The 56,062-nt window shown below is 68.4% G+C and carries 51 protein-coding genes and 1 pseudogene (1 of these 52 cut by a window edge); 34 read left to right on the top strand and 18 right to left on the bottom strand.

Annotated elements, in window-relative coordinates; all coding sequences use genetic code 11:
• The 3 genes in view from AC16DP_RS38000 to AC16DP_RS37990 are tightly spaced (at most 27 nt apart) and all read left to right on the top strand, a layout consistent with a single transcriptional unit that may run on beyond the window.
• Positions 1-1,035, top strand: partial view of an efflux RND transporter periplasmic adaptor subunit gene (locus tag AC16DP_RS38000; protein WP_329732370.1) — the 3' portion only. The gene continues 156 nt to the left of window position 1, outside the view; only the last 1,035 of its 1,191 coding nucleotides appear in the window; its start codon lies beyond the left edge, outside the window; its stop codon occupies positions 1,033-1,035.
• 12 nt (positions 1,036-1,047) lie between these two features.
• Positions 1,048-4,149: an efflux RND transporter permease subunit gene (locus AC16DP_RS37995; protein ID WP_329732369.1), complete on the top strand. Its 3,102-nt coding sequence runs from the start codon at positions 1,048-1,050 to the stop codon at positions 4,147-4,149.
• 27 nt (positions 4,150-4,176) lie between these two features.
• Positions 4,177-4,980, top strand: a complete 804-nt coding sequence (locus tag AC16DP_RS37990) for a hypothetical protein (RefSeq protein ID WP_329732368.1) — start codon at positions 4,177-4,179, stop codon at positions 4,978-4,980.
• A gap of 135 nt (positions 4,981-5,115) precedes the next feature.
• Here AC16DP_RS37990 and AC16DP_RS37985 read toward each other — a convergent pair.
• Positions 5,116-5,190, bottom strand: a pseudogene (locus AC16DP_RS37985) (hypothetical protein); the annotation flags it as partial.
• A 164-nt stretch (positions 5,191-5,354) separates the two neighbouring features.
• Between AC16DP_RS37985 and AC16DP_RS37980 the strand changes: the two are divergent.
• The 5 genes from AC16DP_RS37980 (at position 5,355) to AC16DP_RS37960 (ending at position 10,980) form a co-directional block, all read left to right on the top strand.
• On the top strand, positions 5,355-6,344 hold the full coding sequence (locus AC16DP_RS37980; RefSeq protein ID WP_329732367.1) for an ATP-binding cassette domain-containing protein: 990 nt from the start codon (positions 5,355-5,357) through the stop codon (positions 6,342-6,344).
• Positions 6,345-6,380: 36 nt separating this feature from the next.
• Positions 6,381-7,100, top strand: a complete 720-nt coding sequence (locus AC16DP_RS37975) for an ABC transporter permease subunit (RefSeq protein WP_329732366.1) — start codon at positions 6,381-6,383, stop codon at positions 7,098-7,100.
• An 8-nt stretch (positions 7,101-7,108) separates the two neighbouring features.
• Complete coding sequence (locus AC16DP_RS37970; protein ID WP_329732365.1) at positions 7,109-8,743, top strand: GldG family protein; 1,635 nt, start codon at positions 7,109-7,111, stop codon at positions 8,741-8,743.
• A gap of 20 nt (positions 8,744-8,763) precedes the next feature.
• On the top strand, positions 8,764-10,254 hold the full coding sequence (locus tag AC16DP_RS37965) for a DUF4340 domain-containing protein (RefSeq protein WP_329732364.1): 1,491 nt from the start codon (positions 8,764-8,766) through the stop codon (positions 10,252-10,254).
• A 135-nt stretch (positions 10,255-10,389) separates the two neighbouring features.
• Positions 10,390-10,980 (top strand): TetR family transcriptional regulator, encoded by a 591-nt coding sequence (locus AC16DP_RS37960; protein WP_329732363.1) that lies wholly within the window; start codon positions 10,390-10,392, stop codon positions 10,978-10,980.
• Between the two features lie 15 nt (positions 10,981-10,995).
• Here the strand turns inward: AC16DP_RS37960 and AC16DP_RS37955 are convergent, their stop codons facing one another.
• Entirely contained in the window at positions 10,996-12,216 is a 1,221-nt protein-coding gene (locus tag AC16DP_RS37955; protein ID WP_329732362.1) for a cytochrome P450, read from the bottom strand.
• A gap of 93 nt (positions 12,217-12,309) precedes the next feature.
• Positions 12,310-12,966, bottom strand: coding sequence for a class I SAM-dependent methyltransferase (locus AC16DP_RS37950; RefSeq protein ID WP_329732361.1), 657 nt, complete (start codon positions 12,964-12,966; stop codon positions 12,310-12,312).
• 137 nt (positions 12,967-13,103) lie between these two features.
• On the opposite strand from AC16DP_RS37950, the gene AC16DP_RS37945 reads away from it, so the two are divergent.
• From AC16DP_RS37945 to AC16DP_RS37935, 3 genes are all read left to right on the top strand, one after another.
• The gene (locus AC16DP_RS37945; protein ID WP_329732360.1) at positions 13,104-14,693 is read left to right on the top strand and encodes a hypothetical protein; all 1,590 of its coding nucleotides are present in this window, start codon (positions 13,104-13,106) and stop codon (positions 14,691-14,693) included.
• A gap of 105 nt (positions 14,694-14,798) precedes the next feature.
• Positions 14,799-15,944, top strand: a complete 1,146-nt coding sequence (locus tag AC16DP_RS37940) for an Acg family FMN-binding oxidoreductase (RefSeq protein ID WP_329732359.1) — start codon at positions 14,799-14,801, stop codon at positions 15,942-15,944.
• The gene (locus AC16DP_RS37935) at positions 15,941-16,534 is read left to right on the top strand and encodes a hypothetical protein (RefSeq protein ID WP_329732358.1); all 594 of its coding nucleotides are present in this window, start codon (positions 15,941-15,943) and stop codon (positions 16,532-16,534) included. The genes AC16DP_RS37940 and AC16DP_RS37935 overlap by 4 nt, the downstream gene beginning before the upstream one ends.
• Here the strand turns inward: AC16DP_RS37935 and AC16DP_RS37930 are convergent.
• The gene (locus AC16DP_RS37930; RefSeq protein WP_329732357.1) at positions 16,462-17,541 is read right to left on the bottom strand and encodes an AraC family transcriptional regulator; all 1,080 of its coding nucleotides are present in this window, start codon (positions 17,539-17,541) and stop codon (positions 16,462-16,464) included. The two genes, AC16DP_RS37935 and AC16DP_RS37930, sit on opposite strands and share 73 nt — an antisense overlap.
• Positions 17,542-17,872: 331 nt before the next feature.
• On the opposite strand from AC16DP_RS37930, the gene AC16DP_RS37925 reads away from it, so the two are divergent.
• The 7 genes from AC16DP_RS37925 to AC16DP_RS37895 all read left to right on the top strand — a co-directional run bounded on the left by AC16DP_RS37925 (position 17,873) and on the right by AC16DP_RS37895 (position 24,009).
• The gene (locus AC16DP_RS37925; RefSeq protein ID WP_329732356.1) at positions 17,873-18,931 is read left to right on the top strand and encodes a hypothetical protein; all 1,059 of its coding nucleotides are present in this window, start codon (positions 17,873-17,875) and stop codon (positions 18,929-18,931) included.
• A gap of 1 nt (position 18,932) precedes the next feature.
• Complete coding sequence (locus tag AC16DP_RS37920) at positions 18,933-19,961, top strand: DUF2169 family type VI secretion system accessory protein (protein ID WP_329732355.1); 1,029 nt, start codon at positions 18,933-18,935, stop codon at positions 19,959-19,961.
• 37 nt (positions 19,962-19,998) lie between these two features.
• The gene (locus AC16DP_RS37915; RefSeq protein ID WP_329732354.1) at positions 19,999-20,472 is read left to right on the top strand and encodes a DUF4150 domain-containing protein; all 474 of its coding nucleotides are present in this window, start codon (positions 19,999-20,001) and stop codon (positions 20,470-20,472) included.
• Positions 20,473-20,573: 101 nt separating this feature from the next.
• Complete coding sequence (locus AC16DP_RS37910; protein ID WP_329732353.1) at positions 20,574-21,884, top strand: TIGR02270 family protein; 1,311 nt, start codon at positions 20,574-20,576, stop codon at positions 21,882-21,884.
• A gap of 35 nt (positions 21,885-21,919) precedes the next feature.
• Entirely contained in the window at positions 21,920-22,570 is a 651-nt protein-coding gene (locus AC16DP_RS37905; protein WP_329732352.1) for an AHH domain-containing protein, read from the top strand.
• A 44-nt stretch (positions 22,571-22,614) separates the two neighbouring features.
• Entirely contained in the window at positions 22,615-23,199 is a 585-nt protein-coding gene (locus tag AC16DP_RS37900) for an imm11 family protein (RefSeq protein ID WP_329732351.1), read from the top strand.
• A 15-nt stretch (positions 23,200-23,214) separates the two neighbouring features.
• A complete protein-coding gene (locus tag AC16DP_RS37895; protein WP_329732350.1) occupies positions 23,215-24,009 on the top strand; it encodes an Imm49 family immunity protein in 795 nt (264 codons plus the stop codon).
• Between the two features lie 100 nt (positions 24,010-24,109).
• On the opposite strand, the gene AC16DP_RS37890 is transcribed toward AC16DP_RS37895, so the two are convergent.
• From AC16DP_RS37890 to AC16DP_RS37865, 6 genes are all read right to left on the bottom strand, one after another.
• Complete coding sequence (locus AC16DP_RS37890; protein WP_329732349.1) at positions 24,110-26,407, bottom strand: xanthine dehydrogenase family protein molybdopterin-binding subunit; 2,298 nt, start codon at positions 26,405-26,407, stop codon at positions 24,110-24,112.
• A gap of 10 nt (positions 26,408-26,417) precedes the next feature.
• Positions 26,418-26,879 (bottom strand): (2Fe-2S)-binding protein, encoded by a 462-nt coding sequence (locus AC16DP_RS37885; RefSeq protein ID WP_329732348.1) that lies wholly within the window; start codon positions 26,877-26,879, stop codon positions 26,418-26,420.
• Positions 26,876-27,475, bottom strand: a complete 600-nt coding sequence (locus tag AC16DP_RS37880) for an Isoquinoline 1-oxidoreductase subunit (protein ID WP_329732396.1) — start codon at positions 27,473-27,475, stop codon at positions 26,876-26,878. The genes AC16DP_RS37885 and AC16DP_RS37880 overlap by 4 nt, the downstream gene beginning before the upstream one ends.
• A gap of 253 nt (positions 27,476-27,728) precedes the next feature.
• On the bottom strand, positions 27,729-28,079 hold the full coding sequence (locus tag AC16DP_RS37875) for an HU family DNA-binding protein (protein ID WP_329732347.1): 351 nt from the start codon (positions 28,077-28,079) through the stop codon (positions 27,729-27,731).
• A 207-nt stretch (positions 28,080-28,286) separates the two neighbouring features.
• Positions 28,287-30,407: an alpha/beta hydrolase gene (locus AC16DP_RS37870; RefSeq protein ID WP_329732346.1), complete on the bottom strand. Its 2,121-nt coding sequence runs from the start codon at positions 30,405-30,407 to the stop codon at positions 28,287-28,289.
• Between the two features lie 144 nt (positions 30,408-30,551).
• On the bottom strand, positions 30,552-31,988 hold the full coding sequence (locus tag AC16DP_RS37865; RefSeq protein WP_329732345.1) for a GuaB1 family IMP dehydrogenase-related protein: 1,437 nt from the start codon (positions 31,986-31,988) through the stop codon (positions 30,552-30,554).
• A gap of 108 nt (positions 31,989-32,096) precedes the next feature.
• Between AC16DP_RS37865 and AC16DP_RS37860 the strand changes: the two genes are divergently transcribed.
• The 3 genes from AC16DP_RS37860 to AC16DP_RS37850 are packed head-to-tail and all read left to right on the top strand — an operon-like array spanning position 32,097 to position 35,808.
• Entirely contained in the window at positions 32,097-32,867 is a 771-nt protein-coding gene (locus tag AC16DP_RS37860) for an ABC transporter ATP-binding protein (RefSeq protein ID WP_414640783.1), read from the top strand.
• A complete protein-coding gene (locus AC16DP_RS37855) occupies positions 32,864-34,588 on the top strand; it encodes a putative ABC exporter domain-containing protein (protein WP_329732344.1) in 1,725 nt (574 codons plus the stop codon). The genes AC16DP_RS37860 and AC16DP_RS37855 overlap by 4 nt, the downstream gene beginning before the upstream one ends.
• A complete protein-coding gene (locus AC16DP_RS37850) occupies positions 34,585-35,808 on the top strand; it encodes an antibiotic biosynthesis monooxygenase (protein WP_329732343.1) in 1,224 nt (407 codons plus the stop codon). Before AC16DP_RS37855 ends, AC16DP_RS37850 begins: the two co-directional genes overlap by 4 nt.
• Positions 35,809-35,837: 29 nt before the next feature.
• On the opposite strand, the gene AC16DP_RS37845 is transcribed toward AC16DP_RS37850, so the two are convergent.
• From AC16DP_RS37845 to AC16DP_RS37820, 6 genes are all read right to left on the bottom strand, one after another.
• Positions 35,838-36,137 (bottom strand): hypothetical protein, encoded by a 300-nt coding sequence (locus AC16DP_RS37845; RefSeq protein WP_329732342.1) that lies wholly within the window; start codon positions 36,135-36,137, stop codon positions 35,838-35,840.
• A 46-nt stretch (positions 36,138-36,183) separates the two neighbouring features.
• The gene (locus tag AC16DP_RS37840; RefSeq protein ID WP_329732341.1) at positions 36,184-37,185 is read right to left on the bottom strand and encodes a type VI immunity family protein; all 1,002 of its coding nucleotides are present in this window, start codon (positions 37,183-37,185) and stop codon (positions 36,184-36,186) included.
• On the bottom strand, positions 37,178-37,942 hold the full coding sequence (locus AC16DP_RS37835) for a hypothetical protein (protein WP_329732340.1): 765 nt from the start codon (positions 37,940-37,942) through the stop codon (positions 37,178-37,180). The genes AC16DP_RS37840 and AC16DP_RS37835 overlap by 8 nt, the downstream gene beginning before the upstream one ends.
• A complete protein-coding gene (locus tag AC16DP_RS37830) occupies positions 37,939-39,108 on the bottom strand; it encodes a fatty acid desaturase family protein (protein ID WP_329732339.1) in 1,170 nt (389 codons plus the stop codon). Before AC16DP_RS37830 ends, AC16DP_RS37835 begins: the two co-directional genes overlap by 4 nt.
• Before the next feature lie 116 nt (positions 39,109-39,224).
• A complete protein-coding gene (locus tag AC16DP_RS37825) occupies positions 39,225-40,037 on the bottom strand; it encodes a hypothetical protein (protein ID WP_329732338.1) in 813 nt (270 codons plus the stop codon).
• A gap of 147 nt (positions 40,038-40,184) precedes the next feature.
• The gene (locus AC16DP_RS37820; protein WP_329732337.1) at positions 40,185-40,325 is read right to left on the bottom strand and encodes a hypothetical protein; all 141 of its coding nucleotides are present in this window, start codon (positions 40,323-40,325) and stop codon (positions 40,185-40,187) included.
• Between the two features lie 77 nt (positions 40,326-40,402).
• On the opposite strand from AC16DP_RS37820, the gene AC16DP_RS37815 reads away from it, so the two are divergent.
• Both AC16DP_RS37815 and AC16DP_RS37810 read left to right on the top strand, forming a co-directional pair.
• On the top strand, positions 40,403-42,169 hold the full coding sequence (locus tag AC16DP_RS37815; RefSeq protein WP_329732336.1) for a DUF262 domain-containing protein: 1,767 nt from the start codon (positions 40,403-40,405) through the stop codon (positions 42,167-42,169).
• 277 nt (positions 42,170-42,446) lie between these two features.
• Positions 42,447-42,656, top strand: coding sequence for a hypothetical protein (locus tag AC16DP_RS37810; RefSeq protein ID WP_329732335.1), 210 nt, complete (start codon positions 42,447-42,449; stop codon positions 42,654-42,656).
• A 212-nt stretch (positions 42,657-42,868) separates the two neighbouring features.
• On the opposite strand, the gene AC16DP_RS37805 is transcribed toward AC16DP_RS37810, so the two are convergent.
• Together AC16DP_RS37805 and AC16DP_RS37800 are read right to left on the bottom strand one after the other, a co-directional pair.
• Complete coding sequence (locus tag AC16DP_RS37805; RefSeq protein ID WP_329732334.1) at positions 42,869-43,360, bottom strand: hypothetical protein; 492 nt, start codon at positions 43,358-43,360, stop codon at positions 42,869-42,871.
• Between the two features lie 19 nt (positions 43,361-43,379).
• The gene (locus tag AC16DP_RS37800) at positions 43,380-43,733 is read right to left on the bottom strand and encodes a hypothetical protein (protein WP_329732333.1); all 354 of its coding nucleotides are present in this window, start codon (positions 43,731-43,733) and stop codon (positions 43,380-43,382) included.
• An 81-nt stretch (positions 43,734-43,814) separates the two neighbouring features.
• On the opposite strand from AC16DP_RS37800, the gene sppA reads away from it, so the two are divergent.
• The 11 genes from sppA (at position 43,815) to AC16DP_RS37745 (ending at position 55,571) form a co-directional block, all read left to right on the top strand.
• The gene (gene sppA, locus AC16DP_RS37795) at positions 43,815-45,521 is read left to right on the top strand and encodes a signal peptide peptidase SppA (RefSeq protein ID WP_329732332.1); all 1,707 of its coding nucleotides are present in this window, start codon (positions 43,815-43,817) and stop codon (positions 45,519-45,521) included.
• Positions 45,522-45,534: 13 nt separating this feature from the next.
• Complete coding sequence (locus AC16DP_RS37790; RefSeq protein ID WP_329732331.1) at positions 45,535-46,734, top strand: TFIIB-type zinc ribbon-containing protein; 1,200 nt, start codon at positions 45,535-45,537, stop codon at positions 46,732-46,734.
• Positions 46,735-46,838: 104 nt separating this feature from the next.
• Positions 46,839-47,915 carry an Mrp/NBP35 family ATP-binding protein gene (locus AC16DP_RS37785; RefSeq protein ID WP_329732330.1) on the top strand — a complete coding sequence of 359 codons (1,077 nt, stop codon included), beginning with the start codon at positions 46,839-46,841 and terminating at the stop codon, positions 47,913-47,915.
• A gap of 27 nt (positions 47,916-47,942) precedes the next feature.
• Positions 47,943-48,422, top strand: a complete 480-nt coding sequence (locus AC16DP_RS37780; protein ID WP_329732329.1) for a hypothetical protein — start codon at positions 47,943-47,945, stop codon at positions 48,420-48,422.
• Positions 48,423-48,426: 4 nt separating this feature from the next.
• Positions 48,427-48,831 (top strand): hypothetical protein, encoded by a 405-nt coding sequence (locus AC16DP_RS37775; protein ID WP_329732328.1) that lies wholly within the window; start codon positions 48,427-48,429, stop codon positions 48,829-48,831.
• 67 nt (positions 48,832-48,898) lie between these two features.
• Positions 48,899-49,747: a 3-hydroxyacyl-CoA dehydrogenase family protein gene (locus AC16DP_RS37770; protein ID WP_329732327.1), complete on the top strand. Its 849-nt coding sequence runs from the start codon at positions 48,899-48,901 to the stop codon at positions 49,745-49,747.
• Positions 49,748-49,762: 15 nt separating this feature from the next.
• Positions 49,763-50,539, top strand: coding sequence for an enoyl-CoA hydratase/isomerase family protein (locus tag AC16DP_RS37765; RefSeq protein ID WP_329732326.1), 777 nt, complete (start codon positions 49,763-49,765; stop codon positions 50,537-50,539).
• Positions 50,540-50,697: 158 nt separating this feature from the next.
• A complete protein-coding gene (locus AC16DP_RS37760; protein ID WP_329732325.1) occupies positions 50,698-51,840 on the top strand; it encodes an acyl-CoA dehydrogenase in 1,143 nt (380 codons plus the stop codon).
• A 14-nt stretch (positions 51,841-51,854) separates the two neighbouring features.
• Positions 51,855-52,340: an AgmX/PglI C-terminal domain-containing protein gene (locus AC16DP_RS37755; protein ID WP_329732324.1), complete on the top strand. Its 486-nt coding sequence runs from the start codon at positions 51,855-51,857 to the stop codon at positions 52,338-52,340.
• A gap of 13 nt (positions 52,341-52,353) precedes the next feature.
• Entirely contained in the window at positions 52,354-53,499 is a 1,146-nt protein-coding gene (locus tag AC16DP_RS37750; protein ID WP_329732323.1) for an acyl-CoA dehydrogenase family protein, read from the top strand.
• 362 nt (positions 53,500-53,861) lie between these two features.
• A complete protein-coding gene (locus tag AC16DP_RS37745; protein ID WP_043390918.1) occupies positions 53,862-55,571 on the top strand; it encodes a 30S ribosomal protein S1 in 1,710 nt (569 codons plus the stop codon).
• Positions 55,572-56,062: the final 491 nt, after the last annotated feature.

Raw genomic sequence — 56,062 nt, 5'->3', positions numbered from 1 at the left:
GAGATGCTGCGAGACCTGCGCGTCACCACGGCCCCGGTGCAGCAGCGCCCCGGTGGCGAAGGGGTGACGGCCCTGGGCGAGCTGGGCGTGAACGAGGACGCCTATGCGGAAGTGGCCTCGCCCGTTCCGGCGCGGGTGCTCACCCTCCGGGCCACACCGGGCCAGCAGGTGAAGAAGGGCCAGCCGCTGGTGGAGCTGCAGAGCCCCGAGCTGGGCAAGGCCCGCGCGTCCCTCCAGTCAGCGCAGGCCCGGGCCGACGCGGCTCGACAGGCGGCGGAGCGCAAGCGCACCCTGGGGGCCGAGCGCATCGTGGCCCAGAAGGACGTGCAGGCCGCCGAAGCCGAAGCAGCCACGGCCGAGGCCGATCTGGCGGCGGCACGCTCGGAGCTCCAGGCGCTCGGAGTGGATGCGCAGGATGCGGGCGGTGCGCGAGGGACGTCGGGCTTCACCCTGCGCTCGCCCGTGGAGGGCACGGTCATCGAGCGCCACGCGGTGATGGGGCAGATGGCCGAGCCCTCCCAGAGCCTCTTCCACGTGGGAGACCTGTCGCGCCTGTGGCTCACCGTGCATGCCTTCGAGCGGGACGCGGTGCGCATCCAACCCGGGGCCCCGGCGCGCATCACCTTCGCCGCGATTCCCGGCAAGGACTTCACCGCGAAGGTGGGCTTCGTGGGCCAGCGGGTGGATCCGGCCTCGCGCACCATCCCCGTGCGGCTGGAGCTGGACAACCCGGACGGCGTGCTGAGGCCGGGCATGTCCGCCTCGGCCTTCATTCCGTTGGGCGAGCGGGGCGCCACCGTCACCACCGTGCCGGCGGCGGCGCTCCAGCGGCTGGAGAATGGCTGGTTCGCCTTCATCCCCAAGGAGCAGGGCATCTTCGAGCGGCGCCAGGTGGGGCGTGGCCGCACGCTCGGGGGAGACGTGGAGGTGCTCTCGGGACTCGCGCCCGGCGAGCAGGTGGTGGTGGACGGAGCCTTCCTCCTCCGGGCCGAGGTGGAGAAGTCCCGGGGCGGAGGCGAGCACCATGAGCACTGAGCGGAGCCGGGCATGATCGCGCGAATCCTCGAGGCGTCCTTCTCGCGTCCGGGCCTCACGGTGGTGCTGGCCCTGGCGCTCTCGGCGTTCGGCGTGGTGGCCTTCCAGGGCCTGCGCCGGGATGTGTTCCCGGACCTGTCGGCGCCCATCTTCAACGTCATCGTGCAGAACCCGGCCATGGGCGCGGAGGAGCTCGAGACGGCCGTGGCCATTCCCATGGAGGTGGCGCTCGCGGGCCTGCCGGAGGTGCGCCGCATCCGCTCCACCTCGCAGCTGGGCGTCACCCAGGTGACGGTGGAGTTCGAGCCGGACGCGGACTACTACCGCAGCCGCCAGTTCGTCGCCGAGCGCGTGGCGGCGGCCACCAGCGAGCTGCCTCCCGGCACGGATGCGCCGCTCGTCTCCAGCCTCACCGGGCGGCTCAACGAGGTGTTCGAGTTCACCCTGGAGGCCGAGCCGGGGACGGTGGACCTGATGGCGCTGAGGGATCTGGCCGAGTTCGAGGTGAAGAACCGGCTGCTCGCCGTGCCAGGAGTGGCGGGCGTGGAGCGGCTGGGTGGCTATCTGCGCCAGTTCCAGGTGCAGCTCGACACGGAGCAGATGGTGGCCCGGGGCATCACCCTGGACGAGGTGTCCCACGCCCTGGAGGGCGCCAACCTCAACGCCTCGGGAGGCTTCGTGGTGCAGGGGCCGCTGGAGTGGACGGTGCGGGCGGTGGGGCGGGCCGAGACGCTGGAGGATCTGCGCGGCACGGTGGTGGCGCTGCGCGGGGGGATACCGGTGCTGCTCGGGGACGTGGCCGACGTGCGGGAGGCGCCGGCCATCCGCCGCGGCATGGCCCACCGGCTCGATGGCGAGGTGGTGAGCTGCCGCATCAGCAAGCAGTTCGGCGCGGACACGATGAAGGTGGCGGAGGGCGTGCGCCGGGCCCTCGCCGACGTCCGGGCGAGCCTCCCGCCGGGAGTCAGCCTGCGCGTCGTGTACGATCAATCGGAGCTGGTGTCCTCGTCGCTGGGCGGGGTGAGCCGGGCCATCCTGATTGGTGCCTTCCTGGTGGTGCTCGTCCTCTTCGGGCTGCTGGGGGACATTCGCGCGGCGGCCATCGTCACGCTCACGCTGCCGCTCTCGCTCGCGCTGGCGGGCCTGCTGCTGAAGGTGGCCGGCGTGGGCATCAACACCATGACGCTCGGTGGGTTGGCCATCGCCGTGGGCCTGCTGGTGGACGCGGCCATCATCGTCACCGAGAACATCGTCCACCGGCTCCGGGCCGGGAGCGACAAGGCCGCCCGGAAGGCCCAGGCGCTGGCGGCGGCGCGCGAGGTGGGCCGGCCCATCACCTTCGCGACGCTCATCGTCGTCTCCGTCTTCATTCCACTCTTCGCCATGTCGGGCATCGAGGGGCGCATGTACCGGCCGCTCGCGGCGGCGGTGGTGGCGTGTCTGGCGGCCTCGTTGCTGCTCGCCCTGACGCTGGTGCCGGTGGCCTCGGCGCTCTTCCTGCGGCCCCACAAGGAGGGGCAGGCGGAAGACGTGGGACTCATCCGCCGGGTGAAGGCCGTGTATGCCCCGCTGCTGGATGCCTGCATGCGGAGGGCGGGCCTGGTGCGCGTGGTGGCGCTGGCCATCACGATTCCCGCCCTGGGGCTCGCCTTCGCGGTGGGCAGCGACTTCATGCCCAAGCTCGACGAGGGCGCGCTGCTCCTCCAGACGATGCTGCCGCCCGAGGCGTCGCTGGAAGAGGTGGATCGGCTCAACCACCGGGTGGAGGACGTGCTGCGCCAGTTCCCCGAGGTGGAGGACGTGGTGCGCCGCACGGGACGCGCCGAGCGGACGGAGGATCCCATGCCGCACACCGTCTCGGACGTGCTGGTGGTGTTGAAGAAGGAGCGGGGACGTGGTCCCGAGGCACTGGAGGCGGACATGCGCCGGGCGGTGGCCAAGGTACCGGGCGTGTCCGTGCTCTTCACCACGCCCCTGGGCATGCGCATCGACGAGGGCCTGGGAGGCAGCCCCGCGGATGTGTCGGTGCGCATCTTCGGCCCGGATCTGGAGCGGCTCGCGGAGCTCGGGGAGCGGGCGCGTGCCGTCATGGCACGGGTGAAGGGGGTGGAGGACCTGCGGGTGGAGAAGCTCAGTGGGCTGCCGCAGCTGCGCATCGACGTGAACCGCGCCGCGGTGGCCCGGGTGGGGCTCACGCCGGGCGACGTCATCCGGGCGGTGCGCGTGGGCCTCGTGGGCGAGGAGGAGTCGCAGATCTGGCAGGGCCAGCGCCGGTTCGAGCTGGTGCTGCGCCTGGCGGATCACCATCGGGGGGACATCAACGCCATCCGCGAGCTGTTGGTGGACGGACATGACGGCTCGCGGATTCCGCTCAGCCAGCTGGCGAGCATCGAGGAGACGACGGGGGCGGGGAGCGTGCGCCGCGAGGCGGGGAGCCGCCGCATCGCCGTGGAGGCGAGCGTGGCGGGACGAGACCTGGGGAGCACGGCGGCGGAGATCCGCGAGCGGCTGGCGTCCGAGCTGAAGCTGCCCACGGGTTACTTCCTCGACGTGGGAGGCCGGGTGGAGAGCCAGGAGCGGGCGCAGCAGTCCCTGCTGGTGGCCATCTCGGTGGCGCTGCTCGCCGTCTTCCTGTTGCTGTACCTGGCGCTGGGCTCATTGGCCGAGGCGCTCGTCATCCTCGCCACGCTGCCGGACGCTTTCGTGGGAGGAATCCTCGCGCTGCTGCTGGCCGGGGAGACGTGGAACGTGTCGAGCCTCGTGGGGCTCATCGGCCTGTTCGGCATCGCGGTGCAGAATGGCCTGGTGCTGGTGGCGCAGACGAAGGGGCTCATGGCGGAGGGCAAACCCTTCGCCGAGGCCGTACGAGAGGCCAGCATCGGCCGCGTGCGGCCCAAGTTGATGACGGCGGGAACGGCGATCCTCGGCCTGCTGCCCCTGCTGGTGCTGCCGCTCCATGGGACGGAGATCGAGCGTCCGCTGGCCGTGGTGATGGTGGGAGGCCTGTTGACCTCGACACTGTTCACGCTGCTGGCTCTGCCCACCTTCTACGCGCTCGTCCACGGAGTGCAGGAGAGGGTGGGCCAGCGCATCGCGGCTCGGAGAGTGGTGTAGAAGAGGGGAGGAAAGGAGGGCGGTTCCATGGCGGATACGAAGCGCGGGAAGGTGCGGAGGCTGGGGCCCTTTCGGCTCGGCAGGGTGCACGAGAACGTTGATGTGTTGGAGTTCACGAGGCTGGGTCCGATCTACGAGGCGCGCAACGAGCGCACGGGGGCGGCGGCGGTGGTGTTGGTACCCGGGCCGCACGTCGGCTGGAAACCCACGGAGGACTGGACGGTGCGAGCCACCTGCAGCGCTTCCTCGTCCTACGTGGCGCTGGAGGTGGAACAAGGGCCCTCACGGAGCCAACTGAAGGACCTGAGCAAGTTACTGGACCTGCTCACCCTGGCTTCCTTGCGGATGAAGTACATGGCGCCGGTGCAGCGCCACCTGACGAGCGGGGCGAGGCCGCCGAAGCGGAAGGCGGCAGCACGGAGGAGGGGGTGGCCGGTGGTGGCCTATGGGCTCGCGGTTGGCATCGCGACGCTGGTGCTCTTCGTAGGAGTAGATTCCTGGAGGGCGAAAACGGGAGCGCCGAAGGGGACGCAGCCCGTGGCCGCCGGGGTGGCGGTGCAGGCAGTGGTGGAGAACCGGGCGCCCACGCTGGCAGACACGATCGATGAAGGCGCATCAATCATCGCCTATCCCCTGCCGGGCAAGCCGTTCAGCGATCAGGCGAAGGCACCGTGTGAGGACGACGAGGTACAAATCAATGGTGGTTGTTGGGTGGAACTGGCCAGACGTCCGCCCTGCTCCAAGAATCAGGCGGAGTACGAGGGCAAGTGCTACCTGCCGATCTCGGCGCGATCAAGGAAGCCTCGCCAGCCGCAGTCACTCCATCCGTAGCCCTCAGGGGGCCTCGCTCGCGGCCTCCACCAGCCATTGCTTCAGCGCCTCACCCTCGGGCCGGATTGGCGCCTCGCGGCTGCCGAGGTCGAGCCACGCCACCTTGAGGGGCGGCAAGCCCTGAGCGCCGCGCAGGTCCGCCCCGCGCACCCGGGCTCCATCCAGCGCGGCCTCGTCCAGCTGGGCCTCCTGGAGGATGCAGGACTTGAGCCTTGCCCATGAGGCCTCGTTTCACCTCTGGTGAAATCCACGGTCACCGGGGGGGCGGAAATAAATCCGCGCGGGTCGGGTTGACAGTGCCGCTCGCTGCCTTAAGTGCAGACGGCATCTGGAACAAACCGTTCGTTTCATGGGGTGAGGTCGTGACTCAACCAATGATCCGGATCGAAGGACTGACCAAGAGCTACGGAGCCACGCAGGCGCTGCGCGGGGTCAGCTTCGACGTCCCCCGAGGACAGGTGGTGGGATTCCTCGGGCCCAATGGGGCCGGCAAGTCCACCACGATGAAGATACTCGCCGGTTTCGTCACGCCGACCTCCGGCACGGCGAGTGTCAATGGCATCGACGTCACTGTCGACCCGGTCGCGTCCCGGCGATTGATCGGGTACCTGCCGGAGAACAACCCCCTCTACGAGGAGATGATGGTCCGGGACTTCCTGGACTTCGTCGCCGAGGTACGGGGCATCCCCAGGTCCAAGCGCGCCGAGAAGATCCGCAGTGCCGTGGAGCGCTGTGGCCTTCGCGCGGTGCTGGGCAAGGACATCCACCAGCTCTCCAAGGGCTACCGGCAGCGCGTGGGCCTCGCACAGGCCATCGTGCACGATCCGGATCTGCTCATCCTGGACGAGCCGACCACGGGCCTGGATCCCAACCAGATCGTGGAGATCCGGAGCCTCATCAAGGAGCTGGGGAAGGAAAAGACAGTCATCCTCAGCACGCACATCCTCAGCGAGGTGCAGAGCACGTGCAGCCGGGTCCTCATCATCAACGATGGGCGGCTGGTCGCGGACGACGCGCCGGAGCGGCTGGGGGAGCGCGAGGGGGGCACGGTCACCGTCGTGCTCGCGTCCCGGTCCGGGGCCTCGCTGCACCCGGAGGCCATCCGCACGATGCTGGCGGGCGTGGCCGGAGTCACGGGCGTGGAGCTGGCCGAGGGGGAGGGGAGCGGAACCCTGGGCTTCCGGCTGCGGTACGGCGCCGAGGACATCCGCCGCTCGCTCTTCGAGGCCGCCGTGCGCCATGACCTCTGCCTGCTCGAGGTGAAGCGGCAGCACGTCAGTCTGGAAGAGACGTTCCGCAAGCTCACGGGTGGCGAGGGTCCGCGGGGCCCTCAGGAGCCTCACGTGCCGCCGCTGGCGGCCTGAGCCCCATCCCAGACATCAGACATCACGAGGTAGAGAATGGGAACGACACTGGCCGTCGCCAGGCGTGAGTTCAGGAGTTTCTTCAACTCTCCCGTCGCGTACATCGTCATCGGCGTGTTCCTGGTGGTGGCGGGATGGTTGTATTTCAGTACCGTCTTCGTCGCCGGGCAGGCCTCGCTGCGGGCGTTCTTCGGCATCGCCCCGGTGCTGTTCGTCGTCTTCGCTCCGGCGGTGACGATGCGGCTGCTGGCCGAGGAGCGCAAGAGCGGCACGCTGGAGCTGCTCCTCAGCATGCCCATGCGGGACTGGGAGCTGGTGGCGGGCAAGTTCGTCGCGGCGCTGGGCATGGTGGCGGTGGGCCTGCTGTGGACGCTGCCCTATCCGCTCACCGTGGCGGGCCTCACCGCCGAGGGCGCCCGGTTCGACTGGGGCCCCGTGGTGATGGGCTACCTGGGGCTGCTGCTCATGGCCTCCAGCTTCCTGGCGCTGGGGCTCTGGGCGAGCGCCCTCAGCCGCAACCAGATCGTCGGCTTCATCATCGGGCTGCTGCTGTGCTTCGCCTTCTACTTCATCGACAAGTTCGCGATGGTGCTGCCGGAGTCGATCGGTGAGCTGCTCCAGTACCTCTCGGCCGACTACCACTTCGCCAACATCGCGCGGGGCGTGCTGGATACGCGCGATCTCCTCTTCTACCTGTCGCTCACGGGCGTGGGGCTGGCGCTGACCACGCGCACCCTGGGCAACGTCCGTCAGTGAGGTTGACGATGAAACCCGGTTCCTCCAACGCGAACATCTTCCTGGCGGCGATCGTCGGCTGCCTGGTGCTCCTCAACATCCTGGCCGTGCGCACGTTCGGCCGCTTCGATGCGACCCGCGACGGGCTCTACACCCTGTCCCAGGCCTCCCAGGACACCCTGGCGGGGCTCGAGGATCCCGTCACCGTCACGGCGTACTTCACCGAGGACCTGCCGCCTCCGTACTCGGGCAACGCGCGCTACGTGCGCGATCTGCTCGAGGAGTTCCGCGCCGCCTCCAAGGGTCGGCTCTCCTTCGAGTTCCTGGACCCCATGAGCCAGGAGACGGCCGAGGACCAGGAAGCCAAGCGCGAGACGAAGCGCGACATCTTCGGCCGCGTCTTCCGCGAGCCGACCTCCGTGGAGCGCGAGCTGGCGCAGGAGGGCGTCCAGCCCGTGGAGATCCGCGTCATCGAGGATGACCAGATGCAGACGAAGCGCGCCTACATGGGCATCGTCATCAAGCATCAGGAGAAGAAGGAGGTCATCCCCGTCGTCCAGGACGTCCGGACGCTCGAGTACGATCTCACCACGCTGGTGCGCAAGCTGACGCGCCCGAAGACGCCGGTGCTCGGAGTGGTGCAGGGGCACGACGCGCCCTCGCTGCACGAGAAGCTCACGCGGCTGCAGGCGCTGCTCAGCCAGATGTACGAGGTCCGCCCGGTGGACCTGTCCGGCAAGGAGCGCGTGGACGCGGACGTGGACGCGCTGCTCGTCATCGGCCCGAAGACGGCGTTCCAGAACAACGAGCTGAAGGCGATCGATCAGTTCGTGATGGAGGGCAAGAGCGTGGCGTTCTTCCTCGACGCCCTCCAGGTGGACCTGAAGACCTTCGCGCCGAGCGAGGCCACGCATGGGCTCGGGCCCCTGCTGGAGACGTGGGGCATCAAGGTCGGAGACAAGCTGGTGGCGGATGTCGAGTCCGCTCAGCTGAGCGTCCAGGAGCGCCGCGGTTTCATGGTCGTCTCCATGCCGGTGCCGTACCCGTTCATCCCGCTGCTCGAGCGCTTCGAGGGGGACAGCCCCGTCACCCAGGGGCTCGCGGGCGTGTCGCTGCCGTTCAGCACGGCCGTCACCGCCACCGCGCCCGAGGGCGCCCAGGCCACGGTGCTCGCGAAGTCCTCGCGCAAGAGCTGGCTGGAGAACAAGCCCTACAACGTGGATCCCCGGCGCGACTGGCGCAACGAGACCCTCACGCCGGACGGTCCGCACCCGCTCATGGTGCAGGTGAGCGGGAAGCTCAAGAGCCACTTCGCGGCGGAGGCGCAAACGAGCTCCTCCAGCGGGACGCCCGTGCTCGCCGAGAGCAAGGGGGAGCCGCGGGTCATCGTGGCGGGCGGCTCGGCGGCGCTGTGGGACGACTTCATGGGCCGGCCCAACCAGGCGCTGCTCCTGAACGTCGCGGACTGGCTGCTGCTGGATCCCGCGCTCCTGGCCATGCGCACCCGCGGCATGGCCGAGGCGCCCCTCCAGCCGGAGCTGAGCGCCACCACGCGCAACACCGCGAAGTTTGGCAATGCCTTCGGGATCCCCCTCGCGCTCGCCGCCTTCGGGCTCGTCCGCTGGCGGATGCGGGAGTCGCGTCGGGCCACTGTCACCGTTTGAAGCGGAGCTGAGGAAGAGCCATGAAGAAAGGAACCCTCATCGCCCTTGGCGCGTTCGTCGTACTGCTCGTGCTGGTGCTCGCCACCCGCGAGCGGCAGGTCAGCGTGGGAGTCCGCAAGCTGGAGCTGCCGAAGCTGGACAAGGCCCAGGTCACGGCGCTCGAGCTCACGGGGGCCCGCAATGTCACCCTCCGCAAGGAGGGCGAGGGCTGGACTGTGGTGGACCCGGGCAAGCCGGACACGAAGTACCCGGCGGACGAGCGCCTGGTGACGAGTGTCATCGAGGCACTCGGAGAGGTGAAGAACCCGGACTTCGTCACCGACCGCGCCGGGAAGCAGGCGGAGTTCGAGCTGGATGACGCGAAGGGGTTGAAGCTCAAGGTCACCCAGGGCGGCGGTACGGCCGTGGAGCTGGTGCTCGGCAAGAGCGCCCGGAATGGCGGCGTGTACCTGCGCAAGGCGGGCAGCGACGACGTCTTCGCGCACCGGGGCCGGCTGGACTGGACCGTGCGCAAGGAGCTCGAGGACTGGCGCAGGCGTCAGCTCGTGACGCTCGAGGCGGAGAAGATCTCCCAGCTCATCCTCCGTTCGAAGGAGGGGGAGAGCCTGACCCTGAAGAAGGCCTCGGGCGAGTGGAGCCTCGCGGAGGGGACGCAGACGCCCGCGGGCTTCCGGTTCAGCTCGCAGGCGGCTCAGCAGCTCGCCCAGCAGCTGGCGAGCCTGACCGCGCAGGACTTCCTCGAGGGAGAGGCCGCGGCGGACTCGGCCACGGGGCTCGGTGAGGCGCACGACAGCGTGGAGGCGCAACGGGAGGACGGCAAGAAGGTGGTGGTGCACCTGGGCCGGCAGCCCGAGTCGAAGGAGGGCGCGGCCACCGTGGCGGCCCGCGTCGAGGGAGACGCGCAGGTGTACCAGTTGCCGCGGTACACTGCGTCTCAGCTGCGCAAGCGCCTCGTGGACTTCCGGGACACGAGCCTCTTCGGTTTCGAGCCCCTGAAGGTGACGAAGCTGAAGGTCCAGGCGGGTGGCAAGACGGCCGTGGCCGTGAAGGAGGGCGCGAGTTGGAAGCTCACCGAGCCCGCGAAGCTCCCGGACGGCTTCGAGTTCGATCCCTCGCAGGTGGACACGCAGCTCACCTGGTTGCGGAGCCTGCGCGGAAACCGCCTCATCGAGGGCCAGGTCACGGAGGCGCAGGCGGGGGTTGCCTCGCCGGCCGTGCTCGTGGAGGTGACCGTGGAGGGCGGGGCTGTCCAGACGCTGCGGCTGGGCAAGGAGGCGCCGGGCGCGGCGAATGGCGCGAAGGAGCTGTACGCCCGGACGACGCTCGACTCGCTCACCTACGCGGTGGGGGAGGGCGTGCGCAACCGGCTGGCCCAGGGGGTGGAGCTCTTCAAGCGCCACCCGCAGCCGGGCTTCGCCGGGGGCGGGCAGATGCAGGGGCTCGAGTCGCTCCCGCCCGAAGTGAGGCGGCAGCTGGAGGCCCAGCTGCGCGCGAACACCGGACACCCCTGAGTCGCGCCACTGCTGTGGTTCCGAAACTTCGGCGGTGTCTTTGCAATGGATGACTTCCCCAGCAATGTACGTGCACACCGGGCGTGAGCGGCACGCTGCTGGACATCATCCGGCCGCTGTCCTAGGTCAACCGCCGTGGACAGATCGGATTCTCCAGACTCCAAGAAGGCGATGCGCCAGCGCGACTCGGAGCGCACCCGCACCGCGATCCTCGACGCGGCGCAGACGCTGTTCTCGACGCGAGGGTTCTCCAATACCGGCGTGCGGGACGTGGCGGATCTCGCCGGGGTGAACTCCGCGCTCGTCGGCCGTTACTTCGGCTCGAAGGAGGGGCTGTTCCGGGCGGCGATGGAGCGGGTGAGCGGCATCTCTCCCCTGCTGCAAGGGGATCGGCGCCGCTTCGGCGCGGACATGATGGCGGCCCTCTGCGACAGCCCGGACGCCTCGAGCCCGCTGGCGATGATGATCCTCTCGGCGACGGATCCCGCGGCGCACGCCGTGAGCATGGAGTTTCTCGAGACGAAGGTGCTCACGCCGCTGGCCCGGTGGCTGGGAGCTCCGGATGGCAAGGGGCGCGCGGTGCGGCTCAGCATCCTCTGGAACGGCTTCCTCATCAGTTGGAAGCTGTTGCCCCTCCAGCCGCTCACCGGGGCGCGCCTCGCCTCCATCCGCCGCTGGATGGAGGACGCGACCCAGGCCATCGTCGACGAGGGCTCGGCCAGCTGAGCGGGCCTGGGGCCCTCACCAGCGGACGGGCAGCGAGTCGAACCCGCGGAACAGCAGGCTGTTGCACTTGAGGCGCGGCGGCCGCTGCTCGTCGAGCCGGAGGTCCGGCATGCGGTGCACCAGGGTCCGCAGGGCCAGCTCCAGCTCGCGGCGGGCGAGCCCGGCTCCGAGGCACAGGTGCGGCCCGAAGGCGAAGGACACGCCCTTGTTGTTCCGCCGGGTGATGTCGAAGCGATCCGGGTCGGCGAACACGTCCGGGTCCCGGTTGGCGGCGGCGAGGCCGAGGAACACCAGCTGGCCCTTGCGCAGGGTGCGCCCGCGCAGCTCGAGGTCCTCCGCCACCACGCGGTGCATGAAGGGCACCGCGGGGGTGTAGCGCAGCAGCTCCTCGACGGCCTCCTTGCACAGCTCCGGCTGCCGCTTCAGCTGCTCGAACTGCTCGGGGTGCGTCAGCAGCTCGTATACGCCATTGCTGAGCTGGTCGATGGTGGTGACGTGCCCGGCGGAGAGGATGAGGACGGCGTTGGAGACCAGCTCCTGGGTACTCATCCGGCCCTGCTCCGCGTAGCGGAGCAGCAGGCTGAGCAGGTCATCGCCAGGGCGCTCGCGGCGCGCCTCGATGGCCGCCGTCAGGTAGCGCGAGAGCTGGGCCGAGCCCTCGTTGGCCCGGATCGCGATGCTCCTCACGTCCCCCGCCGCGGCGCCAAAGAAGGTGGCGGTGTCGTTGGACCACCGCTGGAAGCGCTCGTGGTCCTCGGCGGGAATGTCGAACAGCTCGGTCATCACGAGCGCGGGCAGGGGCTCGGAGAGCTCCACGGCCACGTCCATCCGCCGCCGCGCCTGGACGCGGTCGAGCAGCGAATCGATGATGCGCTGGATGGTGGGACGCCACCCGTCGAGCACCTGCGAGGTGAAGCCCGTGTTGGCCTGCCGGCGCAGGCGGGTGTGCTCGGCGCCGTCCTTCATGAGCATCATTCCCCGAGCCACGTGCAGGTAGTCCTTCACCAGCTCCGGCCCGAGTCCCCCGAGTTGGTGCTCGGCGAAGAGCTGGGTGCGGTTGGCGCTCAGGCGCGGGTCGCGGAAACAGCCGGTGACATCCTCGTGGCGGGTGACGACCCACGCCTGGAGCGACTCCGACCAGTGGACCGGATCCTCCTCCTGCAGTTGCCGGTACACGGGCCAGGGATGGCTCAGGGTTTCGGGACTCAGGAGCGTGGGCTGCGCGGTTGACGGCATGGGTCCTCCTCACAAAGGGTCGGTGTCCTTGTGGAAGGCGCGCGTTCCGCTTGTGACGAGACCCCTGCTCCCTCGCAGGGCGATCAGGCGGGGCTACCCCGGGTCGAGCAGGGTGCTGCGGTAGACCGTGAGGTCCCCGGAGGGGGGCGACACGAACGTGAGCCACGGGCGGGGCGGCAGGGGCAGATCGACGCAGCAGACGCGAATCGGTCTCGTGCGTGCGATGGCCTCGAGGCCGTCCAGCACTGTCTCCAATCGCTCGCCACTGAATGGGCAATACAGGAAGAAGATGGACCCGAGGGTGATGTGGCCGGTGAGCACCGCCGCATCGCCCTGGATCGGCGAGAAGCGCAACGCGCTCCAGCGCGCCGCGAGCTCACGCGAGGTGTGGACGAGCGCGGGTTGGATCTCGATGCCAATGGCCGAGGCCCCGGTCAACAGGTGCACCAGCGCGGCGGCGCGCCCCACGCCCGAGCCCACGTCGACGAACACGTCGGACGCCTGCACCCCCGCGCACTCCACGATGCGAAGGAGCACATCGACCGGGCAGGGGAGGTAGGGAACGCAGCCAGTCGGAAGCTCGGGGCCATCTTCGGCGAGCGAGTCGAGCCCCAGCACCTGATCGAGCCAGGCATCCCGCTCGGAGGGAGGCACGCTCGTCAGGGCCGTGCGGAACACGGCCGGGGTGACCTGCGCGTTCGAGAGCAGGGAGCGGATCCACTCGGCGCTCTCGCGGTGCGTTTCCTCCACGGGCTCGATCGTACCCAACGTCTGGGGTTGGCGTCGAGCCTCGCGCCCCGGGTCACACCGGCCCACGTGACGTGACCGTCACTTGAGGAGGCTCATGGATTGCTCCTAACTTCCGCTCGGGGAAAGGACCGTAAATCATGAACAACGTGTCATATCGGATGCGAGCGCTGCTGCTCGCGGTGCTGTGCGGTGTGGGCTGCGCGCCCATGAGCGAGGAGGACGAGACCGTCTCGTCCACGCCCATCGCGGAAGTGGAGGAGCAGGAGAGCGGACTGAACTACTCGTACGCCGGCACGTACATCTTCCGGCCCCGGGTGATGCTGGTCATCTACAATCCGCTCTACTCGGGCACGCCGCTGCACACCCTCAAGGGGTGGAACGAGCCCAAGGCGCTGACGAACCAGCTGCGCGCGGGGCTGCAGTACGGCTCGCACTCGACGGTGGACTATCAGATCACGGACGTGCGGGTGATCTCGGATCGGCTGCCGTTGTTCGAAGGTGGCTGGCGTTACACGCCCACCGAGCTGCTGAACATCATCAACGAGCCCAATGCCTATCAGCGCGACGTGCTGCGCAAGTGCACCACGCCCGGCGTGGAGAGCACCTGCCCGCGCTTCGATTACGTGGCGTTCGCCAATGAGTTCAACCTCAAGGCCCGGATGGAGAGCAACGAGCTGGACGAGGTCTGGGTGATGGCGCCGCCGTGGACGCAGATGTACGAGTCCCGCATGCTGGGCACCAACGCCTACTGGTGCAACGCGCCCGCCGAGACGCGGGTGGCCTCCTGGCGCAACTTCGTGGTGATGGGCTACAACTACGAGCGCGGCGTCGCCGAGGCCCTGCACTCGTACGGACACCGCGCCGAGTCCATCCTCGACCGGGCGTACCGCGGGCAGGCCACCGGCAACCTCTGGGACAAGTTCAACGACATCCACCGGGAGAAGCCGAACCTGGCCGGAGTGGGCTGGGTGCACCATCCTCCCAACGCGGCGGTGGGCTCGGACTACGACTACGGCAACACCACGTACGTGCCCTCGAGCGCGGACACCTTCCTGCGCAACCCCCTGGTGAACCCGGACTCGGTGGCCCGCCGCAGCATGAACTGCGGCGAGTGGGGCTGCTCGCACGAGGGGTTCATGAAGTGGTGGTTCCACCACATGCCCTATGGCCAGAAGAACGGGCCCAACTGGTGGCGGCACCTGGTGCACCTGGATGACACCGTGGCCCCCGCGCTGCCGAGCACCTGCGGCGCCAACTCCACCGTGACGGCCTGCGACGCGGCCGGGTGCGCCTGGTACGCCTGCTCCAGCTCCTGCTGGCCCCGGGGCACGGACATCAAGGTGGCGTGCCCGGGCGACTCCTGGTGTGGCCAGAACACCAGCGTGTCGGCCTGCGACGCGGCCGGGTGCGCCTGGTACGCCTGCTCCAACTCCTGCTGGTCTCCGGGCACGCCGCTGGGCGTGGCCTGCGGGCCGTGCGCGCTGCAGACCTCGCAGTCCTCGTGCGAGCAGTACGGCACGTCCTGCGGCTGGTACCTCTGCACGAACACCTGCTGGCCCAAGGGCACCTCGACCACGATCGCGTGTGATCCCTGCCGCAGCTACACGGACGTGACCACCTGCAACGCGCACAGCGCCTCGTGCGCCTGGTACGCCTGCACTTCGAGCACCAACAAGTGCTGGCAGAAGGGGACGGCGCTGTCCACCGCGTGCCCGTCCACGTACTGAGCTGGAGCAGGTGTCGAGCCACCGGGCGGAGCCGGCGCGCAGGGCCATGGGATTGGCGCCTGGCGCCACTGTGCCAGAGGCCCGCGGTACGGCATGAACGAGGCCATGAAAACGACAGCTCCTCTCAGCCGGAGGGCCCTGCTGCGCGCCGGGGGTGGCGCGGCCCTCCTGCTCATGGTCGACGGTTGTGGCTACTACGCCGAGGGTTCTGGCGAGGCGTATGCTCCGTGGAAGTTCCCCGACGGAGAGACGCGGCCCGAGTGGCTCGCGGTGCGGGCCGCCCTCCTCGCCGCCAGCCCCCATAACACCCAGCCCTGGCTGTTCTCCGTCTCCCCCCAGGCGGTGGATGTCTTCGCCGCCCTCGAGCGCAACCTCGGGCCCATGGACTCGCTGCGGCGGGAGCTGCACATCGGTCTGGGCTGCGCGGTGGAGAACCTGGTGCGCGCCGCTCGCGCCAACGGCCGTGAGGCCACCGTGGCCTGGATGCCCGAGCCAGCGGACGCCACCCATGTGGCCCGCGTCACGCTCCAGCCCGCCGCGCCGCGGCAGGATCCGCTGTATGACGCCCTTGCCCGGCGGCACACCCATCGCGGCGTCTATGTGAACGGGCCTCTCCCCGCGGGCGTCGAGCAGCAGCTCCAGGTGCTCGTGGACGAGCCGGACGTGCGTCTCTTCCTGCTCACCTCCAGCGGTGACATGGAGCGCTTCCGCACGGAGACCGTGCGTGCCACCCGGGCCATCGTGGAGGACACGGAGATGCACGACGCGGGGGATGCCTGGGTGCGCTACTTCAAGGAGGAGCTCGAGCGCAACCGGGATGGCGCCACGATCGACGCCACCGGCCTCGACTGGACGACGCGCTCGGCCAGCAAGCTCCTGGCCCGCCCTGATCCGAAGACCTCCGGGCAGTACTGGATCCAGGGCACCGAGGCGCGTCAGCTCACGGGCTCCGCCTTCGGGATTCTCGCCACCCGCGAGCGCAATGACCGCATCCAGCAGATGCGCGGCGGCCGGGTGTACCAGCGGCTCCACCTCTATGCCACCAGCGTGGGCCTCTCCATGCAGCCGCTCTGTCAGCTCCCGGAGCGGCAGGATCGCGAGGAGCAGCTCGGCCTCGCCTCGGACTTCGGCCACGTCCTCGGCGAGCTCACGGGCCCGGGCTGGGGCGTACAGATGGCCTTTCGCATGGGCGTGTCCTGGGACGAGCCCCTCCTCAGCCCCCGGCGGCCTCTCGAGTGGGTGACCCGATGAAGCGGACCTCCGTGGTTTCCTCCCTGTTCGGCCTCTCGCTGCTGGCGGCCGTGCCCGCCCGGGCCGAGCCCCTGCGACTCTCGCCCACGGTGGGGCTCGCCGTGGGGCTGCGCTCGGAGCGCCTGCGGGTGCGCTCCGCGCCACTGGACGTGGAGACCTCGCGCCAGCGCCTGGATGTCGGCCTCGAGGCGGGCCTGTCGATGCGCCTGCCCTGGCGGCTCGGCCCCGCGGAACTGCGCTCGCAGACCCAGGGGGCACTCGGCCTGCTGCCGGCCACCGGTGAGCTGGTGCTGGGAGCGGAGCAGCAACTGCTCACCGAGTGGCACCTGTCCCCCGCGTTCAGCCTGCAACTCGGGCTCGCCGGAGCGCTGCAGCTGAGCACTCGCAGCGGGCACGGCCTGTTCGAGGTGGGCGTGCCCCTGGGGCTGCGCCTCGGCGTCACCGAGCTGCTCTATGTGCCGGCCTTCGTGCTCCCGATAGGCGCGCGGCAGCAGGCGGTGCTCGGCGGGGAGAGCCGTCAGGAGCTCTCGCCAGGCCTTGCTCCCGGGCGCCTGGTGCTGCGCTGGCGGCTGGGCGGCTCGGGCTCCTGAGGCGCGCGCAGCCGGGTGGGCGTGGTGCCGAACCAGCGCCGGCACGCGCGATGGAACGAGGAGCTGTCCTGGAAGCCGAGGAGGAAGCCCACCTCGGCCACGGAGAGATCCTCCCGAGTCAGGTAGGCGCGGGCGACCTCCGCACGCAGCTCATCCAGCACCTGCTCGTAGGAGGTGCCCTCCTCGCCGAGCCGGCGCTGGAGGCTGCGGGTGCTCAGGGCCAGGCGGCGCGCCACGGAGGCCATGGAGGGCGAGCCCTGCGTGAGCTGCTCGCGCAGCAAGCGCCGTACCTCGAGCACCAGTGTGCCCCGCGCGGCGGTCGCCTCGAACCGGGCGCGCGCCTGCTGCTCGAGGTAGGTGGCCAGCTCGGGGTCCGCACCCGGCAGGGGCAGATCGAGCCAGTGGGAGTCATAGATGAGGCGCGCGCGCGGGGCTCCCTCCCTCACCTCGCACCGCAGGAAGTCCTGATAGGGGCCGAGCTGTACCCCCGAGCGCCGTACCTCCAGGGCGATTGGGCACAGCTGCTCGCCCAGGATCCTGCGGCAGATGGCCACCGAGCAGAGTGCCCACACCTCGGAGGCCACCTGTGCCCCCGGGCGATCCGGGCCGTGGCGGTGCTCGGTGAGGATGGCCCGGGAGTCCTGCTCGGTGAGCTCCGAGGTGACCAGCTCGTTGGCGAGCCGCTCGTAGCGCAGGAAGTTGTTCATGGCGTGGCGCGCCGTGGAGCAGGTCTTGATGAGCAGGCTCATGAGCCCCAGGCTGGCCGAGGAGCCATGTCGCCGGGCCTGCTCGACCACGTAGGGCTCGATCGGGCCGCGCGAGGCGACGAGCTCCAGGTGCGTGTAGACGGCCTCGGCGGAGGCGCGTGCCTCGGGCACCCGGAGGGCCTGCACATCGAGGCCCACGGCCGCTGCTTCCTCCAGGCTCACGCCGAAGGCCACGCCGGCCTCCACCTGGATGAGCGTGCTCGTGCCGATGAGGGTGCGCAGCTTGCGAGGGGAGGACATGGCGGCGGGGAGCGAGGGTGTCCATCGGCACTACGCTCGCTTGGTCGAATCTCGACAACACCTGGCCGGATTGCAACATGGTTCGCGATGGGCTTCGACGGAGATCGAAGGTTGGAGTGGAGATCCAGCGCGGCCAGGGTGTCGAAGGCTTCGAACCTTCGAACGATGAAGTCACCGTTGAACCTCGGACTTGGAGACGCCATGAACCTCGGGCATTCCATCCGGAATAGGTCCCTGCCCGGATTCGCATCCACTACTGCCCCGATTCGGGGAGTGTGCCCGGAAAGGCGATTGCCCTGTATTGAGTCGTCCGGGATACTACCGGGCTACCATGTACTCAGCTATCGCCATCACCGGGATCAGCATGCGTTCATCGCTGGGTGATGATGCGGTCGGCGCCTGTGCGGCGCTTCGGGCAGGACTGGTCCGACCACGCGAACTTATCCACTGCACGGTCATCAACGAGGACGGCTCCCCGGAGCACCCCATCGGCCACCCAGTCGAGACAGTCCAGGGTTTCCAAGGCATGGCCCGGCTGCTCGCCCTCGCCTACCCGGCGCTAGAGGAACTGAGCTCCCGCGCGAAGCTGCGCGACCCCGGACCTCCTGAACGACTCGGCTTCTTCCTGGCACTGCCCGCGCCGCGCGAGTCCGCGAAGCCGCCATGGCCTGAGCCGGGCCTCTGTGCGCCTCTACTGAAACGGGTTCGCCTGACAATCCAATCGAAGTATCAGGCCGAGTTCCGCTTCGGCCATGCCTCAGTTGCATTGGCAATCAACTCCGCCGCCCTGCGACTGGCCTCCGGCCAGATCGACCGATGCATCGTCGGGGCGGTCGACAGCTATCTCGACGGCGAGACACTCCAAACGCTCCATAAGGAGCGGCGCCTGAAGAGCTACGACGCTCCGGATGGTTTCCAGCCCGGCGAGGCCGCTTCCTTCCTGCTGCTGGAGCCCGTGAAGGCGGCCCAGCGCCGGGGAGCGCAGGTCCAGGGGGTCATCTCCCACGTGGTCGTCGCCGGGCACGAGAAGAAGCAAGACGCGTCTGCGCCCGGGGTGGTGCTGGGGGGCGCGGTGGCATCCGCGCTGAATCACGAGCCAGGCGAACGCGTGTGGATCATCTCCGACCTGAATGGCGAGCCCGGACGCTCGATGGAGTGGGGCAACCTGCTGGTCCGGCTTGCCGCCACCCACCCCGCGCTTCGCGACGCACCCGTGTGGTACCCGGCCACATCCCTCGGTAACACGGGGGCGGTGAGTGGCGCCATCGGCATCTGTGCTGCAGTGCGCGCTTTCGCCCGGGGCTACGCTCCAACTGACGCGGCGCTGATCCTCTGCTCCTCGGATGGACCGGAGCGGGGAGTGATCAGGCTGGAGCGTCTTGCGAGGTGACATGAGCCACCCCAAGCTCGACAACTGCACGCCATATACGGTGGAACCGCTCTACCTCGCAGACGAGCACGGCCAGCCGGTAGTGACCCTGGTGGCCAAGGCCACCTTCACCATCCAAGAGACGGGGCGCCTGACACTCGCGGAGGAGCAGGCTCCGCTGCTGCTCGAGGGCCTGTTCACTGGCGAGAACACCTCGAAGTCCAGCTACCGTTTCGAACCCGAGTGCGCCTTCTTCAAGCCATCCACTGACGTCGTGCTGGTGGGCCATGGCCACCCGCCGCAGGCGGGGCTGAAGGAGTTCCCGGTCACCTTCCAGGTGGGCCCGCTGCACAAGACGGTGCGGGTGGTGGGCGACCGCGTCTGGTACAAGAGCCTCGGCTCGATCTCGATGAGTTCGCCTCTCCCGGTGCAGCGCATCCCGCTGTGCTACGAACGCGCGTTCGGCGGCTGGGACCTCAGCGCCCCAGACGCGAGGCACCATACTTTCGAGCCGCGCAATCCGGTGGGGTTGGGCTTCCGCGGGCGCTCCGGGGCTTTCGAGGAAGGGCTGCGCCTGCCCAACCTGGAGGACCCCAACCATCCCATCACGGCGTTCCGCCAAGCGCCCCCTCCTGCGGGCTTCGGGTTCCTGGCTCCGCACTGGCAGCCCCGCGCCTCGTACGCGGGCACCTACGACGATGCGTGGTCGCGCGAGAGGATGCCATTGCTCCCCAGGGACTTCGACCGACGCTTCCTCAACGCCGCCTCGCCAGGGCTGGTGGCGGCGGGCTACCTCCGGGGGGACGAGTCCGTTTGCGTCATCAACTGCAGCCCGGGCGGGCGGCTCGAATTCCGACTCCCCGGCGTCCCGCCGCCTTCCTTCAAGGTGGCCCTGAAGGGCCGCCGCACCGCGCAGGGCTCCCTTTTCCTGGACACCGTTATTGTGGACACCGATGCGGCGAAGGTGTTCCTCCTCTGGCGCGCGATGCTGCCTCTGCGGACGGGCCCCCTTGACGTGGCCAGCGTGGAGGTCAAGACGGCATTCCAGTAGAATCCACCGGGCTATTAGGACACAGGGGAGGCGCCTGATGGGAACCAGTGTAGGAGTGAACAAGCTGTCGGTGGTGCACAAGGACACCAACGGCGTCACGGTGGCCATGCCCGATGTCTGCAAGACGCCGAGTCCGGGCGGCCCGGTCCCCATTCCCTACCCCAACATCGCCCGCTCCTCGGACACCGCCGCCGCGACCAAGGATGTCTCGGTCGAGGGCAATCCCGTCTGCGTGAAGGACTCCAATTTCAGCACCAGCACCGGCGACGAGGCGGGCACCGCCGGTGGCGGAGTCGCTTCGAGCAAGACCAAGGGCAAGGCAGAGTTCGTTAACTTTTCCTTCGACGTGAAGTTCGAGGGCAAGAACGTCCCACGAAGCCTGGACCTCATGCTTCACAACGACAAGAACACGCCTCCGGCCCCTCTGATGCAACCTCCAGTGGTGGCAATGGGCAAGAGCGAGGAGCCGGTGTCGATACTCTGCACTGTCTGCAAACACGAATTTGACTGAGGGCTGGGAGTCTCGCTTCAGAAGCGGTACCCAGGATCCCAGCCGTCCTGGCAGGCCCTTTCGAGCGCAATCCCACGAAGAGCCGGTAAGAAGGTCGAGCCATGCGTTGGGACATCCTGGAAGATCATCTGAACGAAGCGAGCTTCCTCTGGACCCAGTGGGAGCGGGTGCTGCTGGCGCCGCACTATTCGCTCCAGGAGGTGGCAGGACTGGAGGAGCGACTGCTGGCCCACCTCGACGGGCTGGTACTCGGAGGACCGGAGGTGGCCCGCCGCCTGCTTCAGCCCGCGATCGGGAGCGATGAGTTGGGGTGCGCCGAATCGGCTGCCTTCTGCCTTCTCGCGGAGGAGAACGATCCCGAACTCGAGGCTCCGTCCGCGTGGATTCCCGAGGATGCGGAGACCCTCGCCCCCGCGATGCGGCGAGCCCTCGAGGTATGTGAGCGACCGGAGCTGTCGGCGCGGCTGACCGCACTGGTAAAGGCACGCCCGCCCTCCGTACAAGCCTCCCTCGTCGAGGTTCTTGCCTTCCGGAGGGCGCACCCAGGGGACGTGTTGGAGCCGTTGTTCGCAAGTGGAGACACTGCGGCTCAGGCCTCTGTGCTGCGCGCAGTAGCCCGCGTCCCGGTGCCGTCTGGCTCCGACCTGGTGAAAAGGGGCCTGGGCAGCCCCAGCCCTACAGTGCGCGATGCGGCTCTTGAGGCGGGGCTCGTGCTAGGCGTCCATGAGGCGTGGTCCCTGTGCCAGGCGCTGGCCCGTGCTCATGAGCCGACCGCCGGGCGGGCTCGCCTCCTGTGCGCGATGAGTGGAGAGCCGGACAACGAGGCGTGGTTGGTGGAGGCGCTCCAGAGACCCGGGCTCCGCCGGGACGCACTTGAGGCGGCGGCCTTCTCCGGCCGACGCGCGCTGGCGGATGCCTGTCTCCCGCTCATGCGGGACGAGGCGTTGGCCCCGCTGGCAGGAGAAGCCTTCTCGGCCATCACCGGGCTGGTCCTGGAGAAGGACCTCGTTGCCGAGCGCCGCCCGGAGCAGGATACGCTCCCCCCTCTGGAGGAAGACCTGGACACGGATCTCCAGCTTCGCCCCGAAGACGCGCTGCCGATCCCCAACCCCGACGCTGTCGAGCGGTGGTGGAGCCGGACCCGGCCGGGGTTCGATCCACAACTGCGCTACCTCCGGGGCCACCCCTTCACGATGGAGCGGCTCATCAGCGAACTGGAGACCGGTCCCATGCGGCGCCGCGCCTCGCTCGCGCTGGAACTGGCCATCCGGAGCCGGGGCGAGCACTGGCTTCCGGTGCGTGCCTTCACCGGAGCGCAGGTTCGCGCCCTGAAGCAGGCCCGGGTCAAGCCCCCGCCATCGGGAACGATGCCTTTCCGGAGCCTCCTGGGCCGCACGTGGCGGGCGGGCTGAGTTCCTCTCCTGGATCAATCGAGAAGGACTGAATCATGCCTCACTTCAACGGCAGCGAAGCCAACACCAAGATTCACACGACGAAAGTAGGAAATTGCGGCAAGGGCACTACATGCAGCGAATACCGGAACAACACGGTCCCACTGCCGAGCGGCTGGGAGCCCTGGGAGGCGCACCACATCCTCTGCTACCAGAGCGTCAACGCGTACGGCGAGAAGCAGCAATACAAGGACGTCCTGGACGAAATCAACGACTGTTACAAGCTGACGGATTGGTGCCTCAACCAGCCGCCGAACATGGTTGCGCTTCCGCGAAAACCCGTCTACCGCAACTTCCCTGCGGCACGGGGCCTCAACCTGCCTTGCCACGACGTGCACCACAATCTGGCAATCGGTGGCTACCGGGATGAGGTAACCAAGGCCTTCATCAAGGACATCTGGAATCCCATCAAGGCTGCGGTGGACAATGCGGCCAACAGTAATACGCACTTCACGCCCGCCGACGTGCTGTCGGAATTGCAGTCCCTGGAGAAGTCCTTCCGAGCGAAGCTGCACTCCCGGGGCCTTCGCTCGGGAGGAACACTGATCGCCTGGGCCAATCAGGGGAGCCTTACGAATGGCTGGTGGCTTGCGTTCTCGATGGCTGCCGATGCGGTCGCCATGGCGAACCCGCTCCCGACGCTGTAGACCGGTGCGGCCGGGTGGACAGACTCAATCACGGGAGAGAGAGAATGACGGTGCCGAATTATCAGTGCTGGGAGTCGGTTGCGGTCGGAAACGCATGCATGCTTGACCCCATCGAGGGCCTGGACCGATCCTACGAACTGCTCAAGGGGGTTCCCCGGGCCGGCCGGTTTTCGAGCAACGCACTCTTCCGGATGAGCGCGGACTATCCAAGGAACATCGGGCTGACCGACTGCTTGGCAAATCTGGACGACCTGCTGGTCGCCTCGAAGCGTCTGAAGGAGTTCCTCGAAGCCAGGAAGTTGCCCAACCTTGAGTACCACCCAGTGTCGATCCTCGACCACAAGGGGCGGGTGGCCAGTAGTGAGTACTTCCTCGTGCATCCCGTCCATCCACAGGACTGCCTCGACCTGAAGGCGAGTAACCCGCGCTACAACAAGATCGACCCGACCCTGATCTCCCAGGTGCAGGATCTCGTCATCGACGAGTCGAAGATCGCCCCGGGCGTGGGGCTGTTCCGGCTAGTGGGATTCGGCAAGCCACTCATCGTCCACCGTGAGTTGGCTGCGGAGATCTCCCAAGCGGGCTTTGTCGGTCCGGTATTCATCGAGCTGAACAGGTTCGACAAGTAGCCAGCCAGTCCACCCATGGAACCTCTTCCGGACTTTGTCATATTCACGGACGAAATCGAGCACGGGCTGCGCAACCTGGAGCATCCCGCGTGCTCGCTCCAGCTGGCGGGGCGTTTCTGCGACCAGGTGACGGCTTGGCGCCGGGCACTGGGGATTGCCAAGCTGCTGCTGCACGCGGACACCGACGGCTTCCACCACGAACTCCTCCGGAGCGCGTACACGCGCCGGTACTACCTGGAGCGCTGTCGGAGCGAGGGGTACGCGGACTTCCACGGGGCCGCCAGCCGGTTCGAGCCGTTCCTCGATGCGCTCACCGCAGGTGACTTCGCGTGCGCGAACCGCATCGCGGAGCTGTCGCCCACCACGCTCCGGCAGGGGGATGAGTACCCGGAGGACTTTGCCTACGCCCGATTTCTGCTCGACTTCTGCCTGGCGGATGGTCGTGCCAGCGATGCCCTGGAGGCCCTGCTCGCCCGGTACGAGGCGATAGATGGTCATTCCCCGGCGCGGCTTGAGCTCTGTCAGGCCCTGTGCTCCCGGAATACAGCTCGCTTCGAAAGCGCCTTCGAGGCACTCCTTGAGGACCAAGCCCAGGAAGTCGCGCGGCAGCAGCGGCGCTTCATGACGGACGCTCCCACGGTGGCCGGGCAGTCCGTCTTCATCGAGGGGCTCGCGCTCCTGAAGCTTGCGGATCGGTTTTCGATTCCAACTGGGGGCGAGTATCGCTTCTGCCCCGCGCTGGCGCGGATCTCGATGGAGCAACCCTTCCCGCGAAACGGGTATCCAGGCGCGGGCGGCAGGAGCGAGTAGGCGTCCCTGGCAAAGAGGCAAACTCGCCGTGCTTCCGGCCCCAGTTTCGGTGTCCCCGACGGGGGTTCGAACCCGTCGGGAAAGGGCAGGGGGCCCGGCGTCAGGCCTTGAGCGCCTTGGCGATCGGCAGCTCGCGCACGCGCGTTCCCGTGAGCGCGAAGACGGCGTTCGCGATGGCCGGCGCCACCGGCGGCACACCCGGCTCGCCAATGCCTCCCGGTGCCTCGTCGCTGGCAACGATCTCCACGTGGATCTTGCGCGGCGCCTCACCGATGCGCGTGAGCCGGTAGTCACGGAAGTTCGACTGCTCGACCGCGCCTCCCTTCATCGTGATGCCACTGTAGAGCGCGATGCTCGTGCCGAAGATGATCGAGCCTTCCATCTGGGACTTCACGCGATCCGGATTGATGACCGTGCCGGCATCCACCACGATCCACGCCTCGTCCACCGCGATCTTGCCCTCCGGGTTGCGCACCACCGACGCGACCACCGCCACGTAGGACAGGAAGCTCCGGTGCGCCGCCAGGCCCAGCGCCCGGCCGTCCTTCTTCCGGTCGCTCCAGCGTGACAGCTCCGTCACCCGCTCGATGACGCCCCTCAGCCGGGCCACGTTCACCGGATGCTTCTCCAGCGGCTGGCCGTAGTTGGCGAGCTTCTCCACGCCCAGCTCCTGCACCGTCTTCATCACCCGCGGCGGTCCGAGCACCTCGAGCAACACGTCTCGCGGATCCTCGCCCCGGGCGTGGGCGATCTCGTCGATGAACGAGTTGACCGAGAACGCGTGGAAGATGTTGTACACGGATCGCAGCCAGCCGATGCGCACGTGGGCATTGGCCTCGCACGCCTCCGCGCGGATGTTGGGCACCCCGATTCCCAAGTCCAGCACGCCCTGCTGCAGATCCCCCGCCGAGGGCCGGTTGACCGGCGCGAACGTCGATCCGATCGGCGGGAACGCGGTGCGGTGCCTCCAGGCCACCACCTTGCCGTTCTCGTCCAGGCCCGCCGTCAGGCGCTGCGCGCTCACGGAGTGGTAGTAGTCGTTGCGGATGTCGTCCTCGCGCGTCCACTGCACGCGCACCGGCACGCCCGCCTCCTTCGCCAGCAGCACCACCTCGGAGATGAAGTCCGCCTTGGACTTCCGTCCGAAGCCGCCTCCCAGGAACGTCACGTGCACCGTGACCTTCTCGGGGGGCAGTCCCAGCACCTGCGCCGCCGTCCCGCGCGCCGCCTGCGGGTGCTGCGTGGGGGCCCAGATCTCACACGTGCCTCCCTCCACCCGCGCCACCGCGACCGGCGGCTCCATCGGCGCGTGCGACAGGTGCGGCACGTGGTACTCGGCCTCGATCACCTTCGCCGCCTTGGCCAGGGCCGCCTCGGCGTCTCCCACGCTGCGCACCACCGTGCCCGGCGCCGCCACGGACGCGCTCAGCGTCTTGCGGTACTGCTCCGAGTCGTACGTCGCGTTCTCGCCCTCGTCCCAGATGATCTCCAGCGCGGCGCGGCCCTTCATCGCCGCCCAGGTGTTCTCCGCCAGGACGGCGATGCCGCCCCAGGTCTGGAACAGGTACGGGGCCTTCGGCGCCGGCAGCTCGATGACGCGCTTCACCCCGGGCACCGCGAGCGCTCGGCTGGCGTCGTACTTCACCACCCTGGCCCCGACGATCGGCGGCCGGGCGATCACCGCCGTGAGCATGCCCGGCAGCCGCACGTCCGCTCCGAACACCGCGCTCCCGTTCACGTAGGCCGGCCCGTCGAGCAGCGGCAGCGGCTTGCCCACGTTGCGCAGCTCGTTCTTCGGCCGCAGCTTGACGTCCGCCGGCTTGGGCACCGCCAGCTTGCCCGCCTCGAGCGCCAGCTCTCCGAAGCCCAGCTTGCGCTGAGTCGGGCGGTGGAGCACCACGTGGTTGCTGGCCTCGCAGGTGTCCGGAGACACCTTCCAGCGCTTCGCCGCGGCCGCCACCAGCATCGTGCGCGCGGTGGCTCCCGCACGGCGCATGTCCTCGTAGATGCCGCGCACGCTGTTGGAGCCGTCCGTGTTCTGGTCTCCGTACGCCGGATCTCCGTCCGCCTGGACGATCTTCACCCGCGCCATGTCCGCGCCCAGCTCATCGGCGATCAGCACCGGCAGCGAGCTGCGGATGCCCTGGCCCATCTCCGAGCGGTGGCAGACGATCGTCACCAGTCCATCCGGAGCCACGTGCACGAAGACGTTCGGGTTCAGCCCCGGGGCGGAGTTCTCCTCGGCCTGGGAGCTCGTTGGCGGCTTGGGGCCCGAGCGCTTCCCGGTGGGCTCGTCCGCGAGGCTGTCGCTGGAGAAGAAGCCGATGGCGAGTCCGCCCACCGCCAGGTTCATCCCCGCCAGGAAGGTCCGCCGGGCAATCAACGAGTGCTTGCTCATCGCGTCCTCCCTATTCCTCGGACATTCCCGCGGCCTTCTTCACGGCCGCGCGGATGCGCGTGTACGTGCCACACCGGCACAGGTTGCCCGCGAGCGAGTGGTCGATCTCGGCATCGGTGGGCTTCGGCTTCTTCGCGAGCAGGGCCGCCGCGCACATGAGCTGTCCCGACTGGCAGAACCCGCACTGCGGAACGCCCAGGTCCACCCAGGCGCGCTGCAGCGGGTGGTTGCCGTCTGGCGACAGGCCCTCGATGGTCGTCACCGAGTGTCCGTCCGCGCGGCGGATGGGCGTCACGCACGCGCGCACCGTCTGGCCGTCCAGGTGCACGGTGCACGCGCCGCACAGCGCCTGGCCGCAGCCGTACTTCGTGCCGGTCAGGCCGAGCACGTCACGCAGCGCCCAGAGCAGCGGCATCTCGGGATCCACGTCGAGCTCCTTCTCGACGCCATTGATACGGACTCGAATGCTCATGGCCGTGCCTCCTCGCTCGGGCACTCCGCGCCCGTTTCCACCCATGCCGCCACGATGGCGCCGAAGCGCTCCTGCGTTCCCGGTGCCGGCTCGCGATCCGCGCCCGGCTTCCAGCCCCAGCCCACCAGCTCGTCGTGCGCGTTGTGCTCGACGAGCTGCGCCAGCGACTTGCCGCCATTGCGCGCCGGATCCTTCAACTGCTCGCACACCTGGCGGGGCGTCCGGCCCACCCAGGCCATCGACAGGGGCGCGAGGTGCCAGTCCGGCGCCCCGGGCACCCGGGCGAGCTCCGCGTTGCGATCCGGGTGGCAGCTCGTGCACTCCATGCCGGGGATGCCGCGATCCTCGGGGCCTCGCTGGACGGGCGGATCGTGCAGCTGCAACCCGGTCCGCTGGTAGGGCGAGCTCCCATCCGGATGGCAGTTCGCGCACCGCGGGTGCAGCAGCACCCGGCTGGCCTCCAGGAACAGCGCGCGAGAGCGATCGGCCTTGTCGGTGATGACGCCGAACGCCTCGGGGGCGCGCAGCTCGGAGGGGCCAACCTGGGGAAGCATCTCGGACGGCGACGGAGAGGGCTGCCGCCGGCCACAACCCATCGCCAGGAGGACGAGGGCGGACGCACAGAGACGGACGTACGGCTTCGTGGTCGTTCTCAAGCCCTTGCAAGGTACTCCAAATGTCAGCCCTCCAGGGAGGAGTTGTGTGAAGAGCCTCGCCACCGCGAACCCCTGAGGGGCCGCCGGGCCTAGAAGCTGCCCGCGAGCCCCAGCACCGCGCCACCCCGCAACGAGACGGGGGCCGAGCCCCTCAGGCCCCGGCCCCCGTCTGGCTCTTCAGCGATTCAGCGGCTTAGAGCATGTCCTTCAGGGCCTTGAGGGCCTGGATCTTCACGACCTTGCGGGCCGGCTTGGCCTTGAACGTCGTCTCCTGGCCGGTGAACGGGTTGATGCCCTTGCGCGCCTTGGTGGCCGGCTTCTTCACGACCTTCATCTTCATCAGGCCCGGCACCACGAACTTGCCGGGACCGCGGCTGCCCATGCTCTTCTGGATCGCGCCGCTGAGCGCCTCGAACACCGAGGACACCTGCTTCTTGCTCAGCCCGGTCTCCTCGGCGATCGACACCAGCAGCTCGGACTTCGTCGGGCCCCTGTCGGAGGAGCCAGCCTTCTTCGCGGTAGCGGTCTTCGTCTTCGCGGCCATTGTGATTCTCCTTGTGGAAAGGAAGGAAGCTACAACTGCCTCTATCTATTCAGCGGGAAATCGGCAACGGATCAAACGCAAGGATCTGACGGATCCGCTCCGGAGCCGACGATCAGCCTCCAGATGAGGCCTCCGGGCTCCTGATGCGGACCTTACGTCAGGAGGCTCGCGTGCTGGAAGGCCACCACCCGGGCGAGTGGCCCCGCGCTACTGGATCAGCGGACCGAATGTCCACTCGGGGTTCGATGGGCCCGCCCCATACCGCACCCGGAGCGGCTCTCCCGTCTTCACCCGGGCGAGCTCCTGGGGCGTGAGCGTGAACACCACGCGCCGCAGGTCGCTCGGGTCCGGGTAGTGGCTCGAGGTGGACGTGAGCCCTCCCACCACCAGCGTCAGCAGCTCGTCGCGGACGGCGAAGGGCTCGTCACCGCGCAGCTCCAGCTCGAGGAGCCCGTCCTGGCGCATCAAGAAGCGGACGATCCGGCCGGGCACCTGCCTCCGGGCGAACGGCGCGGCGAGGGCCGCCACCCCTCCGGGAGCGGGCCGCGCGGCCAGCGGGTAGTGCGTGGTGGCGCCCTGCGTCGAGGCGCGGAGATTGGCGAGGAAGAGCTCCCCGCTCGGCGTCTGGTCGAAGGTGAACCGCACGCCGCGGATCTCCTCGAGGCCGTCCGTCCGGAACGCCTGGAGGGGCAGCCGGGCCGTCTGGAGCATGGAGTGGAAGTCCCCGAAGGGCCCGCCCACGGGCCCCCGCAGGTCCACGAAGTCGGCGATGTCGAGCGGCTCCGAGAGGTGGCCCTTCGCGTCGACGAGCTGCACGGAGAAGTGGGTCGGCTCGAGGAAGCTGTTGAGGCCGCTCGGGGCCCGGTCGATGCGGAAGTCCAGCGTGGCGTAGTGCTCCAGGGACAGCCCCTCGCCGGGTGGGGCGAAGTTCGCCTGGAACCAGGTGCTCCGTCCGGCGGACGTCCAGGAGATCCGTGCCCCGTGGAGCCGCGGATCATGCTCGGGGAGGGGTCCGTGCTCGATGGAGATGTGGCTCGCGTCGTTGGGCACGCCGGACGAGCCCATGCCGGTCGGGCCCAGGAAGTCCTCCAGCCGCAGGGTGATGTCGTCGTCCGGGCTGGGCGTCATGCCGCGGTCCACGCGGGTGATGGCGGCCAGGCTCGGCGGCACGGGAAACTGCGGATCGAAGATCCGGTCCCAGACCTGCTCCCGGGCCTGACCCACGTTGGCGAGGAAGAAGGCGAGCATGGGGATGCGGCCCGTCTCCCGCTGGGCCGCGGAGCCCGATACACCCGGCTCGGTCGAGAACAGGGGCTCATGGCCGGTGCACCCCGGCGAGTCCGATTCCTGCCACTCGGTGTTGTAGTAGTTGTGGTTCGCGCCCCACACGGTGAAGGTGGACTTCATCCGCTCCGGATGCTCGTTCTCGGTGAACAGCATGCGATCGAAGGGGCGGACGCCCTGGAGATTGAACACATCGCCGTCACACATGGGCAGCAGGACGTTCCACCGCGTGCCGTTCGCATCGAGCACGCGCGAGGTCTGTCCGTCCACGGGGCCGATCTCGAAGATGGCGTGGAAGCGCAGGGAGTCGGGGATGCGCTGCTTCCAGGGGCTGCCGGGATCGCGATACTGGGCGTAGGCCGCCCGGGCGCCCTCGCCGCCGCGCGAGTGCCCCATCAGCCCCAGCTGCTGGAAGTCCAGTTGCCCCCTCAGGCTCACCCCCAGGGAGGTGGGAGTGGGCTCGAGGCCGCGGTTCCACCGGCTGAGCTGGACGAGGTGCTCGAGGATGAGGCGTCCCCGGGCCAGGTTCAGGCCCGGATCCCCGCGGATGCCCCGGGCCGCGTTGATGCCGCGGTTGGCGTTGATGGAGACGACGATGTAGCCCCGGGCCGCGAGCGGCTCGGCGATGTAGCCATAGCCGGCGTGGCTGGGGACCACCACGTAGTCCGGCGGGCACGTGCCCGTCTCGGTGTACTCCGCGTTGTCGTCGACGCGCGGGTTGGCGCCCGTTCCGCACGTGGCGTGATTGCCGTGCAGGAAGACGATGACGGGGTAGCGCTTGCCCTTCTTCAACGTGGCCGGGCGGTAGACGCGCGCCCACAGCTCGGTGAAGCGATCCGGCAGGATGTCCGGATCCACGGAGGCCGGGAGCTTGTACTCGGCGCTGACGACGGGTTGCAGGGCCTCCTGGGCGAGCGGCGCTTCGGTCCGCGCGAGGGAATTCTCCTCCGTGTCCCAGGAGTCCTCCGTGGCCCCGCACCCTCCCGTGCCCGAGATGACCCACGAGGAACACACCACTGCCGTCACGAATCGGCCGATACCCATCGCTCCCCCCTCCACGCTCCAACCCACCCCTGGCGCGCAAGGTTGTCTTGGGCGTCCGGGGTGTCAATCCGGGCTCGGAGGCCGGGGAAAGCGCGACCCGCTGACGCTTCCACCGGCTTCGTGAGGGGGAGAGGGCAGGGGAGCTCACCAGCTCGTGCGGACGGGACGGCCCTCCTCGTAGCCGGCCTGGCTCTGCACGCCCACCACGGCCCGCTGGTGGAACTCCTCCACCGTCCGCGCGCCCGCGTAGGTGCAGGAGCTGCGCACGCCCGCGATGATCTGATCGATGATGTCCTCGACCCCGGGGTGCTCGGAGTCCAGGTACATGCGCGAGGAGCTGATGCCCTCCTCGAAGAGCTCCTTGCGGGCGCGCTCGAAGAGGGACTCGCCACGCGTGCGGGCCTTCACGGCGCGCTGCGAGGCCATGCCGAAGTTCTCCTTGTAGAAGCGGCCATCGCTGTCGCGCAGCACGTCCGCGGGGCTCTCGTAGGTGCCAGCGAACCAGGAGCCGATCATCACGTTGGCCGCGCCCGCCGCGAGCGCCAGCGCCACGTCGCGCGGGTGCCGGACTCCGCCATCCGCGCACGCGTGCTTGCCGAGCTTCCGGGCCTCCTCGGCGCAGTCGAGCACCGCGGAGAACTGGGGCCGGCCCACGCCCGTCATCATGCGCGTGGTGCACATGGCCCCGGGCCCCACGCCCACCTTGACCTGGTCCGCGCCGGCCGAGATGAGGTCGCGCGTGCCCTCGCGCGTGACGACGTTGCCCGCCATGATGGGCACCGAGGGAGCGAGCGAGCGGACGATCTCCACCGCCTCGAGCATCCGGCGCTGGTGGCCGTGCGCCACGTCGATGACGAGCAGATCCGTCCCGGCACGCAACAGGGCCTCGGCCTTGCCCTTCACGTCGCCGTTGATGCCGATGGCCGTGGCGATCAGCAGCTTGCCCTTGGCGTCCAGCGCCGGCTTGTAGAGCGTCGAGCGCAGCGCGCCCTTGCGCGTCACCACGCCGATGAGCCGGCGCCCGCGGACCACCGGCGCGGAGGTGAGCCGTCGGCTGGAGAGGCGATCGAAGATGGTCTCGAGCGGCGTGCCCTCGTCGATGGTGACGAGGTCGGTGGACATGACGCGCTGCAGCTGGGTGAAGCGGTCGAAGCCGGCGGCATCGTTCTCGGTGAAGATGCCGACGGGCTCCTCGTTCTCGTTGACGACGACGACGGCGCCGTGGGCGCGCTTGTGGATGAGGTTGAGGGCCTGCTGGATGGTGTCGCCGGGCCGCAGGGTGATGGGCGTCTCGTAGACGGTGTGGCGCGACTTCACGTAGGCGATGTTGCTCTCGACGATGTCGAGCGGGATGTCCTGGGGCAGCACGGCGATGGCCCCGCGGCGGGCCACGGTCTCGGCCATGCGCTTGCCGGAGACGGCCGTCATGTTGGCCACGACGATGGGGAGGGTGGTGCCCAGGCCATCGGCCGGTGTCAGGTCCACGTCCAGCCGCGAGCCCACCTCCGAGCGGCCCGGCACCATGAAGCAGTCGTTGTACGTGAGATCGTAGGGAGGCTTCTGGTCATCGAGGAAGCGCATCACACCCTCCAGGAGGGGCGTACCCTAGCGCTCGTGAGCGGGGGATGCCCCATGGATTGGAATCCACCCGGAGAGCCGCGTATTTTGGCGCACATGAGCGATGCCGGGATGAGGGCGCCGGTGCTGGATGTGGAAGGGCTGGAGAAGACCTACGGCGACGTGAGGGCCGTGCAGGGGCTGACCTTCCAGGTCGCTCCGGGCGAGGTGCTCGGGCTGGTGGGACCCAACGGGGCGGGGAAGACGACCACGCTGCGCTGCCTGGCGGGCATCCTGCCGCCCTCCAGCGGGCGCGTGCGGGTGGCGGGGCATGACCTGGCGGGCGAGCCGGTCCAGGCCAAGCACGCCCTGGCGTTCCTTCCGGACGAGCCGCGCCTCTTCGAGTACCTCACCGTCTGGGAGCACCTGAACTTCGTGGCCCGGCTGTACGGGGTGGCGGACTGGGAGGAGCGGGCGCGGGCGCTGCTGGACGAGATGGAGCTGGCCGGCAAGGAGAAGGCCCTGCCCGGGGAGCTGTCGCGCGGGATGAAGCAGAAGCTGTCCATCGCCTGCGGCTTCCTGCACTCGCCGCGGCTCATCATCCTCGACGAGCCGCTCACGGGCCTGGATCCCCTGGCCATCCGGCGCATGAAGGCGTCTCTGCGCCAGCGGGCGGAGGCGGGGACGGCGCTGGTGCTCTCCTCGCACCTGCTGCCGCTGGTGGAGGAGCTGTGCCACCGCATCCTCGTCATCGCCGGGGGGCGCGCGGTGGCGCTCGGGACGCTGGCGGACATCCGCGCGCAGCTCAGTGGGCCGGATGGCTCGGCGGCGTCGCTGGAGGAGCTCTTCATCCGGATCACGAGCGCGTCCCCCGAGCCGCGGCCGGATCGGGAGGCGCCGTGAGCTTTCCGCGTGCGGTGACGTTCCTGTGGGTGGCCTCGGCACGCAACCGGGTGCTGCGCCAGTTGCAGCGCCTGCGCCAGCCGAAGTACCTGGTGGGCGCGGTGGTGGGCGGGCTGTACGTGTACTCCGTGTTCCTGCGGCGGTTGAGCTTCGCGGGACAGGAGGACCCGGTGCCTCCCGGGGCGCAGCTCTTCAGCCAGTTCATGCTCGCGGTCGCGATGCTGAGCACGGTGCTGTCCGCCTGGGCGCTGGGACCGGACCGGCCCTCGCTGTCCTTCAACGAGACGGAGGTGCAGCAGTTCTTCCCCGCGCCCGTGTCGCGGCGGGGGCTGCTGCACTACAAGCTCGCGCGAGGCCTGGTGGGCGCGGCCATGGGCGCCTTCGTGGCCACCCTCTTCGTGAGCCGCGTGATGAACGGGCACCCCGTCCTCTTCTTCCTGGGCGCCACCGTGACGCTGTCCACGGTGCACCTGCACGTGACGGCGGCTTCCTTCGTGCGGACGCGGCTCGCCCGGTATGGAGGGGCGGGGACGGCGCTGCGCTGGGCGGCCCTCACCGCCGCGAGCGCGTTGATGTTCATCGCCGCGCTGTCCGCGCTGCGCGAGCACCCGTTGCCCACCGAGCTGAAGAACGCCCGGGAGCTCCATGCGTTGCTGGCCTCGTTGATGGACTCGCCGGCCCTGGGGCCGGGACGGTTGCTGGTGGCCCTGCCGCTCGCGCCGGACGTGGGGAGCTTCCTGAGGACACTGCCGCTCGGGCTGGGCCTGTTCGCCGTGCACTACGTGTGGGTGATGCGGGCGGCGGTGGCCTTCGAGGAGGCGGCGGTGGTGAGGGCCGAGGAGCGGGCCCGGCTCCGGGAGCAGCTCTCGCGGGGGGGCGGCCATGCCACGCTCCCGCGGATGCGCCCCGCGTACTTCGAGCTCGCGCCCACGGGCCGGCCGGAGGTGGCGATCCTCTGGAAGAACCTCATCGCCGGGCGGCGGCTGGGTGGGGCGGGGCGGCTGCTCGCCGCGGGGCTGGTGGGCGGCCTGGTGGCGGCGGTGGCCTCGGGCCGGGGCCTGTCCGAGGCGCTCGACAACGTGCGCCTGTTCATGGCGCCGCTGTGCGCGGGGCTGGCGGGGGTGCTGTGCTTCTTCGGGCCGTCCGCGCTGCGGTTCGATCTGCGGATGGATCTGCCGAGGCTGGAGCAGCTCCGGGCGTTGCCGCTCACGGGGAGGCAGGTGGTGGCGGCGGAGCTCGCCGCGCCGGCGCTGCTGCTCGGGGTGGCGCAGGCGGGGCTCGTCGTGCTGGCGATGGCGATGGCGGTGTGGCAGGGAGGTACGTACACGGCGCTGTGGGTGGCGGCGGGACTGGGGGCGCTGTGGGTGCTGCCGGCGGTGTCGCTCGGGGGGCTGTTCGTGCAGAACGCGACGGTGGTGCTGTTTCCGGCGTGGCTGCCGCCCGAGGGCGAGCGGGTGCGGGGCCTGGAGGCACTCGGGCAGCGGTTGCTGACGCTGGGGGGGACCCTGCTGGTGCTGCTGGTGGGAATGTTGCCCGCGGCATTGCTCGCGGCCGGGGTGGGTTTCGGTCTGGAGTGGCTGCTGGACCTGGGCGTGTGGGCACTGCCCTTCGCGGGGGCCTCCGCGGCGGCGGTGCTCGTGGCCGAGGTGGCATTTGGCGTGGTGGGCCTGGGATACGCCTTCGATAGGCTCGATGTCTCGACGGAGGGGAAGAACTCATGAAGACGTCCCAAGACGCTCCCGTGCATCTGATCTCGAAGTGGATCTTCCGGAAGGGCCGCGAGAAGGAGGGCGTGCGTGCCCTCGAGAGACTCGCCGAGGAGGTGCGCGCGAACGAGCCCGGGACGCTCATGTACCGCGTCCACACTCCCGTCGTGGATGAGCGGGGGCTGCCCCCCTCGCTGCCGGCCTCCGTTCCCCAGGAGGTGGTGTTCGTCGAGACCTATGCGAACACGCAGGCCTTCCTGGATCACGTGAATGGCCCTCGCTTCACCCGCTTCGTGAAGGAGCACGGCGCTCTGTTCCTCGGGCCATCGAACACCCCGGGCAAGCCCTTCATCCAGGTCCAGTTCCTGGAGCTCCAGGCGGGCTTCACCCGCGAGCCGCCGCGGGTGAACGGAGTGGCCCTCTATCGCATCGAGCCCGGCCGGCTCGAGGGCAGCTGGAGCGTGTCGGGGCACGGCATCAACGGCAAGACGGGCATCGAGATCGCCGAGAAGAAGGGGAGGAACCGGAGCGGCCTGCCCGGCCAGTACGACGTGCGCATCTGGAATCCGGGCACGCCCATCTCGCAACCGCCCTTCTTCACGGGCACGCTCACCATCAAGCCCCTGCCGGACGGGACGGATCCTCGGATGGAGAGCTACGCGCTCACCTGGACCCGGCCGGACAGCCCCGAGGCCTACGAGGGCCTGGGCCTGCGCCGGAAGGACTCGGATCAGCTCACGGTGAGCTACTGGAACCAGGTGCCGCCCGCCGGGCCCACGCGGGCGGCGGTCCAGCAGGCGCCCACCAACAAGCACCCCTCGGTGATGTTCGAGATCATCGCCAACAAGCAGGGGCCGCTGCTCGACTTCTACCGCTCGCTCTTCGGGTGGAACTACCAGTTCGGCACCGGCAACTTCGCCTACATCCGCTTCCCCGGGGAGCCCCAGCCGCTGCTCGGAGGCATCGGGCAGGCGGACCCGTCGGTGCCGGGCTTCGAGCCGGGCCGCAACTTCTACCTGCTCGTGGAGGACCTGAAGGCCACGCTCGAGCAGGCCGGGAAGCTTGGCGGCAGCACCTACGTGGAGCCCGTCACCGTCGACGGCTACAACTTCGCCATGATGAAGGACCCGGAGGGAAACATCGTCGGGCTGATCGAGCCCTTCACCTCCAGCACGGGGCCGCAGGGCACCCAGAAGACGGGAAGGGCCAGGGCTCGCAAGGGCACTCCGCGATGAGCTGAGCGCCAGGGCTCACGGGCTGCCGTTCAATGCGGCCCGGCGGCCTCGGGGGGCGCGGACAGGGTGCGCACCACCACCGAGCGGCATGCCGAGCACACGACGCCGCTGCGCTCCCAGTGGACCTGTTCCTCCAGCTCCTGGGCGGACTCCTGGCCCTCCTCGAGCTGCTTCACGAGCGCGGCGAGCTCGTCCTCGGAGCTGCCGCCACCGGAGGGGCCGAGCACGTCCTGCTCACCCTGCAGGACGAGGGAGAAGCGGTAGTACACCTCGTTGGCGACGATAACACGGACGCATGCGGCGCACGTCTTCGGTCGGGGGCCGGACATGAGGGGACAGTAACCGGAAGCGAGGCCGGGAGCCCGTCCGTGTGGCTCAGTCGAGGAATCGGCGCCACCACCGCCGGACTTCCTCTTCCGTGTAGCCCCTCCAGGAGTTGACGAAGCCCGGGGAGAACGGGACCGACCAGGGTTCCAGCACGCGCGCGAGCTCGCGGTAGGCGGGGAGGTCGCGGCCCTGTTCCATGTCCCCGGCTTCTGGCCACTGCCCGAGCGTCACCAGCGCGCGCTCGCCTTCCATCTCCTGCACGGTGGTTCCAGGAGAGTGGAGCCGGGTACGCAGGCCCGCCACGCCCTCCAGCGCGCCGAGCACGGGCTGGCCCAGGAAGTTGAGCCAGTGCACACCCTCCACGTGCGTGCCCTGCCGGCAGAGGAGGACTCCGACGTGGGACGCGTCCACCCCCGGGTAGCGGAAGAGCTCGGTGCGGATTTCGGGCAGGAGGCGGCGGCGCGAGCCCAGGAGTTCGAAAGCGAGGCCGGCATGGCCGGTGGAGAAGCGCAGGGAAGAGGCCATTTCCAGGACCAGTTCCCTCACCCGTCCCGGGCCGTGCTGCTCGAGGTACTCCGTGGGAAGAGTGGCCCGCAGCACGCTGACGCTGCCTTCCGGAGGAGAACGCCACGGCAGGCGGGCGCAATACGTGAAGCCGTATCCGTTGTACTCGAACGAAGGGGCGCCGGTCAGATTGAAGAAAACCTCGTAGCCTTGCTTGGTATTTCTTCGGAAGAACTCTGTCTCCTCTCCGAAGTCATCCAAGAAGATGCGGCGGGTTCCGGGGTGCAGACATTCGTGGATGGCCTGCCATCCCTTCTCCACGATGGAATGGGAGGTTTCGCTAGAAGTGTCCTCCCAGTAGCTGATGGCCTCAGGACCTACGCCGACCGCACGTTGGTAGGCATCGAGGGCACGCGCGACCCCCACGGCCAGGTCGTGGTGGTCGTGAGGAAGGTAGAAGGTGAATTGAACAACCTCGCGGATGAGCAATCGCTCCCCCTGCCGCGTGGGTCCGTATCGGCGGATGCGGGGATAGTGCTCATTCATGGTTGAGTCCAAGCTGGGGCGTCACGATGGCTGAGGGGCAGTTACCGCCCAGTGCATCGTACGATTCGAGTTGTGTACGTACCTTGCCAGAGAAGGGATTGCTCTTGCTGGTGAGCGTGCAGGGAAACTTGAAGTCGTAGACGCATTGAACCCTGGTGGGGTTGCGCGCGAAGTGCAGGACGATGTCTGGTCTGAGCGAGCCCGTCCCGTGGTCGGTCAGCACGTATTGCCCTGGTGACGGGCCAGGCACATAGCGGGGTTCTATCGAGATGTTTTCCGGGAACCGGGTGAGGAGCCGCAACCGTACGCAGGCGAAGGCGACCTCGTGCTTCATCGTCCCGAGCTCCATGGCCCGCGTTATCTTGTTCTGCTTCTCGTCATGGCCGACCACCCTGTCGCACTCGGCGTCGTCCGGGTATTTGCCCTCGCCATACTCCCGCTCGTTGACCTGGAAGTCCGCCTCCTTCGCGCACTCGACGAGGATTGTCTCGATGAGGCGCAGATCGGCCTCGTCGAGGACCTCCTTGAGGGTGACGAGAAGCCGGGCCGCTTCCAGGGCGCGAGACAGCCACGGGATGAGGGCCTCTTCACCCGGCGCGGTGGTGTAGCAGGCCGGATTGTTCAAGCAGCCCCGTGTCGCCGAGTCCACGGATTGAGCGTAGGCGCCTCGCGGAGGCGGCCCCATGGAACGTTGCGTGGCACATCCGGCCAGCAGCACGGCCCACACCACGAGGCCCAGGCTCCGTCCCGGTGTCACCGGGTGGGCACCGTGCGCATCGAGTTACGTCCCACCATGATGTCCACGAGCTTCTTCACGCGGCGGAAGACGCTCTCCTGCACGTAGGGCACGCCGTGCTTCTCGCAGAGCGCCTTCACCCGGGGCTGCACCTGCTGGTACTTGCTCATGGGCAGGCTGGGCCAGATGTGGTGCTCGATCTGGTAGTTGAGCCAGCCGTGGAGGAAGTCGACCCCATCGCTCCCGGTGGCGTAGTTCACCGAGCCGATCACCTGCCGGACGCAGAACTCCGCGTTGTTCTTCGCTTTATCGTGGAACCGGTAGAGGTCATCGCCCGCGTGGTTGGGCGCGATCAGCACGAAGCTCTGGATGTTCGTGAGCAGCTCGGCGAGCACGCTGTTGGCCAGCACGCTGAGCGCGGCCCACGCCCCGAGCGGCGCGAACAGGGCGGGCAGCAGCACGAAGCGCAGGCCCACGTAGGGCAGGATGCACGTCCACCAGAACGCCCGGCCATCCGCGGTGAGCGGGTTGAAGGCCGTGATCAGGCGCGGGGTGCTCCCATCGTCCTTCTCGCCCGCGCGCCGCCGCTCGGCCCGCCGCCACTCCAGGAAGGTGTTGGGCGCGTAGTACGTCAGCTTCCAGGTGCAGGCGAAGAAGGCCACGACCGCGTACTTCGCCAGCAGGGGCATGGAGGAGCTCCGCAGGAACCCGGTGTTCTCCTCCACCAGATCCGGATCCGCCGTCTCGCCCGTGCGCCCGTGGTGCAGCGCGTTGTGCTCGTGCCGCCACGCGTCGGGGTGGATCCAATCCGGCCAGTCCAGGAAGCGGCGCCACCCCGAGGCGAACGCACGCCCGGTGCGGTGCTCGGGCATGCCGGGCACCCGGTCGTAACCCCGGTGCGTCACGTGGTGCGCCATCATCGTCCAGCGCGCCGTGTTGCCCTGCGCGATCAGCAGCGCCGAGAGGGGATTGGGTGCCAGCCACGCCGTCGCATAACCGAGCGCCGAGCACACCCGGCCCCAGCGCTCGATCTTCCGGAAGTGCGCGAGGTCCTCGGGACCGAGGGAGGACTCCATCTCCGTGCGCAGGGCCTGCAGGTCCCGCGCGAAGGCCTCTTCATCGATGTCGAGGCCCGGGAAGGCGGAGCGCGGAGGTTCCTCCACGCGCATGGCGAGTGCCGTATTCATGAGGTCTTGCTGGCTCCTGGAGAGACGTGCCCGGTGGGCCGTCTAGCATCGCAGGGTACGGAGCCGAAGCAACAATCTCACGGGTTCGCCCGGCGTCCGGGCGGGGAGGCGAGCCGTCAGGGCGCTCCCTTCCTCATCCGCAGTTGCTCGAGGGCCCGCGCGAGCTGCCCGGTGTAGTCCACGCCCGTGTCCTCGTCGACGAACCGCTGGCCGGGGGCCTCGAAGTAGCCCGAGCGGGCGTAGGCCACCTTGAGGAGCCGGACCTGCTGCTCGGGATCCAGCTCGCCCCAGCTCTGGCCCGCGTCCAGGGCCGTGCGCCAGTCCGAGCCCTCGCCGAACCACTGGCTCCAGAGCGTCTCGCAGACGTGGTCGGTGCCCCCCGCCTGGTACTGCCAGACGTGGCCCATCTCCTGGACGAGCAGATGCATGGGGAGCTGGAGCGCGGCGGAGTCCGTCCGGGGCACGTCCCGAGGCACGTAGAGGGTATGGCCGAGCACGAAGGGGCGGCCGGCCAGCGAGAGCAGCCCGAGCCTGCCCACCTTGAGGCGGACCCGCTCGTAGTCGATGCTGTCCCCGAACACCTTGCGCAGCTCGGCGATCTGCCTCGGAGCGAGCCGGCCGCCCACGGGCTCGAGGCCGAGGAGCGTCTGGATGCCGCTCAGCACCCGGCCTCCCAGGCTCAGCAGGACGTCGAGGGGAATCTGGACGAGCAGCTTCAACACGCCCCGGCGCAGCGCGTGGCCGCCCGTGGAGAACCTGCCCGTGAGGAGCCCGCCGAGCCCCCGCGCGAAGCACTTCACGGCCCACCACAGGTTCCGCAGCACCCCGAGCCCCGCGCTCACGAGACCGGCGAGCAGCAGGGGCGGTGTCCACGGGGTGCCAGGAGCTCCAGGAGTGGATGAAGCGAGAAGCGCGGACCGGGTGCCCATGGTGCCTCCACGAGAGAGCGGCCAACCCAGGCTCGGCACGATCAGCAGCTGGTGCCAGGGAGGACACCCACCCGGAAGGGCCGGTGCGTGCGCTCCAGAGCACACTCCGGCCCGGCCGCGTCGAGCACCCGACAGCGCGGTCCGCCTTCAGGGTGACAGGCCGAGGGCGGTGCGCCCCAACTCGTGTGCGTCCCGGGTGGACTCGAGGGCCTTGGCTCCGGCGAGGAATCGGAAGGCGCGCTCGTAGAAGCGCTGCAGGAAGAGACGGGCGCGTTTTACAACGTCCAACAGGCGACTCTGTTCATCACAAGTGCTAAGATTCGGGACGGAGTGCGACCAATTTTCGTTTCTTGGGAGAGCCTGTTATGCAGAAGTTCAGGATCACCATCGAGGGGCGCCAGTTACCCATCGAGGATGTTTTCAACGAAAAGTTTCTGTTTCAGATTCCAGAGTACCAGCGCCCCTATTCCTGGGAACTTGAGCATGCGGTCGCATTGTTCGAAGACCTGCGCGCTGCACTTGGCGAGGGCACCGAACAACTCGACTACATCGCACCTTACTTTCTTGGTAGCATCGTGCTCATCAAGGATGAGCGTCCTGCGTCCTACGTGGTTGATGGTCAGCAGCGGCTTACCACGCTAACGATCCTACTGTCTGTTCTTCGTTCCCTTTTTCCACAGAGCCAAGCATCAAAGCTCGATCGCTTCTTGTATCAGCCTGGTGATGAATTTACCGGGCTCGCTGAGAGCTTCCGGCTTCGTGTACGGGACGATGATCGAGATTTCTTTCAGGAGTATGTTCAACGCCCTGGGGGTATCGACAAAGTTGCATCCCTCGACCCAAAAGTCCTCAAGCTTGAGACGCAACGAAGGATCCGCGCTAACACACTCGCGCTCTATGATTCAGCCAAGAAGCTCAGCGACGATGCCCGGCTGCGGCTGACTCGTTACCTCCTGACCCGGTGCTTCCTCGTCGTGGTGTCCACACCAGACCTCGATGCTGCTTACCGGATCTTCTCGGTGCTTAACGATCGCGGGCTGGATCTTTCGCACGCAGACATTCTCAAAGCCGAGATTGTTGGCGGCATCCCGACCGATGACAGGCCGACGTTCGCGAAGAAGTGGGAGGCGCACGAAAACCGCCTGGGGCGCACTGCGTTCAACGATCTGTTTGCCCACATCCGAATGATCCATGCACGAACAAAGCTCAAGGGCACCGTGCTCAAGGAATTTCGCGAGGTTGTTGTCACTAAGTACCCAGATCCAGCCAAGCTCATCGACAGCGAGTTGCTGCCAATGGCCGAAGCGTACGAGGACCTGTTGACAGCCAGCTTCACGAGCAGCGAGCACGCTGACGAGATCAACCAACTGCTGAGCTGGATGCTGGGGAATGGTGAGCGAGTAGGTATCGAAAACGTCGACTGGATTCCTCCGGCGCTCCGATGTCTCGCCGCATACCGCCGGGCTGAGCCGTCGCCTTTCAAGGAATCTGCTGCAGTACTTCGCTTCCTACGTGACCTTGAGCGCCTCGCCGCTGGGATGATGTTCCTTCGGAACAACATCAACGATCGCATCCGACGCTATGGTCAACTGCTTGAGGCAATGGAGCGCGGTGACGATCTGTACGCCGATACCTCTCCTCTGCAATTCACTGCGGATGAGCAGACCAGGATATTAAGTATCCTCGATGGTAACTTGTATGAAGAACAGCGGATCCGGCTCTATGTACTCCTTCGGCTTGATCAAACGCTGTCCGACGGCTCGGCCTCATACGACTACCCGGTGATCACTGTCGAGCATGTGCTCCCACGAAATCCACCGTCGAATAGTCAGTGGAGAACGTTGTTCAACGACGCTCAGCGTTCGGCGTTTGTGCACCGGCTCGGCAATCTCGCGCTGCTCTCACGCAGGAAGAACAGCGAAGCATCCAACTTGGAGTTCACGCCCAAAAAGGCCAAATATCTGGCAACCGCGAAAAGCGGTGGATCGCCATTCGTGTTGACCAGTGAGGTTCTCCATGAATCTACCTGGACGCCTGCTGTAGTGGAGGCACGGCAGAAGAGGTTGCTCGCGAAGCTCACCTCTCTCTGGCGTCTGACACCAATGCAGCCATCTGCAGGAAACACCAACTGAAGAGTCCCCATGGCGATGATCGCGAGAGGCCATAGCACCGTGGTACTCGCGGGTACTCGCGTTTCCAATGGTTCATGTAATGCAGACGCAGGACACCGAGTGTTGGCCATAGCCTTGTTTGTGCGCATATGGGCTAAGTGTCTGTTCCGGTAGTAGGCAGACCTGCATCCTCGCCCGAGGAGCAATCGGGCAGGGACGGTCTCTACCGGAACAGGCACTTTAAAATGTCTAGCAGCGTGCCACTCGGCAGGCCATCGAACGCCGCAAAGTAAAAGACATGACGAAGATCACGATCACGATCCCAGACCACATCCCCCATGGCCGTAAGGCGAGCGTTCTGAAAGGCATTATTCGCAAACTCATGCCTCTTGCGGACGTGAGGACACCGCTTGACTACACTCCTGAAGGGCATGAACTAGCCATTCAAACTGGCGAAGATATTGCCGAGCAGATCGAGCGAGCCATTGAAGCGCACGTTGAGCGCTAGCACCAAACGCGCAAAAGGGTCGAAACGGGTGACCTGAAAAGTTCCGCTCGCCCAGAGGGAGGCCAGGTCACCTCCGCTCGGGGGCAGCGGAACCACCATCTCCACCAGAAAAGGGCCCTCGACGCGTTTGGTGCTAGTTGAGGAAAGTATAGGCGGAATGGGGCTCTCCAGCGGGGCGGCGGGCTGGTCATAGGGTACCGCGCAGTGCGTACCTACTCGCGCTTCAGGTACACCGAGTGACAGGAGACGCACGTCTGCACGAGCAGGCCGTAGCTCTCGGAGAGCGCCGCGTCGTCCTTCTTCCCGGCGGCGGCGGCGACGGCCTGGGCCCGCCTGCGCACCTCGTCCTGGAGGACGAAGAAGCGCTCGGGCAGGAAGGCGGCGGGCTCGTCCTCGGAGCCTGCCTGGGGACGATCGATCCGGGGCTCGGCGGCGATGCGCTCGGCGGTGGCGCGCGCCACGTCGTAGCGGAGCAGCGTCACGCTGAACATCAGATCGCGCGCGTCCTGCCCGTGGCGGGCCATCTTCTTGCGCAGCAGGGCGCGGGCATCCTCGGGGAGGTAGTCCGGCGCGGGCAGGCCAGGGCCACCCTTGGCCTCGGCGGCCTTCGCCTTGGGCTTGGACGCGGCGGAGGCGCTCAGGAGGGCTCCCAGGGACAGGCAGCCGGCGAGCACCAGGGACAGGGGGGACGGGGCACGCTTCATGGAAGGCCCTCGCGGGAGGCTACGCCTGCTCGTCTTCGGCGACCTCGCCGCGGGAGCTGGCGACGCCGAACGTGTTGGCCTCGGACATCTCCTTGGTGGTGCCCCGGTACGCGCGATACGCGAAGGGCGCGGCCACGAGCATCGCGATGACGCCCAGGCCGATGGCCTTCCAGGGGATGGGCTCTTCCTTGATCTGGATGTCCCGGTTGTACGAGTTGATGTTGTACTTGGGGCGGGAGCGGGCGGTGTCACGCTCCTCCTGGGTCATTTCTTCGCCCTGGAAGCTCTGCAGCTGCCGCCGCTGGGCGAGGGCGGCGCCGCCAGTGACGAGCACGAGGACGGCCAGCAGACGCGAGAAGAGGGGGAGGCGCATGGCGGCGCAGCCTACCACGACCTGACAGGTGCGTAGAACAGGGCTTGCTTCCCCCCCGGCGCTCCATTAGGCGCCAGACCCGTGCGCTTCCTCGTCATTCCCCTGATCAACCTGCTGGTGCTGTTGAGGGTGCTGTTGGGTCTCCCGTTCCGCCTGTTGGGGGCCCGGAGCCGGCCGGCCTATGTGCGCTTCCGGCTGGCGGGGGATCCCCCCTACCGGGAGCGGCCCCGGCGTTCCCGCCTGCCCCTGGGCCTGGGAGGGCAGGGCCGTCCCGAGCCCGCCACGGTGACGTCGCTGGAGTCCTTCCGCGAGGCGCTGGAGCTGCTGGCGAAGGATGAGAAGGTGAAGGGCATCCTCCTGGTGCTGGAGGACCTGGAGGTGCCGCCGGCCAAGCGGGAGGTGCTGGAGAAGCTGCTCGGGGACTTCCGGGCGGCGGGCAAGCGGGTGGTGGCGTGGGCGGTGAGCGTGGACAACGTGGGCTACCAGGTGATGTGCGCGGCGGACGAGGTGCTGCTGTCCCCGGCGGGCCGGTTGGATCTGGTGGGCTTCGCCGCGGAGGCCACCGCGCTGGGCGAGGGCCTGGGCCGGATTGGCATCAAGGCGCACTTCTTGCGGCGGGGCGCGTACAAGACGGCGCCGGAGCTCTTCACGCACGCGCACGTGTCGGACATCCAGCGGCAGACGCTCGAGTCCTTCCTGGACGAGCGGTACGTGGACCTGGTGGACGGCGTGGCGCGGGGGAGGCGGCGCACGCCGGAGGAGGTGAGGGCGTGGATCGACGCGGGCCCCTACAGCGCGAAGCGCGCGATGGCGGGAGGCCTCATCGACGGGACGTGTGACGAGGCGGATCTGCCCGCGCGGCTCGGGGGCGGGAAGCAGGAGGAGGAGGACGAGGACGACGAGGGCGTGGAGCCGATGCCGATGTACCGGGCGCGGCTGCCGTGGCCGCCGGTGCGGTGGCGTCCGCTGCGTCCGAGGCCGCGGCTGGGGGTGGTGCCCGTGTCGGGGATGATCGTCCCGGGCAAGGGAACGCCGGGGCGGACGGCGGGCTCGGACACGGTGGTGAAGGCGCTGCGCGCGGCGGGGCGCAACCGGAGGGTGAAGGCGGTGGTGCTGTACGTGGCGAGCCCGGGAGGCTCGGCGGTGGCCTCGGAGATCATGCTGGAGGCGGTGCAGCGGGTGGCCAAGAAGAAGCCGGTCATCGCCTTCGTGGATCAGGTGGCGGCGAGCGGCGGCTACATGGCCGCGCTGGGCGCCAGGGAGATCTGGGCCACGCAGCACTCGGTGGTGGGCTCCATCGGTGTGTTCTCGGGGAAGTTCGACACCTCGGAGCTGATGGAGAAGCTGGGGGTGCACCGCACGCTGATAACGCGGGGAGAGACGGCGGGCATCTACTCGAGCTCGCGGGGCTTCACCGAGCACGAGCGGGCCCTGATGGAGCTCGAGATGGAGGAGACGTACCAGGCCTTCCTCGAGCACGTGGCGAAGGCGCGGGGCCGGACGACGGCGGAGATCCACGCGCTGGGAGAGGGGCGGGTGTACAGCGGCACGCGGGCGTTGGGGGTGGGGCTGGTGGACAAGGTGGGGGGCTTCGAGGAGGCGTGCCGTCACGCGATGGCGCTGGCGAAGGTGCCGGCGGGGCGCTTCGAGCTGCGGACGTATGGGGGAGGGGATCGGGGCTTCTCGCTGCTGAAGCTGTTGCTGGGGAACGCGTGGGCGGGGGTTTATGCCTTCTGTCCAACGGCCTGGAGCCTGCTGGGGTTCAAGGGAGGGGAGCGTTTCGAGTAACCTCCCGGCCCGCATGGCGCGCCCCTGTCCCCTCTGTGAGAACCAGCCGCTGCGGCCCTTGCGCGTCTCCCATGTGGAAATCGACACCTGCCCGCGCTGTCACGGGCTGTGGTTCGATCGGGGCGAGCTGGAGCGTTTCCCGGATCGGCCCCCGGCGCGGAGCTTCCTGGCCATGAAGGGGCAGACCTTCTCGAGGTGCCGGAGGTCGGGGCACCCGGTGGGCCGGGCGGAGGCGGTGTGCCCCACGTGCCGGAGCGAGCCCGTGCGTTGCCCGGCCTGCTCCGAGCGCCTGCGGCGGGTGGTGACGAGCGCCAGTCCCGTGGACGTGTGCCCCTCGTGCGAGGGGGTGTGGTTGGACGCGGGCGCCTTCGAGGCGCTGGCGGGCGTGACGGAGACCCGGCCGCCGCCCACGGGGGTGGTGCCCCAGGCGCGGCCCTCCGCTCCGGCGACGGCGGCCATGGAGTGCTCGCGCTGCGGGGTGGGGCTCCAGGTCTCGGAGGCCTATGCGTACGAGGGTGAGGTGTATTGCGGTGCGTGCCGGCCACCGGGCTCGGTCTCGGGGGCGGCGATGAAGAAGGGCACACCGGGAGGCCCGCTGCGCAGGGTCCTGGGAGCGCTGTCCACGCTGTCCCTGGCCGTGTCCGGGGCGGCCACGGGCTGTGTCCACACACCGGGGCCCTCGGAGGTGGCGGCGTCCTACGCCCGGGCGTTGGAGGAGAACCGGCTGGCGGAGGCCTACGCGTTGACGAGCGCCCCCGCCGAGGCCCGGCCCGCGTTCCTGGAGCACTACGCGGACGCCTCGGTCCGTCAGGCCCGGGCGAAGGAGGTGCGCGAGGCCCTCCCGGAGCTCCAGGCGCGAGCCGCGGCCCTCACGCTGGTCCAGGCGAAGGAAGGCTGGCGGGTCGTCGAGGAGAAACCCGAGGACGCGCCCCGGGCGGCCCTGAAGGGCTTCCTGGACGCGGTGGAGGCGGGCCACTGGAACAAGGCCTGGTCGCTGCTGAGCGATCCCCTGCGTGCCCGCTACACCCCCGAGCGCCTGCGCGAGGACTTCAAGCGCGAGCCCCTGTCGGCCGAGCGGGTACGCCGGGCGCGGCTCGCCCTGGAGGGGGACGTGCGGGTGACGGCGTCGGGGGCGGAGTTCCCCCTGGGGACGGACCGGGCCGTACGGCTGGTCCGGGAGGCAGGCGAGTACCGGGTGGCCGCGATCGAATGAGAAGAGGTGCGGCCGGGGAGACGCTGGATTAGACGAGGTTGACACCGGGGGGGCCGCTGGCTATTTCGGCGCGCCCCCCGGATTCAAAGGATTCAGGTACACAGATGAGTGTTTCCGAGCGCGACATCCTCGCGGCGATGTCGAAGGTGATGGATCCCGAGCTGCACATCGACCTCGTGAAGGCCGGGATGGTGAAGGACGTCCGCGTGGACGGAGACAAGGCGAAGCTCAAGATCGAGCTGACCACGCCGGCCTGCCCGATGAAGGGGAAGATCCAGGCGGACGCCGAGGCGGCGCTCAAGCAGGTGCCGGGGCTGAAGACGTTCGACATCGAGTGGGGCGCGCAGGTGCGCTCGGCGCCGAACGCCGGGGGGCAGGCGATCCTCCCGCAGGTGAAGAACGTGATCCTGGTGGGCGCCGGCAAGGGTGGCGTGGGCAAGAGCACGGTGTCGGTGAACCTGGCGGCGGCGCTGGCGCGCGAGGGCGCGAAGGTGGGCCTGCTGGACGCGGACTTCTACGGCCCCTCGGTGCCGCTGATGACGGGCATCACGGAGAAGCCGGTGAGCCCGGATGGCAAGACGCTGCTGCCGCTGGAGAAGCACGGCCTGAAGGTCATGTCGATCGGCTTCCTGGTGGAGGCGGATCAGGCGCTCATCTGGCGCGGGCCCATGCTGCACGGGGCGCTGATGCAGCTGGTGCGCGACGTGCGCTGGGGCGAGCTGGACTACCTGGTGCTGGACTTGCCGCCGGGCACGGGTGACGTGGCGCTGTCGCTGTCGCAGTCGGTGAAGGCGTCGGGCGCGGTGCTGGTGACGACGCCGCAGGACGTGGCGCTGGCGGACGTGGTGCGCGCCAAGCAGATGTTCGACAAGGTGCACATCCCGGTGCTGGGCATCGTGGAGAACATGAGCCAGTTCGTGTGCCCGCACTGCTCGAAGGCCACGGCCATCTTCAACCGGGGCGGCGGCCGCAAGGCGGCGGAGATGTTCGGCATCCCGTTCCTGGGGGAGATTCCCCTGGAGCTGAAGATCCGCGAGGCGGGTGACGCGGGCGTGCCGGTGGTGATCAGCCACCCGGAGAGCGCCGAGGCCCAGGCCTTCGTGGCGATGGCGCGCAACATCGCGGGCCGCGTGTCCACCGAGAACATGCGGGTGGCGGTGAAGCTGCCGGTGATACGCTAGTCACTCCCCGCGAACCCCGAGGACCCTATGGCGCCCGGCAGCAAGGCCCCCGAAGACGACAACGACGACTTCGATCCGTTGCTCGGAGACGAGCCGGAGCGGGAGGGTTCTCGCGCGGGCTTCGTGCCCGAGTTCGTGCGCAAGGTGGCGGTGGCGGGACTGGGGGCCCTCTTCATGACGGAGGAGGGCATCCGCTCGCTGGCTGGCCAGCTGAAGCTGCCCAAGGAAGTGCTCGGCTACATCCTCGGGCAGGCGGAGAAGACGAAGGACGAGGTGGGCCGGGTCGTCTCCGAGGAGCTGCGGCGCTTCCTCCAGTCGGAGAAGCTGCGCGACGAGCTGCTCAAGGTGGTCTCGGGGATGACCATCGAGGTGAAGGCGCAGATCCGCCTGGTGCCTCACGAGGAGCAGGAGCAGGGCGAGACGGGCACGCCGGGCCGGGCCAAGGTGACCGTCAGCGAGCTGCACACGCGCCGAGGCGGCAAGAAGGCCGCGACGAAGAAGGAGTGAGCGCGTGGAGGGCGGCGAGCGGCGGAACTGGAGACAACACCCGCTGCTGAGGCGGCTGCCCCTCCTGTTGCTGGTGGCGCTGGGCCTGTGGCTGTGGAAGGGCGCGGACACTCCCGAGCGCGAGCTGGCGTGGCGGTTGGAGGGCCCGGGCTGGAGTGAGATCCGGGCGCTCGACTTCCAGGTGAAGAACGCGGACGGCGAGCTGGTGAAGCGCGAGACGCGCTCGTTCCAGTCCGGTCCACCGGGCCTGGTCACCCTGGAGGCGCGGTTGCCCGCGGGGACGTACGAGGTGTGGGTGTTCGCCCGAGGTGAGAGCGGACCCTCGAGGCCGCCGCTTGTGGAGCGCCTGACACTCGGAGACGAGGAGGAGCGCGCCGAGCGGACACTTCGGTTCCCCGTGAGTCGTTGACCGGTGGGGGAGCGAGGGCTATAGCGCGCCCGGTTCCTCGTTTACCGAGCAAGGGGTCTCGAACGCCATGGCATCGGAGCACATCATCGTCGTCGGGGCAGGTCAGATGGGGTCGGGCATCGCCCAGGTGGCGCTGCAGGCTGGCCTGCGGGTCACCCTGGTGGATGTCTCGAAGGAGGGCCTCGCCAAGGGTGCCGAGCGCATCAAGGCGGGCCTGAAGAAGCTGGTGGAGAAGGGCAAGCTGGACGCGGCCCGGCTCGAGGCGGCGAACACGAACCTCGCCACCGCCACGAGCGCCACCGAGGTGAAGGACGTGGACTTCGCCATCGAGGCGGTGACGGAGAACGAGGACCTCAAGCGCCGCATCTTCTTGGAGCTGGACGGCGTGGTGAAGCCGGGCGGCATCCTGGCCACGAACACCTCGTCCATCCCCATCACGCGGATCGCCGCGGCGACGAAGCGCCCCGAGAACGTGATCGGCATGCACTTCATGAACCCGGTGCCGGTGATGCAGCTGGTGGAGCTGATCCGGGGCGCGGCGACGTCGGACGCGACGTACCAGACGACGAAGGCGCTGGCGGAGAAGATGGGGAAGACCACGGTGGTCTCCAAGGACTTCCCGGGCTTCATCGTGAACCGCATCCTGATTCCGATGCTGAACGAGGCCTGCTTCGCGCTGCAGGAGGGGCTGGGGACGGCGGAGGACATCGACACGGCGATGAAGCTGGGCACCAACCAGCCCATGGGCCCGCTGCAGCTGGCGGACTTCATCGGCCTGGACACGGTGCTCTACATCGCCGAGGTGCTCCACAAGGGCCTGGGTGACGACAAGTACCGCCCGAGCCCGCTGCTGCGGCAGTACGTGGACGCCGGCTGGTACGGCAAGAAGAGCGGCCGCGGTTTCTACAAGTACTAGGACGAGGACTTCCCCATGGCCTACGAGAACATCCGGCTGGAGACCGAGGACGCGATCGCGATCCTCACCATCGATCGTCCCAAGGCGCTCAACGCCCTCAACAGCAAGACGCTCCAGGAGCTCGAGTCCGCGCTCCTGTCCCTGCCCGCCACGGCCCGTGCGCTCATCATCACGGGTGGCGGCGACAAGGCCTTCGTGGCCGGTGCGGACATCGCGGAGATGGCGTCCATCAGCGCGGCGCAGGCGCGGGAGTTCGCCGCCCTGGGTCACCGTGCCTTCCAGACGCTCGAGCAGCTGCCCATCCCCACCATCGCCGCGGTGAACGGCTTCGCGCTCGGCGGCGGGTGTGAGCTGGCCCTCGCGTGCGATCTCATCTACGCCTCGGAGAAGGCGAAGCTGGGCCTGCCCGAGGTGAGCCTCGGCGTCATCCCGGGCTTCGGCGGCACGCAGCGGCTCACCCGCGTGGTGGGCAAGATGCGCGCGAAGGAGCTCGTCTTCACGGGTGAGCGCCTGGACGCGGCCAAGGCCAAGGAGATCGGCCTGGTGCTCGACGTGCTCCCGGCGGATCAGCTCCTGGCCCACTGCAAGGCGGTGGCGGGGAAGATGCTCAAGAACGGCCCACTGGCCATCTCCCAGGCCAAGCGCGTCATCGAGTTCGGCGCGGACCAGGATCTCCGGGCGGCCAACGAGCTGGAGCGCCAGGGCTTCGCGGTGCTCTTCGGCTCGGAGGACCAGAAGGAGGGCATGAAGGCCTTCCTGGAGAAGCGTCCGGCCGGCTTCACCGGCAAGTAGTCCGGTAGCGGACGGCTCCCCGGGCTGCTCTGGGGAGCCTTCGGGCAGACTAATGGGCGCGGCAACTCGTGCTTGCCTGCCCCTCTTGCAATCGCTGTTCCCAGGCGCGCGGCCCCGTATATGTACCCCCGCGCCCTTCTTTCCCGACCAGGAGTGCCATGAACTTCGAGCTGACCGATGTCCAGCGCGAGATCCAGCGGATGTGCCGCGAGTTCGCCGCGCGCGAGCTGATCCCCAACGCCCGCAAGTGGGACGAGACGCACCAGTGGCCCGCCGACTCGGTGAAGAAGCTGGCCGAGCTGTCGCTGCTGGGCGTGGCGGTGCCGGAGCAGTACGGCGGCGCGGGCCTGGACAACGTCTGCTACGCGGTGGCCATGGAGGAGATCAGCCGTGGCTGCGCCTCCAACGGCGTCATCATGAGCGTGAACAACTCGCTCTACTGCGATCCGGTGATGAAGTACGGCACCGAGGAGCAGAAGGCCGAGTTCCTCACGCCGTTCGCCCGGGGCGAGAAGCTGGGTTGCTTCGGCCTCACCGAGCCCGAGGCGGGCAGCGACGCGGCCTCGCAGAAGACCGTCGCGGTGCGCAAGGGTGACGAGTACGTCATCAACGGCTCGAAGAACTGGATCACCAACGGCCCCAAGGCCGACGCCATCGTGCTCTTCACGATGACGAACAAGGAGGCGGGCAACAAGGGCATCACCGCGTTCCTCGTGCCCACCAACACCCCGGGCTTCATCCGCGCCGAGCCGGACAAGAAGATGGGCATCAGCGCGGCGCACTCCTGCAGCATGTTCTTCGAGGACATGCGCGTGCCGGCCAGGAACATGCTCGGCAAGGAGGGCGACGGCTTCAAGATCGCCATGAGCACGCTGGACGGTGGCCGCATCGGCATCGCGTCGCAGGCGTTGGGCATCGCCCGCGCGGCCTTCGAGGAGGCGGTGCGCTACTCGGGCGAGCGCAAGACGTTCGGCAAGGCCATCCGCGAGCACCAGGCCATCCAGTTCATGATCGCCGACATGGCCACGGAGATCGACGCGGCCCGGATGCTCGTGCTGCGGGCGGCGCTGCTCAAGGACAAGGGCGTGCGCCACTCGGCCGAGAGTGCCATGGCCAAGCTGTACGCCAGCGAGATGGCCAGCCGCGTGGCCAACAAGGCCCTGCAGGTGCATGGCGGCATGGGTTACTCCAAGGAGATGGACGCCGAGCGCCACGTGCGCGACGCGCGCATCACGGAAATCTACGAGGGGACGAGCGAGATCCAGCGCATCGTCATCTCGGCCAACCTGCTGAAGGACTAGGAGTCCAACCGTTCATGATGAACCGTTCCCTGTTGATGGTGGTGGTGCTCGGGTCGGGCCTGGCGTTCGCGCAGGGCTCGCCCGCGAAGAAGGGCGCGTCCGCCAAGGACACCGCTCCCGAGGCGGCCGCCCCCGCACAGGAGAAGAAGAAGGCGGAGCCGGTGCGGCCTCCGCCTCCGGACATCAGCCGGCTGCCCTTCACCCCGGACTCCATCCGCGAGGTGATGCAGTACTACGCGCGTGACGTGCAGGACTGCTACGAGGAGCTGCTCGCGGCCAAGGGCAACAAGGTGGAGGAGGGCCGCATCATGACGACCTTCACCATCTCGCCCGATGGCTTCGTGCGCAACGCCAAGGTGGCCAGGAGCGGCACGACCATCAAGGACGCGCGGCTGCACGAGTGCGTGGTGAGTGTGCTCACCGGCATCAACTTCCCGGCGCCGCCGGATGGGCGCGAGTACCCCATCGAGTACCCGTTCAACCTCAAGGCCATCAAGTAGGACACCCGCTCCCGTGAACCTCGAGCTCACCGAGACGCAGACGCTCATTCGCGACACCGCCCGCAAGTTCGCCCGCGAGCGCGTAGCGCCCCAGGCCCGCAAGTTCGACAGGGAGGAGTTCTTCTCCGTCGAGCTCTTCAAGGAGCTGGCCTCCCTGGGGCTCATGGGGGTGAACATCCCCGGCCAGTACGGCGGCGCCGAGGCGGGGACCACCTCCTATGCCCTGGCGATGATGGAGATGGCGGCCGCATGCGCCTCCACCTCGGTGGCCATGGCCGTCACCAACATGTGTGGCGAGCTCATCCACAAGTTCGGCACCGAGGCCCAGCGCGAGAAGTACGTCACGCGGATCACCTCGGGCGAGGCGGTGGTGGGCTCGTTCGCGCTCTCCGAGCCCCACGCCGGCTCGGATCCGCGCGCCATGCGCACCACGGCGGTGCGGCGCGGGGACAAGTGGGTCATCAACGGCAGCAAGCAGTGGATCACCTCCGGCGCCTACGCGGGGGTGATGGTGGTGTGGGCCCTCACGGGCGGGCAGGGGAACAAGGGCATCTCCGCGTTCATCGTGGAGGGCGGGACCAAGGGCCTCATCGTCGGCAAGCACGAGGACAAGATGGGCCTGCGTGCGTCCAACACCGTGAGCCTCACCTTCGAGGACATGGAGATCCCCGCGGAGAACCTCCTGGGCAAGGAGGGGGATGGTTTCAAGCTGGCGATGATCGCGCTGGATGGTGGGCGCATCGGCATCGCCTCGCAGGCGTGCGGCGTGGCGCGGGCGGCGCTCGAGGCCTCCATCCGCTACGCGAAGGACCGCAAGGCCTTTGGCCAGCCCATTGGCGAGTTCCAGGGCCTGCGCTTCATGCTGGCCAACATGGCCACGGAGCTCCAGGCGGCCGAGCTGCTGACGTACCGGGCCGCGTTCCTCAAGGACGAGGGCCAGCCGTTCACCCGCGAGGCCTCCATGGCGAAGCTGTACGCCAGCGAGATGTCCAACCGGGCGGTGGACAAGGCGGTGCAGATCCACGGCGGCTACGGCTACATCGACGAGTTCCCCGTGGAGCGCTACTTCCGCGACGCCCGCGTGCAGACCATCTACGAGGGCACCAGCGAGGTGCAGCGCCTGGTGATCGCCCGCGAGACGTTCAAGCTGCTCGACTGAACGCCCGCCCCCCGGGCCGAGGGCCCCCGCTGCCGGGGGACCCCGTGCCGTGGGGTGATGGCGCGACTACCCATGGGGTAGCACCTTCTCCTCGGGGACAGGCGCCAGCAGGCCTGGCGACCTGGCCCGCGGGACGAGGTTTCGGGTGGGGTGGGGGTGCCCGTCCCACCCGGGCCGGATTATCAAGACTGTGAACAAGTACCGCGTGCTCGCTTGACTGCCGGTGTAACCGGTGTCTAGGGTGCGCGCCTTCGAGTCAACTCCGTTGTGGAGTGGGCTCGCGGGCCACTCGTAGCTCCCCGCGAGTGGCTGCCGTCAACCACCGGGGGCAGCTGTACCAGTTTCGAAGGACTCCCAATCTCATGCAGCAGAATGTGAACCAGCAGATCGGAGATGTTGGCGACGAGGATTTTGCCGCGATGTTCGAGGCCTCGCTCAAGGAGCGTGGCGGCGAGGGCATCCTCAAGGAGGGCGAGATCGTCAAGGGCACCGTGGTGCAGGTGACCAAGGACTACGCCATCGTCGACATCGGCTACAAGTCCGAGGGCCAGGTTCCGATCTCCGAGTTCACCAGCCCTCGCGGCGAGGTCTCCGTCAAGGCGGGCGACCCTGTCGAGGTCCTCCTGGAGAGCCGCGAGAACGATACCGGCATGGTCGTCCTCTCCAAGGAGAAGGCCGACAAGATGCGCATCTGGGACGAGATCAGCGCCGCCTGCGAGCGCGATGAGATCGTCAAGGGCACCATCGTGGGCCGCGTGAAGGGTGGCCTCTCCGTCGACATCGGCGTGAAGGCGTTCCTCCCCGGCAGCCAGGTGGATATCCGCCCGGTGCGCAACCTCGACCAGTACATCTCGAAGGAATTCGAGTTCAAGGTCATCAAGTTCAACAAGAAGCGCGGCAACATCGTGCTCTCCCGCCGCGTGCTGCTCGAGAAGCAGCGCGAGGAGATGAAGAAGGAGACCCTCAAGAACCTCAAGGAGGGTGCGGTCCTCAAGGGCGTGGTCAAGAACCTCACCGACTACGGCGCCTTCATCGACCTCGGCGGCATCGACGGCCTCCTCCACATCACCGACATGTCCTGGGGCCGCATCGGTCACCCCAGCGAGATGTTCAACGTGGGTGACGAGGTTCGCGTCGTCGTCCTCAAGTTCGACCCGACGCAGGAGCGCGTCAGCCTGGGCCTCAAGCAGATCCAGGAGGATCCGTGGCACCGCGCCGACGAGAAGTACCCGGTCGGCACCCGCGTGCGCGGCAAGACGGTCTCCATCACCGACTACGGCGCGTTCATCGAGATCGAGCAGGGCGTCGAGGGTCTGGTGCACGTGTCCGAGATGTCCTGGACCAAGCGCCTCAAGCACCCCAGCAAGATGCTCGAGGTCGGCCAGGAGGTCGAGGCCGTGGTTCTCGACATCGATCCGAAGGCCAAGCGGATTGCCCTGGGCATGAAGCAGATCGAGCAGAACCCCTGGACGCTGCTCGAGGACAAGTACCCGATCGGCTCCGTCATCAAGGGTCAGATCCGCAACGTCACCGACTTCGGCGTGTTCGTCGGCGTCGAGGAGGGCGTGGACGGCCTGGTGCACGTGTCCGACATCTCCTGGACCCAGCGCATCAAGCACCCGGGCGAGATGTTCAAGAAGGGCGACGAGGTCGAGGCGGTGGTGCTCAACATCGACGTCGAGAACGAGCGCTTCAGCCTGGGCATCAAGCAGCTCCAGCCGGATCCCTGGGACACCCTGTCCGAGCGCACCCCGGTGGGCAGCCGCGTGAAGGGCAAGGTCACCAAGGTGACGGACTTCGGCGCCTTCGTGGAGATCGAGCCCGGCATCGAGGGCCTCGTGCACGTCTCCGAGCTGAAGGAGGAGCGCGTCGAGAACCCGCGTGACGTGGTGCAGGAGGGCCAGGAGGTCGAGGTCAAGATCATCGACATCAACACCCAGGACCGGAAGGTCGCTCTGTCGATGAAGGCCCTGATCGGCGAGGGCGAGGACTACCGCGAGTACCTCCGCCGCCAGGCCGAGGGCTCCAAGGCCCGCCTCGGCGACGTGATGGCGAGCAAGCTGAAGAAGTAGGCAGTTCGCCCCTCACGCGAGGGACACAAGGCGGCCGGGCTTCCTTCGGGGGCCCGGCCGTTTGTTTTGGTGCGCCCGGCATGGGCATCGACTTGGAGGTGAAAGTCCTCCCGAGAGCAGGTCACCGCGAACGAAGGGAACCGCAGAGCATCGGACCGTGAGGCCGGTGTGAAGGAAGCGGGAAACGAAGCCGCGGGGCGACGAACAGGAACCGGCTGTGAGGCGGCACCGAGCGGAGCGAGCGGGCCAAAGACCGCGAAGCTCCGGTGACCAAGGCGAGGTGACGTAGAGCCGGCGCTCGTGCGGTGAAGGTCGATGTTCTTACCCGGGGAGAGCTCGCCTCGTGCCTGAAAGGGCGACGCCGAGAGGCGGAGCGAGCAGTCAGCAGAGGCCGTAGTGTGCGCTGGGCAGCGCACTGGTCAGGAGGGTTGAAGTCCCTCCGGCGCTCGGATGAGGAGCGCCGTATCCAAAGGCGGGGGTAACGCCTCGCC

Source organism: Archangium sp., assembly GCF_057119385.1.
The sequence above is the reverse complement of the archived record's forward strand: the minus strand, read 5'-3'. Positions and strand labels throughout refer to the sequence as shown.

Excerpts from the sequence above, each read along its gene's own strand:
- AC16DP_RS37995 (WP_329732369.1), top strand. The coding sequence starts at position 1,048 with ATGATCGCGCGAATCCTCGAGGCGTCCTTCTCGCGTCCGGGCCTCACG.
- AC16DP_RS37990 (WP_329732368.1), top strand. The coding sequence starts at position 4,177 with ATGGCGGATACGAAGCGCGGGAAGGTGCGGAGGCTGGGGCCCTTTCGG.
- AC16DP_RS37980 (WP_329732367.1), top strand. The coding sequence starts at position 5,355 with ATGATCCGGATCGAAGGACTGACCAAGAGCTACGGAGCCACGCAGGCG.
- AC16DP_RS37975 (WP_329732366.1), top strand. The coding sequence starts at position 6,381 with ATGGGAACGACACTGGCCGTCGCCAGGCGTGAGTTCAGGAGTTTCTTC.
- AC16DP_RS37970 (WP_329732365.1), top strand. The coding sequence starts at position 7,109 with ATGAAACCCGGTTCCTCCAACGCGAACATCTTCCTGGCGGCGATCGTC.
- AC16DP_RS37965 (WP_329732364.1), top strand. The coding sequence starts at position 8,764 with ATGAAGAAAGGAACCCTCATCGCCCTTGGCGCGTTCGTCGTACTGCTC.
- AC16DP_RS37955 (WP_329732362.1), bottom strand. The coding sequence starts at position 12,216 with ATGCCGTCAACCGCGCAGCCCACGCTCCTGAGTCCCGAAACCCTGAGC.
- AC16DP_RS37945 (WP_329732360.1), top strand. The coding sequence starts at position 13,104 with ATGAACAACGTGTCATATCGGATGCGAGCGCTGCTGCTCGCGGTGCTG.
- AC16DP_RS37940 (WP_329732359.1), top strand. The coding sequence starts at position 14,799 with ATGAAAACGACAGCTCCTCTCAGCCGGAGGGCCCTGCTGCGCGCCGGG.
- AC16DP_RS37935 (WP_329732358.1), top strand. The coding sequence starts at position 15,941 with ATGAAGCGGACCTCCGTGGTTTCCTCCCTGTTCGGCCTCTCGCTGCTG.
- AC16DP_RS37930 (WP_329732357.1), bottom strand. The coding sequence starts at position 17,541 with ATGTCCTCCCCTCGCAAGCTGCGCACCCTCATCGGCACGAGCACGCTC.
- AC16DP_RS37925 (WP_329732356.1), top strand. The coding sequence starts at position 17,873 with ATGTACTCAGCTATCGCCATCACCGGGATCAGCATGCGTTCATCGCTG.
- AC16DP_RS37920 (WP_329732355.1), top strand. The coding sequence starts at position 18,933 with ATGAGCCACCCCAAGCTCGACAACTGCACGCCATATACGGTGGAACCG.
- AC16DP_RS37915 (WP_329732354.1), top strand. The coding sequence starts at position 19,999 with ATGGGAACCAGTGTAGGAGTGAACAAGCTGTCGGTGGTGCACAAGGAC.
- AC16DP_RS37910 (WP_329732353.1), top strand. The coding sequence starts at position 20,574 with ATGCGTTGGGACATCCTGGAAGATCATCTGAACGAAGCGAGCTTCCTC.
- AC16DP_RS37905 (WP_329732352.1), top strand. The coding sequence starts at position 21,920 with ATGCCTCACTTCAACGGCAGCGAAGCCAACACCAAGATTCACACGACG.
- AC16DP_RS37900 (WP_329732351.1), top strand. The coding sequence starts at position 22,615 with ATGACGGTGCCGAATTATCAGTGCTGGGAGTCGGTTGCGGTCGGAAAC.
- AC16DP_RS37895 (WP_329732350.1), top strand. The coding sequence starts at position 23,215 with ATGGAACCTCTTCCGGACTTTGTCATATTCACGGACGAAATCGAGCAC.
- AC16DP_RS37890 (WP_329732349.1), bottom strand. The coding sequence starts at position 26,407 with ATGAGCAAGCACTCGTTGATTGCCCGGCGGACCTTCCTGGCGGGGATG.
- AC16DP_RS37885 (WP_329732348.1), bottom strand. The coding sequence starts at position 26,879 with ATGAGCATTCGAGTCCGTATCAATGGCGTCGAGAAGGAGCTCGACGTG.
- AC16DP_RS37880 (WP_329732396.1), bottom strand. The coding sequence starts at position 27,475 with ATGGGTTGTGGCCGGCGGCAGCCCTCTCCGTCGCCGTCCGAGATGCTT.
- AC16DP_RS37875 (WP_329732347.1), bottom strand. The coding sequence starts at position 28,079 with ATGGCCGCGAAGACGAAGACCGCTACCGCGAAGAAGGCTGGCTCCTCC.
- AC16DP_RS37870 (WP_329732346.1), bottom strand. The coding sequence starts at position 30,407 with ATGGGTATCGGCCGATTCGTGACGGCAGTGGTGTGTTCCTCGTGGGTC.
- AC16DP_RS37865 (WP_329732345.1), bottom strand. The coding sequence starts at position 31,988 with ATGCGCTTCCTCGATGACCAGAAGCCTCCCTACGATCTCACGTACAAC.
- AC16DP_RS37860 (WP_414640783.1), top strand. The coding sequence starts at position 32,097 with ATGAGGGCGCCGGTGCTGGATGTGGAAGGGCTGGAGAAGACCTACGGC.
- AC16DP_RS37850 (WP_329732343.1), top strand. The coding sequence starts at position 34,585 with ATGAAGACGTCCCAAGACGCTCCCGTGCATCTGATCTCGAAGTGGATC.
- AC16DP_RS37845 (WP_329732342.1), bottom strand. The coding sequence starts at position 36,137 with ATGTCCGGCCCCCGACCGAAGACGTGCGCCGCATGCGTCCGTGTTATC.
- AC16DP_RS37840 (WP_329732341.1), bottom strand. The coding sequence starts at position 37,185 with ATGAATGAGCACTATCCCCGCATCCGCCGATACGGACCCACGCGGCAG.
- AC16DP_RS37830 (WP_329732339.1), bottom strand. The coding sequence starts at position 39,108 with ATGAATACGGCACTCGCCATGCGCGTGGAGGAACCTCCGCGCTCCGCC.
- AC16DP_RS37825 (WP_329732338.1), bottom strand. The coding sequence starts at position 40,037 with ATGGGCACCCGGTCCGCGCTTCTCGCTTCATCCACTCCTGGAGCTCCT.
- AC16DP_RS37815 (WP_329732336.1), top strand. The coding sequence starts at position 40,403 with ATGCAGAAGTTCAGGATCACCATCGAGGGGCGCCAGTTACCCATCGAG.
- AC16DP_RS37810 (WP_329732335.1), top strand. The coding sequence starts at position 42,447 with ATGACGAAGATCACGATCACGATCCCAGACCACATCCCCCATGGCCGT.
- AC16DP_RS37805 (WP_329732334.1), bottom strand. The coding sequence starts at position 43,360 with ATGAAGCGTGCCCCGTCCCCCCTGTCCCTGGTGCTCGCCGGCTGCCTG.
- AC16DP_RS37800 (WP_329732333.1), bottom strand. The coding sequence starts at position 43,733 with ATGCGCCTCCCCCTCTTCTCGCGTCTGCTGGCCGTCCTCGTGCTCGTC.
- AC16DP_RS37790 (WP_329732331.1), top strand. The coding sequence starts at position 45,535 with ATGGCGCGCCCCTGTCCCCTCTGTGAGAACCAGCCGCTGCGGCCCTTG.
- AC16DP_RS37785 (WP_329732330.1), top strand. The coding sequence starts at position 46,839 with ATGAGTGTTTCCGAGCGCGACATCCTCGCGGCGATGTCGAAGGTGATG.
- AC16DP_RS37780 (WP_329732329.1), top strand. The coding sequence starts at position 47,943 with ATGGCGCCCGGCAGCAAGGCCCCCGAAGACGACAACGACGACTTCGAT.
- AC16DP_RS37770 (WP_329732327.1), top strand. The coding sequence starts at position 48,899 with ATGGCATCGGAGCACATCATCGTCGTCGGGGCAGGTCAGATGGGGTCG.
- AC16DP_RS37765 (WP_329732326.1), top strand. The coding sequence starts at position 49,763 with ATGGCCTACGAGAACATCCGGCTGGAGACCGAGGACGCGATCGCGATC.
- AC16DP_RS37760 (WP_329732325.1), top strand. The coding sequence starts at position 50,698 with ATGAACTTCGAGCTGACCGATGTCCAGCGCGAGATCCAGCGGATGTGC.
- AC16DP_RS37755 (WP_329732324.1), top strand. The coding sequence starts at position 51,855 with ATGATGAACCGTTCCCTGTTGATGGTGGTGGTGCTCGGGTCGGGCCTG.
- AC16DP_RS37745 (WP_043390918.1), top strand. The coding sequence starts at position 53,862 with ATGCAGCAGAATGTGAACCAGCAGATCGGAGATGTTGGCGACGAGGAT.